At 73.8% G+C, this 49,454-nt stretch carries 37 protein-coding genes (1 of these 37 cut by a window edge); 26 read left to right on the top strand and 11 right to left on the bottom strand.

Going from position 1 to position 49,454, the window contains the following annotated elements:
• Positions 1–175 precede the first annotated feature (175 nt).
• On the bottom strand, positions 176–328 hold the full coding sequence (locus AB0A97_RS09815) for a hypothetical protein (RefSeq protein ID WP_361146961.1): 153 nt from the start codon (positions 326–328) through the stop codon (positions 176–178).
• A 212-nt stretch (positions 329–540) separates the two neighbouring features.
• On the opposite strand from AB0A97_RS09815, the gene AB0A97_RS09810 reads away from it, so the two are divergent.
• Positions 541–1,494 (top strand): NYN domain-containing protein, encoded by a 954-nt coding sequence (locus AB0A97_RS09810; RefSeq protein ID WP_361146958.1) that lies wholly within the window; start codon positions 541–543, stop codon positions 1,492–1,494.
• Positions 1,495–1,636: 142 nt separating this feature from the next.
• On the opposite strand, the gene AB0A97_RS09805 is transcribed toward AB0A97_RS09810, so the two are convergent.
• The gene (locus AB0A97_RS09805; RefSeq protein ID WP_361146955.1) at positions 1,637–2,494 is read right to left on the bottom strand and encodes an alpha/beta hydrolase; all 858 of its coding nucleotides are present in this window, start codon (positions 2,492–2,494) and stop codon (positions 1,637–1,639) included.
• A gap of 101 nt (positions 2,495–2,595) precedes the next feature.
• The gene (locus tag AB0A97_RS09800; protein WP_361146952.1) at positions 2,596–5,274 is read right to left on the bottom strand and encodes a DEAD/DEAH box helicase; all 2,679 of its coding nucleotides are present in this window, start codon (positions 5,272–5,274) and stop codon (positions 2,596–2,598) included.
• Between the two features lie 463 nt (positions 5,275–5,737).
• Between AB0A97_RS09800 and AB0A97_RS09795 the strand changes: the two genes are divergently transcribed.
• Positions 5,738–6,493: a ferritin-like fold-containing protein gene (locus AB0A97_RS09795; RefSeq protein ID WP_361147395.1), complete on the top strand. Its 756-nt coding sequence runs from the start codon at positions 5,738–5,740 to the stop codon at positions 6,491–6,493.
• A 199-nt stretch (positions 6,494–6,692) separates the two neighbouring features.
• On the opposite strand, the gene AB0A97_RS09790 is transcribed toward AB0A97_RS09795, so the two are convergent.
• The 4 genes from AB0A97_RS09790 to AB0A97_RS09775 form a co-directional block, all read right to left on the bottom strand.
• The gene (locus tag AB0A97_RS09790; protein WP_361146949.1) at positions 6,693–6,962 is read right to left on the bottom strand and encodes a hypothetical protein; all 270 of its coding nucleotides are present in this window, start codon (positions 6,960–6,962) and stop codon (positions 6,693–6,695) included.
• A gap of 198 nt (positions 6,963–7,160) precedes the next feature.
• On the bottom strand, positions 7,161–7,388 hold the full coding sequence (locus tag AB0A97_RS09785; protein ID WP_030024620.1) for a DUF3107 domain-containing protein: 228 nt from the start codon (positions 7,386–7,388) through the stop codon (positions 7,161–7,163).
• A gap of 408 nt (positions 7,389–7,796) precedes the next feature.
• Positions 7,797–8,438: a TetR/AcrR family transcriptional regulator gene (locus tag AB0A97_RS09780; protein ID WP_031001023.1), complete on the bottom strand. Its 642-nt coding sequence runs from the start codon at positions 8,436–8,438 to the stop codon at positions 7,797–7,799.
• 148 nt (positions 8,439–8,586) lie between these two features.
• Positions 8,587–8,805 (bottom strand): hypothetical protein, encoded by a 219-nt coding sequence (locus AB0A97_RS09775; protein WP_361146945.1) that lies wholly within the window; start codon positions 8,803–8,805, stop codon positions 8,587–8,589.
• A gap of 174 nt (positions 8,806–8,979) precedes the next feature.
• Between AB0A97_RS09775 and AB0A97_RS09770 the strand changes: the two genes are divergently transcribed.
• The 12 genes from AB0A97_RS09770 (at position 8,980) to moeZ (ending at position 25,214) form a co-directional block, all read left to right on the top strand.
• Positions 8,980–10,038 (top strand): alpha/beta hydrolase, encoded by a 1,059-nt coding sequence (locus tag AB0A97_RS09770; RefSeq protein ID WP_361146942.1) that lies wholly within the window; start codon positions 8,980–8,982, stop codon positions 10,036–10,038.
• Between the two features lie 505 nt (positions 10,039–10,543).
• Positions 10,544–11,923 (top strand): DUF3152 domain-containing protein, encoded by a 1,380-nt coding sequence (locus AB0A97_RS09765; RefSeq protein WP_361147392.1) that lies wholly within the window; start codon positions 10,544–10,546, stop codon positions 11,921–11,923.
• Between the two features lie 344 nt (positions 11,924–12,267).
• Positions 12,268–12,363, top strand: a complete 96-nt coding sequence (locus AB0A97_RS09760) for an Ms4533A family Cys-rich leader peptide (RefSeq protein ID WP_361146939.1) — start codon at positions 12,268–12,270, stop codon at positions 12,361–12,363.
• Positions 12,364–12,573: 210 nt separating this feature from the next.
• Positions 12,574–14,310 carry an ABC transporter substrate-binding protein gene (locus AB0A97_RS09755; protein WP_361146936.1) on the top strand — a complete coding sequence of 579 codons (1,737 nt, stop codon included), beginning with the start codon at positions 12,574–12,576 and terminating at the stop codon, positions 14,308–14,310.
• Positions 14,307–15,407, top strand: a complete 1,101-nt coding sequence (locus tag AB0A97_RS09750) for an ABC transporter permease (protein ID WP_361146933.1) — start codon at positions 14,307–14,309, stop codon at positions 15,405–15,407. The genes AB0A97_RS09755 and AB0A97_RS09750 overlap by 4 nt, the downstream gene beginning before the upstream one ends.
• Positions 15,404–16,393 (top strand): ABC transporter permease, encoded by a 990-nt coding sequence (locus AB0A97_RS09745; protein ID WP_361146932.1) that lies wholly within the window; start codon positions 15,404–15,406, stop codon positions 16,391–16,393. Before AB0A97_RS09750 ends, AB0A97_RS09745 begins: the two co-directional genes overlap by 4 nt.
• Positions 16,390–18,210 carry an ABC transporter ATP-binding protein gene (locus AB0A97_RS09740; RefSeq protein ID WP_361146929.1) on the top strand — a complete coding sequence of 607 codons (1,821 nt, stop codon included), beginning with the start codon at positions 16,390–16,392 and terminating at the stop codon, positions 18,208–18,210. The genes AB0A97_RS09745 and AB0A97_RS09740 overlap by 4 nt, the downstream gene beginning before the upstream one ends.
• A 189-nt stretch (positions 18,211–18,399) precedes the next feature.
• On the top strand, positions 18,400–20,373 hold the full coding sequence (locus tag AB0A97_RS09735; RefSeq protein WP_361146927.1) for a glycosyltransferase: 1,974 nt from the start codon (positions 18,400–18,402) through the stop codon (positions 20,371–20,373).
• A gap of 2 nt (positions 20,374–20,375) precedes the next feature.
• The gene (locus tag AB0A97_RS09730) at positions 20,376–21,800 is read left to right on the top strand and encodes a hypothetical protein (RefSeq protein WP_361146924.1); all 1,425 of its coding nucleotides are present in this window, start codon (positions 20,376–20,378) and stop codon (positions 21,798–21,800) included.
• A gap of 364 nt (positions 21,801–22,164) precedes the next feature.
• Positions 22,165–23,142 carry an NAD-dependent epimerase/dehydratase family protein gene (locus AB0A97_RS09725; protein ID WP_361146921.1) on the top strand — a complete coding sequence of 326 codons (978 nt, stop codon included), beginning with the start codon at positions 22,165–22,167 and terminating at the stop codon, positions 23,140–23,142.
• Entirely contained in the window at positions 23,130–23,936 is an 807-nt protein-coding gene (locus AB0A97_RS09720) for a spherulation-specific family 4 protein (protein ID WP_361146918.1), read from the top strand. The genes AB0A97_RS09725 and AB0A97_RS09720 overlap by 13 nt, the downstream gene beginning before the upstream one ends.
• 99 nt (positions 23,937–24,035) lie before the next feature.
• Positions 24,036–25,214, top strand: coding sequence for an adenylyltransferase/sulfurtransferase MoeZ (gene moeZ, locus AB0A97_RS09715; protein ID WP_361146915.1), 1,179 nt, complete (start codon positions 24,036–24,038; stop codon positions 25,212–25,214).
• Positions 25,215–25,284: 70 nt separating this feature from the next.
• Here the strand turns inward: moeZ and AB0A97_RS09710 are convergent, their stop codons facing one another.
• Positions 25,285–27,816 carry a lysylphosphatidylglycerol synthase transmembrane domain-containing protein gene (locus tag AB0A97_RS09710; RefSeq protein ID WP_361147389.1) on the bottom strand — a complete coding sequence of 844 codons (2,532 nt, stop codon included), beginning with the start codon at positions 27,814–27,816 and terminating at the stop codon, positions 25,285–25,287.
• 806 nt (positions 27,817–28,622) lie between these two features.
• Here AB0A97_RS09710 and AB0A97_RS09705 point away from each other — a divergent pair.
• The 6 genes from AB0A97_RS09705 to AB0A97_RS09680 all read left to right on the top strand — a co-directional run bounded on the left by AB0A97_RS09705 (position 28,623) and on the right by AB0A97_RS09680 (position 41,965).
• Positions 28,623–29,078, top strand: a complete 456-nt coding sequence (locus tag AB0A97_RS09705) for an MGMT family protein (RefSeq protein WP_361146912.1) — start codon at positions 28,623–28,625, stop codon at positions 29,076–29,078.
• Positions 29,079–29,678: 600 nt separating this feature from the next.
• The gene (locus AB0A97_RS09700) at positions 29,679–33,206 is read left to right on the top strand and encodes an ATP-dependent DNA helicase (RefSeq protein WP_361147386.1); all 3,528 of its coding nucleotides are present in this window, start codon (positions 29,679–29,681) and stop codon (positions 33,204–33,206) included.
• A 134-nt stretch (positions 33,207–33,340) separates the two neighbouring features.
• Entirely contained in the window at positions 33,341–37,231 is a 3,891-nt protein-coding gene (locus tag AB0A97_RS09695; RefSeq protein WP_361146910.1) for a UvrD-helicase domain-containing protein, read from the top strand.
• A gap of 56 nt (positions 37,232–37,287) precedes the next feature.
• Positions 37,288–38,688 carry a dipeptidase gene (locus AB0A97_RS09690; RefSeq protein WP_361146907.1) on the top strand — a complete coding sequence of 467 codons (1,401 nt, stop codon included), beginning with the start codon at positions 37,288–37,290 and terminating at the stop codon, positions 38,686–38,688.
• A gap of 794 nt (positions 38,689–39,482) precedes the next feature.
• Positions 39,483–40,418: an NAD(+) diphosphatase gene (gene nudC / locus AB0A97_RS09685; protein WP_361146904.1), complete on the top strand. Its 936-nt coding sequence runs from the start codon at positions 39,483–39,485 to the stop codon at positions 40,416–40,418.
• Positions 40,419–40,861: 443 nt separating this feature from the next.
• Positions 40,862–41,965 carry a helix-turn-helix transcriptional regulator gene (locus tag AB0A97_RS09680; RefSeq protein ID WP_361146901.1) on the top strand — a complete coding sequence of 368 codons (1,104 nt, stop codon included), beginning with the start codon at positions 40,862–40,864 and terminating at the stop codon, positions 41,963–41,965.
• Between the two features lie 124 nt (positions 41,966–42,089).
• On the opposite strand, the gene AB0A97_RS09675 is transcribed toward AB0A97_RS09680, so the two are convergent.
• Positions 42,090–42,344 (bottom strand): mycoredoxin, encoded by a 255-nt coding sequence (locus AB0A97_RS09675; RefSeq protein WP_361146898.1) that lies wholly within the window; start codon positions 42,342–42,344, stop codon positions 42,090–42,092.
• A 197-nt stretch (positions 42,345–42,541) separates the two neighbouring features.
• Here AB0A97_RS09675 and AB0A97_RS09670 point away from each other — a divergent pair, with 197 nt between their 5' ends.
• From AB0A97_RS09670 to AB0A97_RS09650, 5 genes are all read left to right on the top strand, one after another.
• Entirely contained in the window at positions 42,542–44,818 is a 2,277-nt protein-coding gene (locus AB0A97_RS09670; protein WP_361146895.1) for an ATP-dependent DNA helicase UvrD2, read from the top strand.
• Between the two features lie 142 nt (positions 44,819–44,960).
• The gene (locus AB0A97_RS09665) at positions 44,961–45,293 is read left to right on the top strand and encodes a hypothetical protein (RefSeq protein ID WP_361146892.1); all 333 of its coding nucleotides are present in this window, start codon (positions 44,961–44,963) and stop codon (positions 45,291–45,293) included.
• 120 nt (positions 45,294–45,413) lie between these two features.
• On the top strand, positions 45,414–45,767 hold the full coding sequence (locus AB0A97_RS09660) for a WhiB family transcriptional regulator (RefSeq protein WP_003984433.1): 354 nt from the start codon (positions 45,414–45,416) through the stop codon (positions 45,765–45,767).
• Positions 45,764–46,093 (top strand): hypothetical protein, encoded by a 330-nt coding sequence (locus AB0A97_RS09655; RefSeq protein ID WP_361146889.1) that lies wholly within the window; start codon positions 45,764–45,766, stop codon positions 46,091–46,093. Before AB0A97_RS09660 ends, AB0A97_RS09655 begins: the two co-directional genes overlap by 4 nt.
• A 162-nt stretch (positions 46,094–46,255) precedes the next feature.
• Positions 46,256–46,456, top strand: coding sequence for a hypothetical protein (locus tag AB0A97_RS09650; protein ID WP_361146887.1), 201 nt, complete (start codon positions 46,256–46,258; stop codon positions 46,454–46,456).
• 52 nt (positions 46,457–46,508) lie between these two features.
• Here AB0A97_RS09650 and AB0A97_RS09645 read toward each other — a convergent pair whose 3' ends face one another.
• Positions 46,509–47,921 (bottom strand): AarF/ABC1/UbiB kinase family protein, encoded by a 1,413-nt coding sequence (locus AB0A97_RS09645; protein ID WP_361146884.1) that lies wholly within the window; start codon positions 47,919–47,921, stop codon positions 46,509–46,511.
• Between the two features lie 34 nt (positions 47,922–47,955).
• Positions 47,956–49,101, bottom strand: a complete 1,146-nt coding sequence (locus AB0A97_RS09640) for a TOMM precursor leader peptide-binding protein (RefSeq protein WP_361146881.1) — start codon at positions 49,099–49,101, stop codon at positions 47,956–47,958.
• Positions 49,102–49,290: 189 nt separating this feature from the next.
• Between AB0A97_RS09640 and AB0A97_RS09635 the strand changes: the two genes are divergently transcribed.
• Positions 49,291–49,454: the beginning of a M48 family metallopeptidase gene (locus tag AB0A97_RS09635; protein ID WP_361146878.1), read on the top strand. The gene runs 436 nt beyond the window's last position; the window shows 164 of its 600 coding nt (coding positions 1–164); the start codon lies at positions 49,291–49,293; the stop codon falls past the right edge of the window.

The following is a 49,454-nucleotide window of genomic DNA, read 5'->3' as shown; positions in this document are numbered from 1 at the left end:
GGCGGGGGGGGCGGGGGGGGGGGGGGGGGGGGCGCCGGCGCCGGGGGCCCCGCCCCCCCCCCCCCCCCGGCCGGGTCCGGACGCGCGAAGCGCCCCGCGCGAAAGGTTTCGTGCGGGGCGCTCCGTGCGCCGGACATGTGCGCGTCACGCGCTCATGAGTGACGCGGTTCGGGCGTCATCGGGCGGCGGTATCGGCTGGGCGGATGTAGATGCGCTGGCCGACTGCGGCGGCCTGCTGCACGATCCGGTTGACGGAGGCGGCGTCCACGACGGTGCTGTCCACGGCGTTGCCGTCGACATCGTCCAGGCGCATGATCTCGAAGCGCATAACGGCTTCTCCCTTCGTCTGATCCTCCTGCGGAGAACTTTGCTGTTGTACGGGGTGGCCGCGGGGCGACGGTGCCCTGCGTTCCCAGTGGGTACAACGACATGCTGCCTGCAATCATTCCCTACGCTAAAGAAAATTTTCGGTCGTCTAAGTACTGGTGGGTAGAGAGAGCGGTTGTGCGCGCTGAGTGACCGGCCGGACAATGGGCCCGTATGAACGACGACGCCCGGCCCACCGGCCCCACCCCCGACCTCACCGCGGTACTCGCGGGGATCGAGCGCACCAACGAGCTGCTCACGCGGGTGCTCGCCGAGGTCGCCACCACCCCGTCCACCCATGCGGCCTTCGTCGACGCGGGTTATGTGTACGCGGCCGCCGGGCGGCTGGTCGCCGGCACCGAGGACCGCAGGGCCTTCGAGCTGGACGCGGAGGGTCTCATCGAGGCATTCATCGACAAGGCCCGCACGATCTTCCCGGACAGCCGGCTGCTCCGCGTGTACTGGTACGACGGCGCCCGGCGCCGCATCCACACCACGGAGCAGCAGCGCGTCGCCGAGCTCCCGGACGTCAAGGTGCGGCTCGGCAACCTGAACGCCAACAACCAGCAGAAGGGCGTCGACTCGCTGATCCGCTCCGACCTGGAGTCGCTGGCCCGGCACCGCGCGATCAGTGACGCGGTCCTGATCGGCGGCGACGAGGACCTGGTCTCGGCGGTGGAGGCCGCGCAGGGCTACGGCGCCCGGGTCCACCTGTGGGGCATCGAGGCGGTCGGCGGGCGCAACCAGGCCGAGCCGCTGCTGTGGGAGGTCGACAGCCAGCGCACCTTCGACCTGGAGTTCTGCAAGCCGTACGTGACCCGGCGGGCCGTCGTCCACGACCACGGCGACGCGGCGGCCGACGGCACCGGCACCGGCACCGGCGGCACACCGCCCACCCGCGACGAGGTCCGCTTCGTCGGCGCGCGGGTCGCCGCGCGATGGCTGGGCGAACGCGGCGTCCCCTGGGTCACCGAGCTGCTGCCCGGACACCCGTACCTGCCGGGCGCGGTCGACCAGGAGCTGCTGACGGCCGCCGAGGCGCTGCTGCACCACTCGCTGCGCGGGCACGCGGACCTGCGGCGGGCGCTGCGGGACGGCTTCTGGGAGCACGTACAGGCACAGTGTTGACGGGGGCCGGGCGGCCTGGTGGGCGGGCGCCCGGCGTCGGCTCCGGCGCCCGATGCGCGGGAGGGCCGAGAGCCGTACGTACGGGCGCGTCGGCGGCTGCGCAGGGGTACGGAGGCGACGCGCGCCGGGGCGCGCGCCCCGCTCAGTGGGTGCCGTGCCAGAACTCCGCGAGCGCCGCCGCCGTCTCGGCCGGACGTTCCGCGTTGGGGGAGTGCTCCGCGCCCTCGACGACCGTACGCCGGGCTCCCAGCCGTCCGGCCATCGCGTCCATCTCCGGCACCGGCCACGCGTAGTCGACGGTGCCCGACACGACGTGCTTGGGCAGCGGTACGGCGGCCAGCTCCGCCACCCGGTCCGGCTCCGACACCATCTGCCGCCCGGTGGCGACCAACTGCTGCGGGACGGTGTTCATCCAGCGCCGGTGGAGGAAGGCGCCGATCTCCGGCGGGGTGGTCGCGTCCTCGGCCTCCGGCGGATCCAGCCGGCGCATGGCCAGCCACACCGCCTGCATGTCCAGCGTCCCGAGGGCGTCGATGAGCATCCGTACGCGGGCCTGCTGGGAGGCGGCGATGGCGGCCGGGCCCGAGCTCATGACGGTCAGGGAACGGAACGGCGCGGGGTCGTGCAGGACGGCGGCCCGGGTGAGGAGGCCACCGAGGGAGTGCCCGAGGAGATGCACCGGGCCGTCGCCCAGGGCGCGCGCCTGCGCGGCCACGTCCTGCGCCAACTCGTGCTGCGCGTAAGCCGATTCGTCGTGCGGACCGGGTGACTCGTGCTGGCCGCGGCCGTCCACGGCCACCACCCGGAACCCCGCGGCGGCCAGCGGCTCCAAGAGGCCGATGAAGTCCTCCTTGCTGCCGGTGAACCCCGGTACGAGCAGCGCGGTCCCGTCGGGCGTCCCGTCGGGCCGGGCGTCGTGGACGGCGAACTCGCCGCGCGCGGTGACGAGTCGGCGCGCGCGGGCGCACGAGGGCAAGGTGAGGGTGGGCGGCCTGCTCATGGGACGAGGCTATCCGGGGCTCGGGAAGCCGCCGCGCGCGGGCGCACACGCCGACGGCCCGGCCCCCGCGTGCGCGGGAACCGGGCCGTCGTACGGTCGGATCAGCCCTCGGCCGGGGCCTCGGCCGTGGCCTTCTTCGCGGCCGTCTTGCGGGTGCGGCGCGGCTTGGCGGGAGCCTCGCCCGCGGCGGCACCGGCGTCGGCGGCGGGGGCCGCCTCGGCCTTCGCGGCGGCCGTCTTGCGGGTACGGCGCGGCTTGGCCGGCGCGTCGTCCTCCGCAGCGGTACCGGCGTCGGCCGCAGGGGCCTCCGCCGTGGCCTTCTTCGCGGCCGTCTTACGGGTACGGCGCGGCTTGGCGGCCGCCTCGTCCGCGACGGTCTCCGTGCCTTCCGCAGCGTCCACCGCGGCCTCCGCCTTCTTGGTGGCGGCGGTCTTGCGGGTGCGGCGCGGCGTGGCCGGGGCCTCGTCGGCCGCGGGCTCGGCGCCTTCGGCCGTGTCGACCGCTGCTTCGGCCTTCTTGGCGGCGGCGGTCTTGCGGGTGCGGCGGGGCTTGGCGGGCGCCTCGTCCGCGGCCGGCCCGGCGCTCTCCACCGCCGCCTCGGCGACCTTGGCGGTCGCCGTCTTACGCGTACGGCGGGGCTTGGCCGGGGCCTCGTCCGCCGCCGTCTCCGTGCCTTCGGCCGTGTCGACCGCGGCCTTCGCCTCGGTCTTCTTGGCGGCGGCCGTCTTGCGCGTACGGCGCGGCTTGGCGGGCGCCTCGTCCGCGACGACCTCGGCACCCTCCGCCGTCTCCACGGCGGCCTCCGCCTTCTTGGCGGCGGCGGTCTTGCGGGTGCGGCGCGGCGTGGCCGGAGCCTCGTCCGTCACCGTCTCGGCGGCCTCGGCCGTGTCGACCGCGGCCTCGGCTTCGGTCTTCTTGGCGGCGGTCTTGCGGGTACGGCGCGGCTTGGCCGGGGCCTCGTCCGCGACCGGCTCGGCCACGGGGGCCGACTCCGTGCTCTCCACCGTCTCCACGACGGCCTCCGCCGCGGGCTTGGCGCTGCGCGTCCGGCGGCGCGGCTTGGTGGCGGGCGCCTCGTCCGCGGCCGGCTCGGCGACGGCCGGTGCTTCCGCGACGACCGGCGCCTCGGCGGTGGCCTGCGCCGGAACCGTGACGGTCCCGGTGGGGTTCTCGACCGTGTCCACGGCGGTGGCTGCCGCCGTCCGGGCCGTCTCCGCCTTGGCGGCGGAGTTCGCGCCACCCCGCGTACGGCGGCGGCGCGGCTTCGACGGCGCCGCGGTGTCGTCGGCGGCCTGCGCCGCCTCGGACGCGATGCTCTCGGAGGCCGGCGCCGCCTGGTCACGGGCCGGCGACACGGCGGCCGACGCGTGGCCGGAGCCGCCGCGCGTACGGCGACGGCGACGCGGCTGGCGCGGCCCGTCCGTCGCGGCGGCGCCTCCCTCGGACGTACCGGACGCCTCGGGGGCGCCCGCGCCGTCCACCAGCGCGCCGCCTCGCGTGCGCCGGCGCTGACGCGGCGTACGGCTGCGGCTCGGGCGCTCCTCCTCGACGGCGGGCGCGCCCCGGCGCGGACCGCGGCCGCGGCCGCCCGTCTCGCCCAGGTCCTCGACGTCCTCCGCCGCCAGCCCGGCCCGCGTACGTGCCGTACGCGGCAGGACACCGGTCGTGCCCTGGGGGATCTCCAGCAGCTCGTAGAGGTGCGCGGAGGTGGAGTACGTCTCCTCCGGCTCGTCGAACGGCAGGTCCAGCGCCTTGTTGATCAGCTTCCAGCGCGGGATGTCGTCCCAGTCGACCAGCGTGATCGCGATGCCCTTGGCGCCTGCGCGGCCGGTCCGGCCGATCCGGTGCAGGTAGGTCTTCTCGTCCTCGGGGGACTGATAGTTGATGACGTGTGTCACGCCCCCGACGTCGATGCCGCGGGCGGCGACGTCGGTGCAGACCAGCACGTCGACCTTGCCGTTGCGGAACGCGCGCAGCGCCTGCTCGCGGGCGCCCTGGCCGAGGTCGCCGTGGACCGCGCCGGAGGCGAAGCCGCGGCGCGCGAGCTGGTCGGCGATGTCGGCCGCGGTCCGCTTCGTACGGCAGAAGACCATCGCGAGGCCGCGGCCGTTCGCCTGGAGGATGCGGGCGACCATCTCCGGCTTGTCCATCGAGTGGGCGCGGAAGACGTGCTGCGTGGTGTTGGCGACGGTCTGGCCCTCGTCGTCCGGCGCGGCGGCGCGGATGTGCGTGGGCTGCGACATGTAGCGGCGGGCCAGGCCGATGACCGCGCCCGGCATGGTCGCCGAGAACAGCATGGTCTGGCGGCGGACCGGCAGCATGTTGATGATCCGCTCGACGTCGGGCAGGAAGCCGAGGTCCAGCATCTCGTCGGCCTCGTCCAGGACGAGAGCCTTGACGTTCGAAAGGTTCAGCTTCTTCTGGCCGGCCAGGTCCAGCAGGCGGCCCGGGGTGCCGACGACCACGTCGACGCCCTTCTTCAGGGCCTCGACCTGCGGCTCGTACGCCCGGCCGCCGTAGATCGACAGCACCCGTACGTTACGGACCTTGCCGGCGGTCAGGAGGTCGTTGGTGACCTGCTGGCACAGCTCGCGGGTGGGAACCACCACGAGGGCCTGCGGGGCCTCCGTGAGCTGCTCGGGCTTGGCCCGGCCCGCCTCGACGTCCGCGGGGACGGTGACGCGCTCCAGCAGGGGGAGGCCGAATCCCAGGGTCTTGCCGGTGCCGGTCTTGGCCTGGCCGATGACGTCGGAGCCCGCCAGGGCCACCGGGAGCGTCATCTCCTGGATGGGGAAGGGGGACGTGATGCCGACGGCTTCAAGGGCTTCGGCGGTCTCGGGGAGAATCCCGAGGTCTCGGAACGTAGACAGAATCTTGCCTCTTCTGTGAGACGCGGCACGAGGCGGCCAAGGGGGTCGTACCGCGCCCTCGCACGGTTTCGTACGGGCCGGCCTCTGATCAGCCGGATGGCGCGGGACCACTGCCTTCGCTCAAGCACTCGAACCGCGAGCGGTGTCCCTCCCGCTGTGCGTACGTCGCGTACGCGCCGCGAAAGAGGGCGGTCGGGTTGGAGCCGATCGGGCCACCGACCGGGCATCCGCATGCGTGGAACAACCCGCCGATACTCGGCGGGCGCATTACCACCATACCCCGGATAGCCAGACGTGTGTCCGGGCAATCGTTCGGTCGGGTGGGACGGGAGTGGCTGACCAGCCACTTCCCCCGGTTGCGCAGCGGGCTATTGTGCGCTTCATGGAGACGCCTGACAACGCAGCGCACACCGCCGAAGATGACCGAGAACACACCGGGATCGCCGCTCAGGACTGGGCCGCGGCCTCCGCGGAGCCGCAGTACCGGGCCGCGGTGATCGACCTGCTGGGCGCCCTCGCCTACGGGGAGCTGTCCGCCTTCGAGCGCCTCGCGGAGGACGCGAAGCTGGCGCCGACGATGGACGACAAGGCGGAGCTGGCCAAGATGGCGTCGGCCGAATTCCATCACTTCGAGCGGCTGCGGGACCGCCTCGCGCACATCGAGGCGGAGCCGAACGAGGCGATGGAGCCGTTCGCTGCGGCGCTGGACGAGTTCCACCGGCAGACCGCCCCGTCTGACTGGCTGGAGGGCCTGGTCAAGGCGTACGTCGGCGACTCGATCGCCAGTGACTTCTACCGCGAGGTGGCGGCCCGGCTCGACGCCGACACCCGGGGCCTGGTCCTCGGCGTCCTCGACGACACCGGGCACGCGACGTTCGCCGTGGAGAAGGTACGGGCCGCGATCGACGCCGACCCGCGCGTCGGCGGCCGGCTCGCGCTGTGGGCCCGGCGGCTGATGGGTGAGGCGCTGTCCCAGGCGCAGCGGGTCGTGGCCGACCGGGACTCGCTGTCGACGATGCTGGTGGGCGGCGTGGCCGACGGGTTCGACCTCGCGGAGGTCGGCCGGATGTTCTCGCGGATCACCGAGGCGCACACGAAGCGGATGGCCGCGCTGGGCCTGGCCGCGTAGGACAGGAGCGTACGGGAGCGGACGGGTGAGCCCGGTGCCGCCTGTTGACCGGTGCGCAGCCGGTCGTCGGCAGGCGGCCCGGGACTCGGCGCCCCGTAGTGACGCCGGAGGGGCTGGACGTGTGTCCAGCCCCTCCGGCGCAGGCATTCGGCAGAGGTCTGCGGGAGGGGCGGTTCCGTCGCCCCCGCACCCGCCCGGCTCACACCCCCGAGCGCAGGGGTGACAGCCGGTGGGTGGGCCGGATCAGCAGCGAGAGCATGGCCGCGCCCAGGCAGGCGGCGGCCAGCAGCGTCGGGAAGAAATGGCCGGGGCCCAGGATGGAATGGGCGAGAAAGGCGCCGAGGAGGGCCGCGGCGGGGCCCGTCGCCAGTGTGAGGGTGCGCGCGGGGAACCGGCCCGGCAGCCGGCGTGTGGCGGCCAGTGCGATGGCGAGTCCGACGATCACGGAGCCGAAAGCTTCCCAGACCATGGTTTATCCCTCCCGCGGTGACGACCGGTTGGACGACACAAATCGGTCGTAGGCGGTCGTACCCAGGGGGAATGCGCGGCAACCCTCGCAGGCGCACGGAGTCGCGAGCGGGCCGGACACCGAAGCGGCGGCCCGGAGACGATCTCTCCGGGCCGCCGCTCGTGACGGGTGCGCGCGGGCCCCAGGGCCCGCGGCCGGCTACAGCGCGCCGAAGCCGACCTTGCGGACGGTCTGCTCGCCGATCTCCACATAGGCCAGCCGGTCCGCCGGGACCAGGACCTTGCGGCCGTGATCGTCCACGAGGCTCAGCAGCTGCGACTTGCCGCCCAGTGCGTCCGCCACCGCTCGCTCGACGTCCTCGGCGGTCTGCCCGCTCTCCAGAACGATCTCGCGGGGCGCGTGCTGCACGCCGATCTTGACCTCCACGGCTTTGTCCCTCCGACGGTCTCGGTGCCCCCTGGCGAGGCCACGGGGCAGGTGCGCGGCAATCCGCGCCGTACGCAGCACACATTAGCCCGGTGAGCGGACGGACAGGGCGCCGCGGAGCACGCCCGCAGCGAACAGGGGAGGGGCGTGGGTGCGCGGGAGTGCGGGGCGTGGCAGGGCGGACCCGGCCGCCGCCTGCCGCTCGGACCCGCGGTACGGCTCACTGCCTGGTGGTACGGCTCACAGTGCGGCGGCGTACAGCCCGTAGCCCGGTAGCGGGACGGTCCGCAGGCCGGTAGCGGTACGGCTCACCGCCCGGAGGTCCCGTTCGGTACCCGGCGGTACGGCCCGCGGGCCGATGGCCGGGTCCGGTGCCCGGCGGCACCGGTCAGCGCCCGGCGGACCGGTTCACTGCCCCTCGGAGCCGTGCAGCGGGAAGCCCGCGATGCCCTTCCAGGCCAGCGAGGTCAGCAACTGAACGGCCGTCTCACGCGGCACGGTGCTCTCGGAGGAGAGCCAGTAGCGCGCCACGACCTGCGAGACGCCGCCCAGCCCGACGGCCAGCAGCATCGACTCGTCCTTGGACAGGCCGGTGTCCTCGGCGATGACCTCGCTGATCGCCTCGGCGCACTCCAGGGAGACCTTGTCCACCCGCTCGCGCACGGCGGGCTCGTTGGTCAGGTCGGACTCGAAGACCAGCCGGAAGGCGCCGCCCGGGTCCTCGACGTAAGCGAAGTAGGCGTCCATCGTCGCGGCGACGCGCTGCTTGTTGTCGGTCGTCGAGGCGAGCGCGGTGCGCACCGACTGCAGCAGCGCCTCGCAGTGCTGGTCCAGCAGGGCCAGGTAGAGGTCGAGCTTGCCCGGGAAGTGCTGGTAGAGCACGGGCTTGCTGACGCCGGCGCGCTCGGCGATGTCGTCCATCGCGGCCGCGTGGTAACCCTGCGCCACGAAGACCTCCTGGGCCGCGCCCAGGAGCTGGTTGCGCCGGGCTCGGCGTGGCAGGCGCGTGCCCCGCGGGCGTGCCGCCTCGGTCTGCTCGATGGCGCTCACGCTGCCTCCCAGGTGTGGTTCCGTCCGCGGCGCACGCACAGCGGTGCGCCGCGTCCGCCATCGTACTTTTGGGTAACCCGGCTGTGCGTGGTCACGGACGAGAAAATCTGCCGCCGAAGACTGTGGGAATCCGACATATGCCCCCAGGTCATCGGTAATCGTCTTCGTCGAGATCCACGACGCGGGACTGTTCGGCGACGTCCGCCTCGTCCGCGACGGACGGATCGATGCCGGTCAGCGGCTGGTCGTGGTGCGGCGCGAGGTCCGCCTGCTGCTCCGCGGCGTCGGCCTCGGGCGCTTCGATGTCGAATTCCGAGGCGTCCGCCTCGTCCTCGAAGGTGTCCGGGTCGGTCGGGTCGACGGGCATGGTGGCTCCCTTTCTCTCACGTCCTCCGGAGGCCAGGGCGAGCGTCCGCACGCGAGCGCTCATCACACGGGTGCCCTTCCTGCCCGAGCCTAAGAGAGCCGGTTCCGAAATGCGATGCGGTGTGTGAGCGCGAACACACGATCGGCGGCGTGATCGTCTCGTAACATCGACTCCATGTCTTCGACGGATTCGACGGAGTCGACCGGATCGCCGGACACCTCGCCGGACACCCGCGCCGTTCTCCCGGTGCCCCCGGCGGGCCGTGCCTCGCGCGTCGGTCCGGGGGAGACGGTGCGTTCCGTGAGCCTGCCGGGCCTGACGATGAGCGTGCGGGGCGTACCGGGCACGCGGGCCGGACTGCCGCCCGCGCTGTACGTCCACGGCCTCGGCGGCTCCTCCCAGAACTGGTCCGCGCTGATGCCGCTGCTCGCCGGCCAGGTCGACGGCGAGGCGCTGGACCTCCCCGGATTCGGGGACTCCCCGCCGCCGGACGACGGTGACTACTCCGTCTCCGCGCAGGCACGGGCGGTCATCCGCCATCTGGACGCGAGCGGCCGCGGACCGGTGCACCTGTTCGGGAACTCCATGGGCGGCGCGGCCGTGACGCGCGTGGCGGCGGTACGCCCCGACCTGGTGCGGACGCTGACGCTGATCTCGCCCGCGTTGCCGGAGCTGCGCCCGCAACTGTCCGCGGTACCGACCGGACTGCTCGCGGTACCCGGCGTGACCCGGCTGTTCGGCCGGCTGACGCGGGACTGGACGCCGGAGCGGCGCACCCGTGAGGTGCTGGCGCTGTGTTACGGCGATCCCGCCCTGGTCACGCCGGACGGCTTCACCGCCGCGGCGGAGGAATACGCGCGGCGCCTCGAACTCCCCTACTTCTGGGAGGTGATGACGCGCTCGGCACGGGGCATCGTTAACGCGTACACGCTCGGCGGGCAGCACAATCTGTGGCGGCAGGCGCAGCGGGTGCTCGCACCCACGCTTCTCGTCTACGGTGGGCGCGACCGCCTGGTCTCCTTCCGTATGGCACGCCGGGCGGCCGCCGCTTTCCGCGCCTCCCGGCTGCTGACGCTCCCGGAGGCGGGGCACGTGGCGATGATGGAGTATCCGGAAACGGTGGCGCGGGCCTTCCGCGAGCTGTTGGACGACGCGGCCGCGCGGGACGCGGCCGGTGCGGGCGGGAGCGCCGGTGCGGGAGAGTCCGCCGCCGGTGGCGCGTCCTGGACGTGAGTAGGAGCTGACAGGCCGAGTGGGACGTCACAGCCGCCGGAGCCCGGCCGCAACCGCCGGTGACACCTCCGGAATAGGTGAGGTGGGCGAGGCGGGCGGGCTCGGCGCGGCAGGTGGCGCCGGACCCGTTCCCGGACCGGGTACGGGCCGCAGGCGCCGCCGCGCCGAGCCCGGACCGGACGGCGGGGGCGGCGGAGAGTCCGGCCGGGCGGGCGGCGCCGGGCAGCAGCGCACGCCGGGGGACGAGCCCGCGCAGGGCGCGGTCCGTTACGCGACCGGGCACCGTACGCCCGAGCAGGGACCGGCGCAGGGCGCACCGTGGCAGTCACCCGCGCAACGCGCGCCGCAGAATCCGCCCACGCGCCCCGAGCCGCACCATCATCCGTCCGTGCGCCCCGCCTCGCAGAACGCGCCCGCGCGCGACGCATCCCCCGGTACGCCCGCACACGGCACGCCGGCACAGGGCGCGCCCGTGCCGAGCGCGCCGACGCAGGGTACGCCCCGGGTGCCGCGCCCGCGCGACGGTCGCCCGCAGCCCGCGCCGGCCACCCCGGCGCACGGATTCGCCCCGTTCGAGGGCGGCGGCGAAGGCGCGAGCAGGCCGGTCCCCGGCGCCGATGGTGCCGTCTCCGCCGCCACTGCTGACGCCGCAGCCCAGGGCGGACCCGGACGGACGGACAGCGGCAGTGCGCCCGGCAGCCCCGCACCCGGCAGTCCCGCACCCGGCGACAGCGAGTCCAGCGCCGGGGCCGGGCCCGTCCTCGGCCCGACCTCCACCGGTACGGGGTCGGTCGGATCGCCGTTCGTCCCGCGGGAGGGGGTGCCGGCGCCCCGTCAGGAGTACATCGACGCCTTCGCGGCGCAGCCCGTACCCGGAGAGAGCCGCACCCGCGGTCCCGAGATCACGGACGACGACGTGTTCGCGTCCGGGGCCCCGGAGCACGGGCGGCCCGTGCCGGGGCGCGACACCGGCCGGTCGGTGGTCTTCCCGAGGGAGGGCGACGGCCCGGCCGAAGCGCCGGACGTCACCCCGGACGCCGGTGAACTGGGCGCCCAAGGACCCCAGTTCAGCTCCCGCAAGAAGATCGCCAAGGGGCGTACCTTCACCGGTGTGGCCGCGGCGGCCGTGACGACCGTGCTCGCGGTCGTGGTGGCCGGGCAGGTCGCGGAACAGCGGCAGGACGACGGCAAGGCGCAGGCGCTCAGCGGGAAGGACCGGACGGCCGGTTCCGACGCCGCCTCGCGCTCGAACGCGCGCCCGACGCAGCAGGCGGCCCCCGTCACGTACGACGAGAAGATGGCGAAGGCCTACCCGCTGGACGCGAAGCAGGCGGCCTCCGGGCAGTTCAAGCCGGCCGGCGGGGACGCCAAGGCGCCGGGCCACGGCAAGGTGTGGCGCTACCGCGTCGACGTGGAGGAGGGCATGGGCCTCGACGGTGAACTGTTCGCCGACGCGGTGCACAAGACCCTCAACGACGAGCGGAGCTGGGCGCACGGCGGTCGGCGCACCTTCGAGCGGGTGGGCTCCGGCGAGGCCGACTTCGTCATCACGCTGGCGAGCCCCGGAACCACCGCCAAGTGGTGTGCCAAGTCGGGGCTCGACACGACCGAGGACAACGTGTCGTGCGACTCGGCGGCGACCGAGCGGGTCATGATCAACGCGTACCGGTGGGCCCAGGGCGCCCAGACCTACGGGCCGGACCAGATGCACGCGTACCGGCAGATGCTCATCAACCACGAGGTGGGCCACCGGCTCGGACACAACCACGAGAGCTGTACCCGGCAGGGCGCCCTGGCGCCGGTGATGATGCAGCAGACCAAGTTCCTGACGACGGACGGCGCGACCTGCCGCCCCAACGCCTGGCCGTTCCCGGAGGGGCGCTGAGGCCGGCGCCCGGAGGCCGGCGCCCGGAGGCCGGCGCCCGGAGGCCGGCGCCCGGAGGGCCTTGGCCCCGGGTGCCGGGGGCTTGACCCGGGGCCCACGGCCTGGGGCTTGGCCCGGAGGGCACCGGCCCGGGGCCCGGGGGCGTTGGCCCAAGGCTCTTCTGAAGGGCCGACCCGGGAACGGCTGAAGGGGAGTGGCTGAAGGGCGCTGCCCCAGTGTGCCGAGCCCGGCGTGCCGCGCCGGGCGGGTGCGCCCCCAGCCCGCTTGTCCGGCATACGGAACGCCACGTCTCCCATCGCGGGACGCTTTTGCCACCGGACGGACATTCGGGAAATCTTCCTCCCATGCCGCGCCCTGCCATCGCCTTCGAACACGCCGCTTTCGAGCTGGCGCTGATCGGCGTGTCCGTGCAGTCCGTGGCCGACATCCACTGTCGCTGAGGCCCGTCCCCGGCCGCGCGGAGGCGCGCCGCGACGGCCCGCGTACCCCGGGGCCGTCAGACGCGGCGACCTGTGACCCGGGCCGGGGTGTCCCCCGCGTCACCACGTATCTCACCCGAACGTGTCCGCAGGGGCGGCCCCGCGCCTTACCGCGCCTCTGCTGCCGCCGCCTTCCGCGGGTACGTCCCGCTGTGAAAGGCACCCACCGACATGGCCGAGCCGTCCCGTCCCCGTTCCCTTCCGCCCGCCCGCCGCGCGGCCGCCGTCGCGGTGGCCGTCGCGCTGGCCGCCGGGGCCACCGCCTGCGGCCCCAAGGACACCGCGGCGGGTGACGGCGCGGGCGCCGCGCCCGCCAAGGGCGGCACGCTCACCGTCCTGAACTCCCAGCCGCAGACCAACTTCGACCCGGCACGCCTGTACACCTCCGGCGGCGGCAAGGTACCGACCCTGGTCTTCCGTACGCTGACCACCCGCAACCGGGAGAACGGCGCGGCCGGCGCGAAGGCCGTACCGGACCTCGCCACCGACACCGGACGTCCCAGCGAGAACGCCACGGTGTGGACGTACACGCTCAAGGACGGTCTGAAGTTCGAGGACGGTTCGCCGATCACCAGCGCCGACGTCAAGTACGGCATCGAGCGGTCCTTCGCCGCCGAACTCTCCGGCGGGGCACCGTATCTGCGGGACTGGCTGGTGGGCGGCGAAAGCTACCAGGGGCCGTACAAGGACAAGAGCAAGGACGGTCTCGCGTCCATCGAGACCCCGGACGAGAAGACCATCGTCTTCCACCTGAAGAAGCCCGAGGGTGAATTCCCGCTGCTCGCCACGCAGACACAGTTCGCCCCGGTGCCGAAGGCCAAGGACACCGGCACGACATACGAGGAGCACCCGGTCTCCTCGGGTCCGTACAAGGTCGTCAAGAACACCGGTGACGGTGAACACCTCGTCCTGGAACGCAATCCGCACTGGTCCGAGAAGACCGATTCCGAACGGCATGCCTATCCCGACACCATCCACGTGAAATCCGGCCTGGATTCCGCGGTCATCAACCAGCGGCTGGCCACCGGCGCCGGTCCGGACGCCGCCGCGGTGACCACCGACACCAACCTCGGCCCGGCCGAACTCGCAAGGATCAGCGGCGACCGGGAACTCGCGAAGCGGGTCGGCACCGGCCACTTCGGCTACACCGATTACCTCGCCTTCAACCCGAAGGTGAAGCCTTTCGACGACCCGAAGGTGCGCCAGGCCATCGCCTACGCCGTCAACCGGCAGAGCGTCGTGAACGCCGCGGGCGGCTCCGCGCTCGCCGAACCGGCCACCACGTTCCTCCCGAACGGCGAGTCCTTCGGTCACACCCCGTACGACCACTTCCCGGCGGGCCGCACCGGAAATCCGGCCAAGGCGAGGGAACTGCTCAAGGAAGCCGGCCACGAGAACGGGCTGAGCATCACCCTCACGCACTCCACCGCCAAGAACTTCGCGACCGGCCCGGACATCGCCGCCGCCGTGCAGGAAGCCCTGAAGAAGGCCGGGATAACCGTCAAGCTCCAGGGCCTGGAGAACAGCGACTACGAGGAGAAGGTGCACAGCGTCGACGACGCCCCCGGCCTGTTCATCGGCGGCTGGGGAGCGGACTGGCCGTCCGGCGGCCCGTTCCTCGCGCCCGTCTTCGACGGCCGGCAGATCGTCCGGGACGCCTCCAACTTCAACCACGCGCAGCTCGACGACCCGGCGGTCAACCACGAGATCGACGAGATCAACAAGCTGACCGACCTGAAGGCGGCGGCGGAACGGTGGGGCGCGCTGGACAAGAAGATCGGCGAGCGGGCCCTGTCCGTGCCGCTCTTCCACCCCGTCTACAAGCACCTGTACGGCAAGGACGTCAAGAACGTCGTCATCAGCGACTGGGACGGCGTGCTGGACATCTCCCAGGTGGCGGTCAAGTGACGACCACCGACATGACTTCCCGTCAGGCCGGAGCCGGGGCCGGGCCCTCGGAAGCCGAGACGGTGCCCCCTCGGAAAGGCACGGTCCGGCGGCGGCTGCGGCAGCGGCCCGCCGCCGTGACATCCGCGGTTGTCCTGCTCGTCCTCGCCCTGCTCGCCCTCGGCGCACCGCTGCTCGCGGCGCTGGAGGGCCAGGACCCGACCACGTACCACGACGACCTGATCGACTCCGCGCGCGGCGGCGTACCGCTCGGCTCGTACGGCGGGATCAGCGCCGACCACTGGCTGGGCGTCGAACCCGGCACCGGCCGGGACCTGTTCGCCCGGCTGCTGTACGGGGCCCGGGTCTCCCTGCTGATCGCGCTCGGTGCCACGGCCGTACAGGTCCTCATCGGTGTGGTGGTCGGTCTCGCGGCCGGGCTGGGCAACCGGCTCGCGGACCAGGTGATCTCCCGGTTCACCGAGGTGCTGACCGCGCTGCCGACGCTCGTCATCGCGGTCTCGCTGACCGCGATCGTGCCCGCCGACTTCCCCCGCCCGCTGCTGCTGGTGCTGGTCCTCGGGCTGCTGGGCTGGTTCGGCATGTCCCGGATCGTGCGCGCCCGCACGCTGGCCTTGAAGAAGCTGGACCACGTGGCGGCCGCCCGGCTCGGCGGTTCGGGCCCGCTGCGCGTGGCGCGGCGCGAGCTGCTCCCGTCGCTCGCCGCGCCGGTGATCACGTACGCGACGGTCCTGGTGCCCGGCAACATCGTCGCCGAGGCGTCGCTGTCCTTCCTCGGCATCGGCGTCCGGCCGCCCACCGCGTCCTGGGGGCAGATGCTGTCGACCGCGACCACATGGTTCCGGGCCGACCCGGTGTACGTCCTGCTCCCGGCGGGCTTCCTGCTGGTCGCCGTGCTCGCGTTCACCGTGCTGGGCGACGCGGTCCGCACGGCGCTGGACCCGCGCGAGCGGTCCCGGCTGCGGGTCGGCACCCGGGCGGGCCGTAAGCGTCGCAAGGGCGGTACGGACCGGTCCGCGGGCGCCACCCGTGAAAGGCACGAGAAGCGACAGGAAGACGAGAACCGCGGGAACCGCGAGAAGGAGGCCGTCGTATGACCGGCTACGCACTGCGCCGGCTCGGCGGCGGGCTCCTGGTCCTCTTCCTGCTGAGCGTCGCCGTCTACGCGCTCTTCTACGTCGCGCCGGGCGACCCCGCCGAACTGGCCTGCGGGCCGCGCTGCAACCCCGCACAGGTCCAGCAGGTACGTGAACGGCTGGAGCTGGACGCGCCGGTCCTGACGCAGTACCTGCACTTCCTCCAAGGGCTGGTGGCCGGCCGTGACTTCTCGTCCGGCACCGGAGTACTGCACTGCGACGCGCCCTGCCTCGGCCTCTCGTACCAGAACAGCTCGCTCGTCACGGAGCTGCTCGCCGACCGGCTGCCGGTCACCGCGTCGCTCGCCCTCGGCTCGATGGTGCTGTGGCTGCTGCTCGGGGTCGGCACCGGCCTGCTGTCCGCGCTGCGCCGCGGCGGCACGACGGAACGCGTCCTGACCGGCCTGACCCTCGCCGGCACGGCCACCCCGGTCTTCATCACCGGACTGCTGCTGCTGATGGTGTTCTGCGCGTACCTCCAGTGGCTGCCGTTCCCCTCCTACGTCCCGCTGTCCGAGGACCCGGAGCAGTGGGCCTGGAACCTGCTGCTGCCCTGGACGGCGCTGGCGCTGCTGGAATCCGCCAAGTACGCCCGGCTGACCCGCTCCTCGACGCTGGAGACGCTGGCCGAGGACCACATCCGCACCTTCCGCGCGTACGGCGTGCGGGAACGTTCCGTCGTGACGCGGCACGCGCTGCGCGGCGCGCTGCCGCCGGTCATCGCGCTCACCGCGCTCGACCTCGGGACGATGTTCGGCGGCGCGATGCTCACCGAGGCACTCTTCGGGCTGCCCGGCATCGGCCAGCTCCTGGTCCACTCGGTGCGCGTCGTCGACCTGCCCGTGGTCGTCGGTGTCGTGCTGGGCACCGGCGCCGCCGTCATCGTCGCCAACGCCGTGGCGGACGTCCTCTACGCACTCGCCGACCGAAGGGTGGCCCTGACATGACCTCCGAGGAAACCGAGGACACGACCGGGGCGGCGCCCGGCGTTCTGGAGCCGGACCAGCCGCGGCCGGGCCTTCTGGAGCCGGGCCGTCCGGAGCCGGACCTGCTGGTGGACGTCCGCGACCTGTCGGTCGCCTTTCCCGGCGGGGGAGACGCCGACGGGAAAGGCATACCAGGGGGAGGCCCGGCCGCCGTGCAGGCCGTGGACCGCCTCTCCTTCTCGCTGACCGCCGGCCGGGCCCTGGGCATCGTCGGCGAGTCCGGATCCGGCAAGTCCACCGTCGCGGCGGCCCTGCTGGACCTGCACCGGGGGACCGGAGCGCAGGTGAGCGGCACGGTACGGGTCGCCGGTACGGACGTACGGGCGGCGGACGAGCGCGAGCTGCGGCGGCTGCGCGGCGGCCGGGCCGCCATGGTGTTCCAGGACCCGCTGTCCTCGCTCGACCCGTACTACGCGATCGGCGACCAGATCGCCGAGGTGTACCGGGTGCACCGGCCGGACGTCTCCCGGCGCGCCGCCCGCGCCCGCGCCGTCGAGGTGCTGGAGCGCGTGGGCATCGCGGACGCCCCCCGGCGCGCCCGCGCGCGGCCCCACGAGTTCAGCGGGGGCATGCGCCAGCGCGCGTTGCTCGCGATGGCGCTCGCCTGCGAACCGCGCCTGCTGATCGCCGACGAGCCCACCACCGCGCTGGACGTCACCGTCCAGGCGCAGATCCTCGACCTGCTGCACGGACTGCGGGCGGAGACCGGCATGGGGCTGCTCCTGGTCACCCACGACCTGGGGGTGGTCGCGGGCAGCGTGGACGAGGTGCTCGTGATGCGCGGCGGCCGGGCGGTGGAGCACGGCCCGGTCGGCGAGGTACTGCTTGCGCCGCGCACGCCGTACACGAAGGAGCTGCTGGCCGCCGTGCCGCGGGTGGACGCGAAGCCGGACGGGCGCGCCCTGCGCGGCACGCACGCCGCACGCGACGGCGCAAGCGGTCGCGGCAGCGGCAGCGGTCGCGACAGTGACGGCGTGCTGCTCGAAGCCGTCGGGCTGCGGCGGGAGTTCGGCGGCCGGAGGCACCGGACGACGGCGGTCGACGAGGTCTCGCTGACCGTACGGGAAGGGGAGACCGTCGGCCTCGTGGGGGAGTCGGGCAGCGGCAAGACGACGCTCGGACGGATGCTCGTACGCCTGCTGGACCCGACCGCGGGAACGCTGCGCTACCGGGGGCGCGACATCGGCACCCTCGGCGACCGGCGGCTCCGCCCCTTCCGCAGCGAACTCCAGATGGTGTTCCAGGACCCGGTCTCCTCGCTCAACCCGCGGCGCAGCATCGGCGAATCGGTCGCCGATCCGCTGCGCGCGGCCGGCGACCGGGACGACGCGCGCGTGGTGCGCCGGGCGTGCGAACTGCTGGAGCGGGTCGGCCTGGACCCGGCGTGGTACCACCGCTACCCGCACGAGTTCAGCGGCGGGCAGCGGCAGCGCGTCGGCATCGCGCGGGCGCTCGCCCCCGGCCCCCGGCTGCTGGTGTGCGACGAACCCGTCTCGGCGCTGGACGTCACCACACAGGCGCAGGTCGTCGGCCTCCTCGGCGAACTCCGGCGGGAGCTGGGCCTCGCGCTGGTCTTCATCGCGCACGACCTGGCGGTCGTACGGGCGGTCAGTGACCGGGTCGCGGTGATGCGCGGCGGGCGGATCGTGGAGGAGGGCACCACCGAGGAGGTGTACGAACGCCCCCGGCACCCGTACACGCAGGGCCTGCTGGCGGCGGTGCCCGTGCTCGACCCGGAGGCGTCGGCCGGGCGGCGGGCCCTACGTGCCGCGGTGTGACGGTCACATAGCGCGTCAGAACGCCCACCGGGGTGGAAAGTTACGTCTCTTCACCCCTTCCGGTGGCGCGACGGACAACCGTCCGTCGTGTCACCGGAATCTCTGCGTAGCTTCTTCCTGCAGGTAGCGGCGGGCCCTCAGGGGAGACCGCCGCCGTGGACGCCGATCAGGAAGAACGGGGGTGCGCTCGTGCGCATTGGTCTGCTCACCGAGGGTGGCGGCCCGGATGCGTCAGGTGAGACGCGTCCGTGGCGCGACCGGCTCGTGCACGGGCTCCCTGGCCACGAGTTCGAGGTCTACACCCTTGAACGGGGGCCCGAGGACGGCGTCGGCCGTTGTTCCGAGGGCGGCGTCGGCCGTGGTCCTGAGGACGGCGTGCTGGACGGCGTGATGGACGGTGTGCGGGGCCGCGCCCGGGTGGCGCGGGTCGCGCCGCTGCACGGAGAGCTGCCCGCCGCCCTGCGGTGGAGGCCCGGCGGGTGGCACGCCGGGGCGCGCGGACGGCGTGCGCGGCGGCGGTTCGCGGAGTGCTTCGGCGATCTCGCGGCCGGGTTCACCGCGGCGGAACCGCCCGGCGGCCGGGCCCTTCCCCCGGTGCCGGCAGCGGACGGCGCCGCGGACCGTGAGGGCCAGGCGGACCGTTTCGCCGCCGGTCTGTACGGCCTGGCGCGGTTGGCCCGCGACCATGGCGGCCTGCCCGAACTCCTCCGCTCCGAACAGACCGTACGCATCCTGGAGAGCGCCTGCCGCGCGCCCGGCGCACTGCGCGCCGCGCACGGCGCCCGCGTGGGCGACCTGCTGGCCGTGACCGAGGAACTGGAGCGCGCCCTGCGTCCGCTCTCCCTGGACTGGTACGGCACGGGCCGGTACGACACGGACCGGTACGGCGGCTCCGCGGGCGCCTCCGGGAGCGACGGCGGCGGGCTCGCCGCCGTCGACCTCTGCCACGCCACGGCCGGCGGCTCCGTCGCCCTCCCCGGTCTGCTGGCCAAACGCTTCTTCGGTACACCCCTCCTGCTCACCGAGTACGGCGCGCGCCTGCGCGAGCACTACCTCGCGCGCTCCGGAGTGGGGGCGAGCGCCCCCGTACGCGCCCTGCTGGGTGCCTTCGAGACCGCGCTGGCCGCCGAGACGTACGCCGAGGCCGCGCTCGTCACCTCCGGCAACGCCCGCACCCGGCGCTGGCAGGAACACTGCGGCGCCGACCGGGAGCGCCTGCGCACGGTGTACCCGGGCATGGATGCGACCGGCTTCGCCGCCGTCCCCGACACGGCGGCCGACCACTCCGCGACGCTGATGTGGACCGGCACCGTCGAACCCGCCAAGGACCTCGTCTCGCTGCTGCACGCTTTCGCCGCCGTGCACCGGGCCGAACCGGCCGCGACCCTGCGCATCGTCGGCGCCCCGGGCCCCGGCCCGGAGGACGCCGCCTACCTGGCGCAGTGCCGGGTGCTGGCCGCCCAGCTCTTCCCCGACGAGGCCGCGGACGCGCGGAGCGCCGGTGACAACCCGGTCTCCTTCGAGGAGATCGGCGGCCCCGGCCTGCCGCGCCCGCAGGATGCCTACGCGGCCGGTTCGGTGCTGGTCCTCTCCAGCGTGGCGGAGGGCTTTCCGCGCTCCCTCGTGGAGGCGATGCTCAGCGGCCGCGCCACCGTCTCCACCGACACCGGAGCGGTCTGCGAGGTCATCGGCGGTACGGGCCTGGTCGTGCCGCCGCGCAACCCGCGCGCGCTGGCCGACGCGTGCCTGGCGCTGCTGCTCGATCCGGGGCGGCGCGCCCGGCTGGGCGCCGCCGCGCGCGCCCGCGCACTCGAACTGTTCACGGTGGAGCAGAACATCGCGGCATTTCGTGGCATCTATCTGGAGCTGATGTCCCGTACGCCGTGCCGCCCGGCCGCCGGCGCCGGACCGGGCGGCGACAGCGAGCCCCGTCTCTTCACCCGGCCCGCCGAGTCCCACGTACCGGGCCGCTGGGCCGTGGCGGGCGGCGCCGCGCAGGCCGCACCGCCGACGGGCCGCGCACCGAGCTGGGCGGCACCGGACCCGGGCGTCCCGACCGCTGAACCGGTCGTCGCGTCAGCCGCCGGATCGGTCACCGAACCGGCCGCCGAACCGGCCGTCGCCGGGGCGGGAGCCGGTGCCGACCGTCAGAGAGGAGCGTGACCGTGACGACAGCCGACAGGGAAACCGGCCCCGGCCTCGACACCGGCGCGCCGCCGGAAGCTGGTCCAGGAGCCGGGACGGAAACCGGCACGGAAACCGGGACGGAAGCAGCGGCACCGGAAACGACCTGGCCAACGACGCCGGAAGCGGTGACGGAAGCGGTGACCGAAGTGGGAGTCACCCCGCCGCCCTCCGCCGCCCCCGCCCCCCTGCCCGTACGGGACACCCCCGCCCGGCCGCCCCGGCGCGGCCCGGCCGACCCCGTGAAGACGCTGATGCACCAGCACCGGGCGCTGTGCGAACAGGCCGTCGACCCGATGGAGATCGCCGCCGGGCTGGAGGCGCACGGTGTCACCGACCGTACGGCGAGCTGCTTCCGGCACCGCGACGTCTTCTCGCTGGCCGAGGAGCTGTACGCCCGGGTCCCCCGCGCCGACGCGCCGCCACCCGCCGTACCCGCGCCCGGCCCCGTACGGCGGGGAAGGGCGGTCCGTGTGGCGCTGCACCTGCTGCCCGGCGCGGTGTGTGCCGTCACCGTGGCCGCCGTCGCCGCTGCCGGGCACGCGTCCACACCCGTACCGTTCACGTCGGCCGACGAGCCGTCGCCCAGCCTCGTACAGACGGTCGTCGCGGCGGCCGGAGCAGGTCTGGTGCTGCTCGCCCTGCGCCTGTGCGTCCGCCACGGCCCGCTGAGTGCGCGGTATCCGACCGCCCGCTCCATCGGGATGTGGGCCTGCTGGCTGGCCGGATACGCGCTGGGCGGTGACTGGTTGCTGCGCCAGGCCTTGGCGGGCGGCCCCGATCGACCGCCCCCCCATTCCCAGTTGGAGATCGCCTCCGTCCTGGCCCTGACGTGCGCCGTCGTGCCCGCCGCCTGGTGCGCGCGCTGGTTCGCGGGCCGCGCGCGCCGTGAGCTGGCGGGCAGCCGGTGCCTGACCGTATTCGCGTCCGGTGCCAGGCCGTTGCTGCTGGTCGCCACCGCGATGCAACTCGTGGCGCTGCTCGCCCTGTCGGCCGCGGCGGACGCGGTCAGCGGCGGTGCCGGTGGCGACGGTGGTGGCGTGGGGACGGTGGCCGCGGCCTCGGCCCTGGGCGTCCTGCTCTTCCTGGCGCGCCTGCTCGCCCGGCACGGCTTCCCGGCCGCTGCCGCCGCGGGCCCGGCCGCCGCCGTCGCCCTGGAAGCCGCCGCCCTGGCCTGCGTGCTGGCCGCCCGGCTGCCGGGCCTGGAGCCGCTGGGCAGGCCGGTCGAGGTGGCCGTCACCCACCTCGGCCCGTCCGTCGTACCGGCCGTGGCCTGTGCGCTGCCCGCCCTGGCGCTGTTGCTGTACGCGCTGCGCGCACTCACCGGCGCCTCGGCGCACGCCCCGGCTCCCGACGCGGCCCCCGCGCCTCCCGCCCCCGTACCGGCGGAGGCGGGCCGGCCGTGACCCCGCACACCTCGCCACCCGCGATATGCACGCCACTGCTTCCGGCCCGTCCGGTCCCGCTGCCTCTTCCGGCACCCCCGGTGCTTCCGGTACGCACGCCCCCACTCCCGGCGCGCGTACCGTCGCCGCCCGCGCGTACGCCATCACCCCCGGCGGTCGCGCGGGCCTCCGAGGTGCCGGCGCTCCCGTGGCGCCGGTCGTCCTCCTCCGGACGCCCGCCACCATCCGTGCGGCGTACATCGCCGTCGCCCGGCCCCGCGCGGCGGTCACCGCTGCCGAAGCACGTCCTCAACCCACCGCATTAGGAGAACGACATCATGACTGTCCACCCCACCGAAGCACACCGGGACCGGGGGGTCACGCGATGAGGGTGCTGCTCATCGGTGCCAACGGGTACCTCGGCCGTTACGTCGCCGACCGGCTGCTCGCCGACCCGGCCGTCCAGCTCACCGCCCTCGGGCGCGGCGACGACGCGGACGTCCGCTTCGACCTGGCCTCCGGCAGTCCGGGCGCCCTGACCCGCTTCCTGGACGCCGTCCACCCCGGTGTCGTGGTCAACTGCGCGGGCACCACCCGCGGCGGCGCCCGGGACCTGACCCGGCACAACACCGTCGCGGTCGCCACCGTCTGCGAGTCGCTGCGGCGCAGCAGTTGCGGTGCCCGGCTGGTGCACCTGGGCTGCGCGTCCGAGTACGGGCCCTCGCAGCCCGGCTCCTCGACCGCCGAGGACGCCGTACCGCGGCCGGGCGGCCCGTACGGCGTCAGCAAGCTGGCCGCCACCGAACTCGTCCTCGGCTCCGGCCTGGACGCCGTCGTGCTGCGGGTCTTCTCCCCGGTCGGCCCGGGGACCCCGGCCGGGTCGCCGCTCGGCCGGCTCGCCGAGGCGATGCGGCGCGCGATGCAGTCGGGGGACACCGAGTTGAAGCTGGGCGGCCTGGGCGTGCAGCGCGACTTCGTGGACGTACGGGACGTGGCGCGGGCGGTGCACGCCGCCTCGCTCTCCGCCGCCCAGGGTGTGGTCAACATCGGTACCGGGCACGCCGTACGGCTGCGCGAGGCCGCCGCGCTGCTCGCGCGGGTCGCCGGGTTCGGCGGCTCGCTCCACGAACTGGACACCCCGCCCGGCTACGCAGGCGGCGGCCCCGCCGCCGCGCGGCTCGCCATCCCGGGGCCGGCCTCTGAACACGGGGCGGTTCCCCCCGCGTACCCCTATCCGGACGGGTGCGGGAGCTGGCAGCAGGCGGATGTGCGCACCGCCCGCGACCGCCTGGGGTGGCGGCCGCGGATCGGGCTGGAGGAGTCCCTCGCCGACATCTGGATGGAGGCCGCATGTCGTATCTGACGACGTCCCTGGGCGCCGGCACCGCCGTGACCGGTGCCGCACCGCTCGGCGTCGGCATTCCGGGGTTCGCCCACCCGCTGCTGGCGCCCGCCGAGTGGGCCGAGCTGCTGCGCCTGGCCCGGGGGTTGGCCTGCACCGGAGCCGCACGCCGGGCGCCGGGGCCACGGGGCGGCGCGGCGGCGCTGCACTGGGTGGTGCTCAACGTGGCGCGCGGCCCCGGGGTGCGCCCCGACCCGTACTGCCTGCCGGCCGCCGCCCAACTGCGTGACGCGGGGGCCCGGCTGCTGGGCCACCTCGACCTGGGGCACGGCGCCCGCCCGTTCGGCCAACTGGTCTCCGACGCGCACCGGTTCCTGGAGTGGTACAAGGTCGACGGTTTCTATCTGGACCGCTGTCCCACGGACCGGACACTGCTCCCCGAGACCCGGCGGCTGACCACCACCCTGCGGGCCCTCCAGGAGCGTGCGCACCTCGTCACCGGGCACGGCCGCCACCCGTACCCCGGCTACGCGGAGGTCGCCGACCAGCTCGTCACCTTCGCCGGCCGCTGGTCCGACTACCGCTGGTCCCAAGTGGCGGAGTGGACCGCCGAGTACCCGGCGCGGCGCTTCTGCCACCTCGTGCACGGTGTCCCCGGCACCCACCTGGAAGAAGCCCTGCGGATCGCCCGCTGGCAGGGCGCCGGGACCGTCTACTTCACCGACCGCGCCGACCACGGAGGGAGCGCCTGGGAGTCGCTGCCCGGCTACTGGGACACATTCGTCTCGCGTATCGGACCGGGTGTCTCGGAATGAAGAAGGGCGTGGCAGTGTTACGGGAAGACCACCGTCCCTTGCTCCGGGTGCGCCCGGAGCGGGGGGTCGCCCATCGAGATACCGACAAACGGAGTCCCCGTGTCGCTGCCACCCCTGGTCGAGCCCGCCTCGGAGCTCACCGTCGACGAGGTCCGCAGGTACTCCCGCCACCTGATCATCCCGGATGTCGGGATGGACGGGCAGAAGCGGCTGAAGAACGCCAAGGTGCTGTGCGTCGGCGCCGGCGGCCTGGGCTCGCCCGCGCTGATGTACCTCGCCGCGGCGGGCGTCGGCACCCTCGGCATCGTGGAGTTCGACGAGGTCGACGAGTCCAATCTCCAGCGCCAGATCATCCACAGCCAGGCGGACATCGGCCGCTCCAAGGCCGCGTCCGCCAAGGACACGGTGCTGGGCATCAACCCGTACGTCACGGTCAACCTGCACGAAGAGCGCCTCGACTCCAGCAACGTCATGGAGCTGTTCGCCCAGTACGACCTGATCGTCGACGGCACCGACAACTTCGCCACCCGCTACCTGGTCAACGACGCCTGCGTCCTGCTGAACAAGCCGTACGTCTGGGGCTCGATCTACCGTTTCGACGGCCAGGCGTCGGTCTTCTGGAGCGAGCACGGCCCCTGCTACCGCTGCCTGTACCCGGAGCCCCCGCCCCCCGGCATGGTCCCCTCCTGCGCCGAGGGCGGCGTGCTGGGCGTGCTGTGCGCGTCCATCGGCTCCATCCAGGTCAACGAGGCCATCAAGCTGCTGGCCGGCATCGGTGACCCGCTGGTCGGCCGCCTGATGATCTACGACGCGCTGGAGATGACGTACCGCCAGGTCAAGGTGCGCAAGGACCCCGACTGCGCGGTCTGCGGCGAGAACCCGACCGTCACCGAGCTCATCGACTACGAGGCGTTCTGCGGTGTCGTGTCCGAGGAGGCCCAGGAGGCGGCGGCCGGTTCCACGATCACTCCGGCGCAGCTCAAGGAGTGGATCGACACGGACGAGAAGATCGAGATCATCGACGTCCGGGAGCCGAACGAGTACGAGATCGTCTCGATCCCCGGCGCCAAGCTGATCCCGAAGAACGAGTTCCTGATGGGCAGCGCCCTCCAGGACCTTCCGCAGGACAAGAAGATCGTCCTGCACTGCAAGACGGGCGTCCGCTCCGCCGAGGTCCTCGCCGTCCTGAAGTCCGCGGGCTTCGCGGACGCGGTGCACGTCGGCGGCGGCGTCATCGGCTGGGTCAACACGGTCGAGCCGGAGAAGCCGGTCTACTGAGCGGCGGCCGGCCACCCACGGCGGAGGGCCCGCACCCCGAGGGGTGCGGGCCCTCCGCCGTGCCGGGCGCTCAGATCTGGCCCTTACGGGTCAGCTGCGTGAACGAGATCCAGCCCGGCAGTACCGGCAGCCAGAACGTCATGAGCCGGAACAGCAGCACCGCGGGGAACGCGATGTCCGCGGTGAGCCCGGCCAGCGTCAGCGTGGTGGTCAGCGCGGTCTCGATGGCCGCCACACCGCCGGGGGTGGGCGCCGCCGAGCCCACCGCGTTGCCCGCGAGGAACACCACCGCGATGGCCGCGTAGCTGAGCTGCCCGCCCCCGCCGAACGCGCGGATCGAGGCGTCCAGGCACAGCACGTTCGCCGCCGTGAGCAGCAGCGTGCCGCTGATGCCGATCGCCAGCTTCTTCGGACGCTGGAGCACGTCCAGCATGCGCGGCACCACCCCCGCGAACAGCGACCGTACGCGGGTGGCGATGAACTTGCGCAGCGCCGGGACCGCGGTGACCACCAGCACCAGCACGGCCGCCGTCAGCAGGCCCGCGATCACCGCGCGGGACGGGGACAGCGACGGGGTGCGCTCGGTGCCGGTCAGATAGCCGAAGGTCAGCAGCAGCACGATGTGGCAGCCCAGGCCGAAGAGCTGGGACGCGCCCACACTCGCCACCGCCAGGCCGGGCCGGATGCCGGACCGCTGGAGGAAGCGGGTGTTCAGCGCCACCCCGCCGACCGCGGCCGGCGCGACCAGCTTGACGAAGTTGCCCGCCACCTGCGCGATCACCGTCCGCAGGAAGGACACCTTCTCCGGTACGAAGCCGAGCAGGCTCATCGCCGCCGCCGGGTAGGTCAGCGCCGAGAAGGCCATCGCCGCCGCCACCCACAGCCACTGCGCCTCGCCGACCTGGCCGAAGTTGGCGTGGGTGATCTGCGACAGCAGGAAGTACGCGGCGAAGACACCGGCGATCCAGCTGACGAGGGTGCGGGGCCTGATCCGCTCCAGGCGGGCCGGCTCGACCGGCGCGGTCGGCCGGATCAGCAGCACCTGCTGGCGGATCTGCGAGAGCAGGTCCTCCTCGCGGGCCTCCTCCAGCGCCTCGTCGACCGCCCGCTTCTCGGCGTTCTTCTCGGCGCGCGCCACCTTGCGGTTGGCCGGCTGTTCCTGTGTGTGCGCGCCGCCCCGCCCGGCCGCCTCGGCAGCCTTGCGCTCCTTGGCGGCGCGCGACGCCTCCAGGACCGCCTCCCGCTCCCGCGCGGAACGCTCGCGGCCCAACTGGCGCAGGGTGGCCCGGGTGGTGCGGCTCAGCGCGATCGGCTGGAGCAGCGGCAGACTGTCGGCGACCGTGTCCGGGCCGAGGACGTCGACGGCCGCGGCCACCGCCCGCTCGGCGCCGGCCCGCAGCGCGAAGGTGGTCAGCAACTGCGCGATGTCCATCCGCAGGACCAGGTCGCCCGCCGCGATCTCACCGCCGCGCAGATCGGTCAGGAAGATCCTGCCGGAACGATCCACCAGAAGGGCGTCACCCACCAGGCGCCGGTGGGCGATGCGCCGCGACTGGAGCGCCGCCACCTGCCGCCAGGCGTTGCCCATCAGATCGTCGGTGATCTCCTCGTCCGGCAGCGAGTCCAGCGGCCGGCCGTCGATGTGCTCGTACACCAGCATCACGGCGTCCGGGCCCAGCTCGGAGGTGGCGATCAGCTTGGGCGCGTTGGCGCCGGCCGCGATGGCCGCGTACGCCAGCAGCGCCTCCTGCTCCAGCGCCTGGCGCAGCGACTGGAGGCTGCGGCGCTGGTTGATGCCGCGCAGTGACAGCCGGCGCCACACCCGGTAGAAGAAGCCCTGGGCCTGCCGTTCACGGTCCACGACGGTGACGTCGATCGGCGGGCCGTCCTCCAGGGTGACGATGTAGCGGCGGCCGCGGTCGGCGTGCTCCGGGTGCTCGGCGGTGCCGATGTCCTCGGCGCGCACCGCCCGGACGGGGTGGAAGCCGACCCGGCGCAGGCCCGCGAGGAGGTTCTGGCCGGTGGGGCGGACATTGGGCGAGCCGACCGCGTACAGCGTCCCGAAGGCCACCGTCCAGCCGATGAGGATGGTGGTGACGATGGCGAACGGCGTCGTGTACCGGCCCACGAGCACGGCGAACGCGTCGAGCAGCAGCACGCACCACATCGCCACCCGCCAGCGCGGGCGCCGCGACATCCCCACCGCGGTCATGTACGCGATGACCGGCGCGAGATAGCTGTGCACCGGCGGGGTCAGCCCGCCGTTGGCCAGCGGCTGGGTCAGCGCGACCTGGATGGACTCCGGGGCGGCCTCGGCGACCCACAGGTCGGTGGCGAGCGAGACACCGTGCGCGAGGACCGCGGCCAGCACCCCGTCCGCGATCCGCAGCCCGTCCCGTTTGATCAGCCGTTCGATGGCGAAGGCCACCGGGACGATCAGTACGGCCACGCTGGACGCCAGCCCGGCGAAGTTGATCAGCAGGCGGGGTGCCAGGCCGGCGCCCTCGCCGATGTCGCGCTGGAGACCCTGGGTCGTGCCGTGCGCGAACGTCGCCAGCAGCAGCACCAGCGCGATGCCGACGATGCCGAGCAGCAGGCGCATCAGGTCGGACGGGCGGTGCACCCGGGCGGGCAGCAGCGGCTCGTCCCCGGAGACCTGGTCGACGTGGAACTCGCTGCCTACGTGGTCGGGCAGCGGGGCCGGGCGGTCGAGCCTGTCGGTTTTGCTGCTTTTGTCGCCCTTGCTGCTGCTGGTGGCTTTCTCGGTGCTGTCGACTTTGCCAACTTTGTCGGGGGTGGCGGGGTCGGGGGTGGCGCCGGCCTCGGCGGTCGCCCCGGTCCCGGTGGTCGCTTCGCCCTCGGCGGTCGCTCCCGTCCCGGCAGCCCGGCCCGTGTCGCCCGGCCGGTCCGGGCCGGCCGTCCCGCCGGCGGTGCGTTCCTCTTCTGCCGTGCCCTCCGCTCCGGTGGAAGCGGTCGCCGTGTCGGCCCGGCAGGGCCGGTCCGGCCCCGCCGGCCCGGCCGGCCCTTCCGGTTCCTCCGGACTCGCGGGCTCGTCGGCTCTTCCGGCCTTCTCGATCGTGCTCGCCTTTTCGGTCTCGGAAGCCTGTGACGGCTTCCCCCGTGGTTTTCCGTCCCCCCGGGCGGGGGTGGCGGAGGACAGCGCCTCAGGGGTGCCGGCCTCCCGTGGAGGCACCGCACCCTGCTGTTCGGCCGTCTCTTTTTGATCTCGTATCACCAGTCACCGCCCGGAAGATGGTGGCATGGCCGGGAGGAGGCGGGGGGCATCAGGGTGCATTTCGAAGGGCCGGGAAACGGAACATACGCCGCCGCGACCGCCCGCGCACGCCGTCGGCGGGCCGCCGCGCGGACGGGGCGGGACTGTCGGTGGTGTGGTGCAGGATGGGCCGAATGAGTGGGACGGCGGAAGACATTCCCGAGTACGGCACCGGGGAGATCCCCGAGTACGCGGAACGGGTCCTCGGCGTCGCCGAGCTGATCCCGCCCGGGCGGGTGATGACGTACGGCGACGTCGCCGAGTGGCTCGCGGGGGAGGAGCCGCCGGGCGAGCCGGGGCAGGGGCCGCCCTCCGGCGGAGGGCCCGCGGGGGCCGGTGCCGGGCGGCGCGTGGGCGGGCCGCGCCAGGTGGGCCGGGTGATGGCGCTGTACGGGGGCGCCGTGCCGTGGTGGCGCGTCGTGCGCGCGGACGGGCAGCTGCTGCCGGGCAGCGAGCTGCGCGCGTTGGCGCACTACCGGGAGGAGGGCACCCCGCTGCGCGAGGCGTCCAGGTCCGCCGAGGGGCATGTACCGCGCCTCGACATGCGACGGGCCCGGTGGGACGGGCGCGATACGGGGGTGGAGGGCTGAGGGGGCGGTGATGTCGGCGGGGCTGTTGAGATCCGTGGGAGTGGAGCGGGTGCGTCCGTAGTACGTCCGTCCGGGGGATGCCGGGCCGAGGAGTACGGGTTCGTGACGAGCGGGGCCGAGGCGTACGGGTTCGTGACGAGCGGGTCCGGCGCGTGCTGACCCGGTCGGCATGGTCGGGCGCTCCAGAGGCGCGTGCTGCCCATGCGGCGCGTGCGGCTCCCGCAACGCGTGCGGCTCCCGCAAGGCGTGCGGCTCCCGCAGTGCGTGCGGCTCCCGCAGTGCGTGCGGCTCACGTGATGTGTGCGGTCCACCCGGCAGACCTGCCATGTTCGACCCGTGCGGCCCTCCCGGCCCGTTCAGCTCACGCACCCCGTACGCCGCATCCGTCACGGACGCCCCCGTCCGACGTACCGTCGTGGGACGGACTGCGGCTCGTGCGCCACCTGGCGTAGCGTCGGGCACGTTCCGTACCACCGCCCCGCCGCCCGGCGTCCGGCGCGGTGGCCGCACCGCCACGCCCCGCACCGCGGTGCACACCACGACCAGCACCTCCTCCCAGGACCGGCGATCCACGTGAGTTCCTCCTTCTCGGCCTCGGCCATGCCGTCCGCGCAGCCGCGCCGGCGGCCGGCGCGTCGGGATGCCACCGGCGCGTACCGACTGGTGCGTACCCGGCCGGGACCGGCGGACCCTCCTGCTTTGGACGCACGTCAGCGCGCTGTGGTTGACCACGGCGGCGGGCCGCTGCTGGTCCTCGCCGGTCCGGGTACGGGCAAGACCACGACGCTCGTGGAGGCGGTCGCCCGGCGCGTCCAGGAGGGCGCGGACCCCGAGCGGCTGCTCGTGCTGACCTTCAGCCGCAAGGCCGCCGTCGAACTGCGGGACCGGATCGCCGCGCGCCTGGGCAGCACCGCCGCCCCGCAGGCGACCACCTTCCACTCGTACTGCTACGCGCTCGTACGGGCCCATCAGGACGCCGACCTGTTCGCCGACCCGCTGCGGCTGCTGTCCGGGCCCGAGCAGGACCTCGTCGTGCGTGAGCTCCTCGAAGGGCAGGCCGGGCTGGCGGCCGCCGGACGGGCCCGGGTGCGCTGGCCGGACGAACTGCGCGCCTGCCTGACGACGCGCGGCTTCGCGGACGAGGTCCGCGCGGTGCTCGCGCGGAGCCGGGAGCTGGGGCTGGGCCCGGACGCGCTCGCCGACTTCGCGCGGCGTACGGGGCGGCCCGACTGGGGCGCGGCGGCCGGATTCCTCGCCGAGTACCTGGACGTGCTGGACGCCCAGGGCATGCTGGACTACGCCGAACTGGTGCACCGCGCGGTGCTGCTCGCGGAGCGCGACGAGGTCGCGGCGGAACTGGCGGCGCGTTACGACGCGGTGTTCGTCGACGAGTACCAGGACACGGACGCCTCGCAGGTGCGGCTGCTGCGCGCGCTGGCCGGCGGCGGCCGTACGCTCGTCGCCTTCGGTGACCCGGACCAGTCGATCTACGCCTTCCGCGGCGCCGACGTCAACGGCATCCTCGACTTCCCGGCGATGTTCCCCCGTACGGACGGCACCCCGGCGCCGGTCGAGGTGCTCGGCACCTCCCGCCGCTCGGGCGCGGCCCTGCTGGCGGCCACCCGGCGGCTTACCGCCCGTATGCCGCTGACCCGCCTCCCGGCCCGGGCGGTACGGGCACACCGCGACCTGGCGGCGGTACGGGACGGCGGCCGCGTCGAGGTCTACACGTACCCGACGCCGGGCGCCGAGCTGGACAACATCGCGGACATCCTGCGGCGCGCGCACCTGGAGGACGGCGTGCCGTGGCGCGACATGGCCGTCCTCGTACGCGCCGGCGCCCGTTCCCTCCCCGGCGTGCGCCGGGCCCTGACCACGGCCGGTGTGCCCCTGGAGATCGACGGCGACGAGCTGCCGCTGCGGCAGGAGCAGGCGGTGGCACCGCTGCTGACGGCCCTGCGGGTGGCGGCTTCGGCGGCTGCCGCGCCTGCGGCAGCGCAGGCGCACGTGCCTGATGCCGATGTGCCGGCCGACGGTGATGGGAACTCCGTTGCTGATGCCTCGGCCGAGGACGCCTCAGGCGTGGGCATCTCGTCCGAGGGCGCCTCGGACGATGCCGTCTCGGCCGCTGATGCCCCTGCCGATGGCGTCTCGGCCGTTGACGCCCCTGCCGTTGACGCCCCTGCCGATGATGTTTCCGTTGCTGATGCCCCCGTACCGGCAGACCGGGTTCCCGAGACGGCGCCCGGGCTCTCCGCCGAGACGGCCATAGACCTGCTGACTTCCCCCCTCGGCGGTCTCGACGCCGCCGACCTGCGCCGGCTCGGGCGGGCGCTGCGCGAGGAGGAACGGGCCGCCGGGCACGACGTACCGCGGCCCTCCGACGAACTGATCGCGCGGGCCCTCGCCGAACCGGAGCGCCTGGTCGCGCACGATCCGGCGTACGCGCGGGGCGCACGGCAGCTCGGCGAGCTGCTGCGCACCACCCGCGACCTGCTGGCCCACGGTGGCACCGCCGAAGAGGCCCTGTGGACCCTGTGGGACGGCACCCCCACCTGGTCCCAGCGGCTGGAGCGGACCGCCCGGCGCGGCGGCGCGGCGGCCCGTAACGCCGACCGCGACCTGGACGCCGTCGTGGCGCTGTTCGAGACCGCCGCCCGGGCGGAGGCCCGTACCGGCGGCCGGGGCGCCCTGAACTTCCTGGAGGAGCTGGACGCCCAGGACATCGCCGCCGACACCCTGACCCGCCGGACCGTCCGGCCGGACGCGGTGCGCCTGATGACCGCGCACCGTTCCAAGGGGCTGGAGTGGCGGCTCGTCGTGGTGGCCGGCGTACAGGAAGGGCTCTGGCCCGACCTGCGCCGGCGCGGTTCGCTCCTGGAGGCGGACCGGATCGGCCGCGACGGACTGGCCGAGCCGCTGCCCCCGGGCGCGCTGCTCACCGAGGAGCGCCGGCTGTTCTACGTGGCGGCGACCCGGGCCAGGGAGCGCCTGGTGGTCACCGCCGTCAAGGCCGCGTCCGACGACGGCGACCAGCCGTCCCGCTTCCTGACGGAGCTGGGCGTGGAGCCGCAGGACGTCACCGGGCGCCCCCGCCGTCCGCTGTCGGTCGCCGCGCTCGTCGCGGAGCTGCGGGCCACCACCGTCGACCCGGACGCCACTCCGGCGCTGCGGGAGGCCGCCGCGCGCCGGCTGGCGAAGCTGGCGGCGCTGCGCGACGACGACGGCCAGCCGCTGGTGCCGGCCGCCCACCCGGACCAGTGGTGGGGCCTGTACGAGCCGACGCACAGTGCCGTACCGCTGCGCGACCGCGACCGCCCCGTGACGCTCTCCGGCAGCGCGCTGGACCAGCTCGCCAACACCTGCGCGCTCCAGTGGTTCCTGGGACGCGAGGTGAAGGCGGACACGCCCGCGACCGCCGCCCAGGGCTTCGGCAACGTCGTCCACGTACTCGCCGACGAGGTCGCCTCCGGCCGTACCCCTGCCGACCTGTCCGTCCTGATGGAGCGCCTGGACTCCGTATGGGACGCGCTCGCCTTCGACGCGCCCTGGAAGTCGCGGCAGGAGAAGGACAACGCGCGCGCCGCACTGGAGCGCTTCCTGCGCTGGCACGTGATGGAGCGCGGCACGCTGGGCCGCGAGACCGTCGCGACCGAGCACGCCTTCGACGTCACCCTCGAAGCGGGCGAGTACGCCGTCCGCATCCGGGGCAGCATGGACCGCGTCGAGCGGGACGCGGAGGGCCGGGCGTACGTCGTCGACTTCAAGACCGGCAAGCAGAAGCCGACCGGGCCGGAGGTCGCCCGGCACCCGCAGCTCGCCGTGTACCAGTTGGCGGTGCGCACCGGAGCGGTGGACGCCGCCTTCGAGGGGCGGCGGCCCGAGCCGGGCGGCGCGGAACTCGTCCACCTGCGGCTGGGCGCGCCCCAGAAGGAGGGCGGGGACGCGCTCCCCGCCGTCCAGGCGCAAGGGCCCTTGGACGGGGACTGGGTGGGCGAGCTGCTCGCCACCGCCGCGGGCCGCGTCCTGGAGGAGCGCTTCACGCCCACCACGGGGCAGCACTGCACCCACTGCACGTTCCGCAGCGCCTGCTCGGCCCTGCCGGAGGGGCAGCACGTGGTGGACTGACGGGGACGGCGGGGCGGTCCCCCCCGCTGCGGGTGTGACGGCCACCGCGGTGAACGGCGGCCTTCGCCGCCTTCGCCGGCCCGCTCAGCAGGCGTTTGCCGCGATTGTCAGTGGGGGCGGATACGGTCTCGGATGTGTCAGCTCGCATCACCGACCCCGAGCAGCTCAAGGAGCTCCTCGGCATCCCGTTCACCCCGGAGCAGACGGCCTGCATCACCGCACCGCCCGCCCCGCAGGTCGTCGTGGCCGGCGCCGGTTCCGGCAAGACCACGGTCATGGCCGCGCGCGTGGTGTGGCTGGTCGGCACGGGCCAGGTGGCTCCCGAGCAGGTGCTCGGGCTGACGTTCACGAACAAGGCGGCGGGCGAGCTGGCGGAGCGCGTCCGCAAGGCTCTGGCGGCGGCCGGGGTGACGGAGCCGGCCGATCCGTTCGGCGCGGCCGGTCCGGGCTCCGATGGCCCGGGGCGGGGCGTCCCGGGCGCCGGGGACGGCGTCCCCGGTGAACCCCGGATCTCCACGTACCACTCCTTCGCCGGTCAGCTCCTCAAGGACCACGGCCTGCGCATCGGCCTGGAGCCCAGCGCCCGCCTCCTCGCCGACGCCACCCGCTTCCAGCTCGCCGCCCGGGTGCTGCGCACCGCCCCCGGCCCGTATCCCGCCCTGACGAAGTCGCTGCCCGCCCTCGTGGAGGACCTGCTCGCGCTCGACGGCGAGCTGGCCGAGCACCTGGTGGAGCCGGACCGGCTGCGGACGTACGACACCGAGCTGCTCGCCGCCCTCGACCAGGTGAAACTGACCAACGCCGACCTGCGCAAGGTGCCCGAGACGGTCCGCGGCCGCCTGGAGCTGCTGGAGCTGGTCAGGACGTACCGCGCCGAGAAGCGGCGGCGCGAGCTGCTCGACTTCGGCGACCAGATCGCCCTGTCGGCGACCCTCGCGACCACCCGCCCCGAGGTGGGCGCGCTGCTCCGGGAGGAGTTCAAGGTCGTCCTCCTGGACGAGTACCAGGACACCTCCGTGGCGCAGCGGATCATGCTCTCCGGCCTGTTCGGCGGCGGTACGGGCCATGCGGTGACCGCCGTCGGCGACCCCTGCCAGGCCATCTACGGATGGCGCGGCGCCTCCGTCGCCAACCTGGACGACTTCCCCGACCACTTCCCCTTCGAGGACGGCAGCCCGGCCGGCCGCTCCGCCCTCAGCCAGAACCGCCGCAGCGGCGGCCGCCTGCTCGACCTGGCCAACGGGCTCGCCGCGCCGCTCCGCGCCATGCACGCGGGCGTCGAGGCGCTGCGTCCGGCGCCGGGCGCGGAGCGCGACGGCGTGGTGCGCTGCGCGCTGCTGCCCACCCACGCGGAGGAGATGACCTGGCTCGCCGGGAACATCGCCCACCTGGTGCGCACGGGCACCCCGCCCGGCGAGATCGCGGTGCTGTGCCGGACCGCCGGCGACTTCGCCCGAATCCAGGGCGAGCTGGTCGCGCGGGAGATCCCGGTCGAGGTCGTCGGCCTGTCCGGGCTGCTGCACCTGCCCGAGATCGCCGACCTGGTGGCGGTGTGCGAGGTCGTCCAGGACCCCACGGCCAACGCCGCCCTGGTACGGCTGCTGATCGGCCCGCGCTGGCAGATCGGCCCCCGTGACCTGGCTCTCCTGGGCCGCCGGGCACGGCTCCTGGTCCACCGCGACGGCCAGTCCGGGGACCCCGAACGGCGGCTGGCCGAGGCCGTGGAGGGCGTCGACCCCGCCGAGACCATCTCGCTCGCCGACGCGCTCGACACCTTCCTGGAGTCGGACGGCCGCCCCGACGACGGCCTGCCGTTCTCCCCGGAGGCGCGCGTCCGCTTCGCCTACGTGGCACGCGAACTGCGCGAGCTGCGACGTTCCGCGGGCGATCCCCTGATGGACGTACTGCACCGGGTGCTGTCCGTCACCGGCCTGGAAGTCGAGCTGTCCGCGTCCCCGCGCGCGCTGGCGGCCCGCCGCCGGGAAACCCTGGGGACCTTCCTGGACATCGCCGCCGGTTTCGCCGCCAAGCAGGGCGGCGCGGCCCTGGACGGCGACGCGACGCTCCTCGCCTTCCTGGGCTTCCTGCGCACGGCCGTCCAGCACGAGAAGGGCCTGGACAGCTCTCTCCCGGGCGGGGACAACACGGTCAAGGTGCTGACCGCCCACAAGTCCAAGGGCCTGGAGTGGGACGTGGTCGCCGTCCCCGGCCTGGTCGGCAAGCAGTTCCCCAGCGAGCAGGCCCGTGACTCCTGGCTCACCCGGCCCAAGGTGCTGCCGCACGCCCTGCGCGGCGACGCCGCGACACTGCCGGACGTGGCCGACTGGAGCAGCCGTGGCCTGAAGTCCTTCAAGGAGGAGATGAAGGACCACCAGTCCGTCGAGGAACTGCGCCTCGGCTACGTCACCTTCACCCGCCCGCGTTCCCTGCTGCTCGGCTCCGGCCACTGGTGGGGCCCCGACCAGAAGCGGCCCCGCGGCCCGTCCGCCTTCCTGGAGGCGTTGCGCGCCCACTGCGAGGCCGGTCACGGCGAGATCGAGGAGTGGGCCGACGCGCCCGAGGAGGGCGCGGAGAACCCGTCGCTGAAGGAGGCGGAGACCGAACGGGAATGGCCGCTGCCGCTGGACGCGGTGGCGAAGGAACGCCGGCGAGCGGCCGCCGCGACGGTCCTGGCGTACCTGGACGGGATGCCGGGAGGCGGCACCGGCACCGGTACAGGCGCAGGCGTGGACGCCGGCACCGGCGCGGGCACGAGCGCCGGTGCCGCACTGCCGCACGCCGCCGCGGCCGGCGGTCCGGAGGCCGCGGCCACCCACGACGCCCCGCATCCCGCGGCGGGGGGCGCCGCGTCCGTACCCGGCCGGTACGAGGACGATCCGTACGCGGACGTTCCGTATGAGAACGATCCTTACGAGGGTGACCCTCGCGAGGGCGCCTCTTACGAAGACGCGTACGCAGCCGGCGACGCCGAAGGGCCCGGCTTCGGCCCCGGTCCCGAGCACGACCTCGCCGACTGGGACGCCTGGAGCGCCGAGCGGCCCGCGCACCCGGAGGACGACGACCGGCCGGACGGCACCGGCACCGGTTCCCGCACCTCGGACGGTGCCGTACGCCCCTCGGACGGTGCCGCACGCGCCGATGACCGGCGGCCTCACGTACCGGCCCAGGCCCGCGCCCCCCGAACCGCTCCGGACCCCGCCCTCCTCCCCGAGGAGCGCCGGACCGTCGCCTCCTGGGACCGCGACCTCGACGCGCTCGCCGACGAGCTGCGGCGGTCCCGTGCGACCGTGCGCGACGTGCCCCTGCCGTCCTCGCTCAGCGCCTCGCAGTTGCTGTGGCTCGCGTCCGACCCGGACGGCTTCACCCGGGAGCTGGCGCGCCCCATGCCGCACCCGCCCCGGCCCGCCGCCCGCCGCGGTACGCGCTTCCACGCCTGGGTGGAATCGCGCTTCGAGGAACTGACACTGCCGCTGCTCGGCCCCGACGAGCTGCCGGGCGGCGCGTACGGCCACGAAGCCCGCGCACGGGAAGCGGCCGGAGAAGCGGACCCGATCAGGGACGAGGACGACCTGGCGGCCCTCAAGGACGCCTTCGCCCGCACCCCGTACGCCCGGCGCACCCCGTACCGCATCGAGGTTCCGGTGCAGGTCACCCTCGCGGGCCGGGTGATCCGCGGCCGTATCGACGCCGTCTACCGCAGCCGCGGCCCCCAGGGGGACAGGTACGAGATCATCGACTGGAAGACCCACCACGCGCAGACCGCCGACCCCCTGCAGCTCGCCCTCTACCGGGTGGCCTGGGCCGAGCAGCACGGCCTGCCGCTGTCCGCGGTCGACGCCGCGTTCCTGTACGTACGCAGCGGCGAGACGGTCCGGCCGCCGCGGCTGCCCGACCGTGCCGGACTGGAACGCATCCTGCTCGGCGAACCCGCACGGACCATCGGCGAGGCAGCCGTGGAGACGGACGCGGAGAGAGACGTGGGGAGAGACGCGGAGACGGACACCGCGGGAGGAGAGCAGAGGTGACAAGATCGATGAGACCGGCGGCCGACCGCGCCCGCGAGCCGGATAGGCTCGGACACATGAGCACCACCTCGGACAGCGCCGTCCGCGCCTACATCAACGTCCACCGCGAAGAGTTCCTCGACGACCTGGCCGCCTGGCTGCGCATCCCCTCGGTGTCCGCCGACCCGGAGCGCGCCGCCGACGTGCGCCGCAGCGCCGAATGGCTGGCCGGCCGGCTCACCGCGACCGGCTTCCCCACCGCCGAGATCTGGGCGACGGACGGTGCTCCCGCCGTCTTCGCGGAGTGGCCCTCCGGGGACCCGTCGGCCCCCACCGTCCTCGTCTACGGCCACCACGACGTGCAGCCCGCCGCCCGTGAGGACGGCTGGCACACCGACCCCTTCGAGCCGCAGACCGTCGACGGCAAGCTGTACGCACGCGGCGCCGCCGACGACAAGGGCCAGGTGTTCTTCCACACCCTCGGCGTCCGCGCCCACCTCGCCGCGACCGGCCGCACCGCCCCGGCCGTCAACCTCAAGCTCCTCATCGAGGGCGAGGAGGAGTCCGGCTCCCCGAACTTCCCCGCCCTGATCACCAAGCATGCGGACCGTCTGGCCTGCGACGCCGTGATCGTCTCCGACACCGGCATGTGGTCCAAGGACACCCCGACCGTCTGCACGGGCATGCGCGGCCTCACCGACTGCCAGATCGACCTGTACGGCCCCGACCAGGACATCCACTCCGGCTCCTTCGGCGGCGCGGTGCCCAACCCCGCGACCGAGGCCGCCCGCCTGGCCGCCGCCCTCCACGACGAGGACCGCCGGGTCGCGGTCCCCGGCTTCTACGACGGCATCGTCGAGCTGACCGACCGTGAGCGCGAACTCTTCGCCGAGCTGCCCTTCGACGAGTCCGAGTGGCTGCGTACCGCCCACTCCCACGCCGCGCTCGGCGAGACCGGCCACAGCACCCTGGAGCGCATCTGGGCCCGCCCCACCGCCGAGGTCAACGGCATCGGCGGCGGCTACCAGGGCCCCGGCGGCAAGACCATCGTGCCGTCGGCGGCGCAACTGAAGCTGTCCTTCCGCCTGGTGGCGGGCCAGGACACGGCCGCCGTGCAGCAGGCCGTACGGGACTGGGTCGCCGCCCGGCTGCCCGACGGCATCCGCCACGAGATCACCTTCTGGGGCGCCACCCGCCCCTGCCTGACCCCGCTCGACCACCCCGCCCTGCAGTCCGTCGTACGGGCCATGGGCCGCGCCTTCGGCCAGAAGATCCGGTTCACCCGCGAGGGCGGCTCGGGCCCGGCCGCCGACCTCCAGGACGTCCTCGGCGTACCGGTCCTCTTCCTCGGCATATCCATCCCCTCGGACGGCTGGCACGCCCCGAACGAGAAGGTCGAGCTGGACCTGCTGATGAAGGGCGTCGAGACCGCCGCGCACCTGTGGGGCGACCTGGCGGAGAACTGGCGCGTCGCTTGATCCGTGACCACACCGCACCGACGCCCGTGGCCGTGACCGGGCCGACGGGCCGCTCCACGGTGACGCCCGGCGCCCACCCCTGGGCGGATGCCGCATCCGGCTCCCGTCCCGGGGGCGGCGCGGCCGTGTCCGTGACCGGGCGGGTGGGCGCGGTGGCCGGGCGTCCGGGGCAGAGGACCGGCCGACTCGTGAGCGGTACGGCCGCGCTCGTGACCGGGCCGGAGACCCCGACGTCCTGGGGCTCGGCACACGAGGCGGGCCGGTCCGTGTCGGAAGGCGGTTGGTTCGCGTGCGAGGCGGGCCGGTCCGTACGCGAGGTCGGCCGGTCCGTACGCGGGGACCGCCGGTCCGTACGCGGGCCGGCCGTGACCACGGCTGCGACCGTGCCCGTGCCCGTGACCGGCCCGGAACTCCGTGCCGCCGGGAGCCCGACGCACAGCACCCACTCTGGATCCCGCCTCGGGACCTGCCTTGGCGCCCGCCCCGGGCCCCGCCCCGGGACCTGCCTTGGCACCCGTCCTGGACCTCGCCCCGGGACCTGCTTCGGCGTCCGCCTCGGCGTCCGCCTCGGCACCCGCCTCGGACCCCGCCTCAGCACCCGCCCTGGCGTTCGCCCGGTGGCTCGCCCCGACACCCACACCCGTCCTCCCGCGCCACCACCCACCCTGCGCACCCGCCGCCGTACCACCCACGCCGCTTGCACCGCCGCCCGAGGAGCCCGCACCGCCGTTCGTCCGGCGGCCGTGCTCGTGAGCAGCAACCACCCACGCCCATAGGGGGAGTTGGAAACCGCAGTGACCACCTGGACCGACCACAGCGCCGACCGGCCGATCACGTTCAGCGCGCCGAGCGGCATCGACAGAGCCGCCCACCACCGCCTCGACGAGGCGTGGCTCGCGGCGGCCTGGAGCCACCCGACGACGCGCGTCTTCGTGGTCTCCGGAGGCCAGGCACTGGTCGACGACACCCCCGACGGCCGCACCGAACTGGTGATGACGCCGTCCTTCGAGGCGCCGCTCACCGAGACGCACCGCTACTTCCTCGGCACCGACGAGAACGGCGTGCGCTACTTCGCGCTCCAGAAGGACTCGCTCCCGGGGCGCATGGACCAGTCCGCGCGCCCCGCCGGCCTGCGCGAGGCGGGCCTGCTGCTGTCCCCGCGCGACGCCGGGCTGCTCGTGCACGCCGTCGCCCTGGAGAACTGGCAGCGCCTGCACCGCTTCTGCTCCCGCTGCGGCGAACGCACCGTCATCGCGGCGGCGGGTCACATCCGCCGCTGCCCCGCCTGCGGCGCCGAGCACTACCCGCGCACCGACCCCGCCGTGATCATGCTGGTCACGGACGAGGAGGACCGCGCGCTCCTCGGCCGCCAGGTGCACTGGCCGGAGGGCCGCTTCTCCACCCTGGCCGGCTTCGTGGAGCCCGGTGAGTCCATCGAGCAGTCGGTGGCCCGCGAGGTCTTCGAGGAGGCGGGCGTGGTCGTCGGCGACGTCGAGTACGTCGCCAGCCAGCCGTGGCCCTTCCCGTCCAGCCTGATGCTCGGCTTCATGGCCCGCGCCACGTCCTCCGAGATCCAGGTCGACGGCGAGGAGATCGAAGAGGCCCGCTGGTTCTCCCGCGAGGACCTGAAGGCCGCCTTCGAGTCCGGCGAGGTCCTGCCCCCGTACGGCATCTCGATCGCCGCCCGCCTCATCGAAGCCTGGTACGGCAAGCCCTTGCCCAAGCCGTAGGACCACCCCGGCCGGGGCCGCGACAGGCCCCGGCCCGGCCCCGCCACCAGGCCCCGGGTTCTGCACCGGCTGCGGCTACCGTCTGGGCTGTCTGCCCTTGGCCGCACAAACGCCACAAGGAAACGGGCACGCCGGAACCACGCCGCCCGCACCCCTCACCCCGGCAGCGGAACCTCCCGCTGGTGCGCCTCCCTCATATGGCGCCGGTACCGTACCCGGGCGTCGACCTCCCGCGACTGGTCCCGCCTCTCCCGCCCGTCCCTTTCGAGCGCCTTCAACAGCTCGCACACTTCGCACACCTCGCTCCTGCACGCCGCGCCTTCTGTCATACCGACACGATCGACCTGTATGGACCTGGCGCCCAGTGGCATCCATAGGGGCAAGTTCTGGTGCAGCACCGTCTGTTGCCCCCCGGGCAGCGGGCGAAGGAGCACTATGGGTCCATGCCCATCGGGGAGCTCATCAGGAATCTGCGCAAGGCTCGCGGCTGGAGTCAGGGGCGGCTGGCTTCGGAGATCAACAAGATGTTCGGTACAGGGCTGACGCGTGAATACGTGAGCCGCTGGGAGTGTTCCAAGGTGGTACCGGGGGCCTATCACCTCCGCCACCTGTCGGCCGTCCTGGACGTTCCGCCGGCCACTCTTGAGGGTGAAGTGGGCCGGCGTGCCTTCATCAGCGACGTGGCCGCCACCGCGATAGCCCCCGTGGTCGCCTCCGACCTGCTCAGCGTGGGTTTCGCCGCTCGCTTGCGCGGCGGCCCGTCGGCGGAACAGTGGGAAGCCAAGCTGGCCACGTACGGCACCGACTACATGTCGATGGGGGCCGCCGACATCCAGCGCCGCGTGGCCGGTGAACTCGTCGTGGTGCAGCAGCAGCTCGACGACCCTCGCCTGTGGTCGGTGGCCGCACGGCTCATGACCCTGTACGCCAAGACGTTCCCCGGCTCGGACGGCGCCAAGGCCGTCTCCTGGTACCGCACCGCCGTCCGGGCCGCCGACCGGTCCGGAGACGAACGGGCCCGCGTATGGGTGCGCGGCCGTGCCGCGATCGCCCTCGGGTACGAGGGCGCTTCCCTTGGCGTCGCCGACATCCTGGCGGACCAGGCCATGGCGATCTCCGAGGAGCCGTCTCTCGGGCTGGTGAACGCCGTGATGGGGAAAGCCCACGCGGCAGCGGTGCGGGGCGACAGGGCGACCGCCGAACGGCTGGCCGAACGCGGCCGACGCCTCTTCGACCGCGCCGGTTCCCACGAGCAGACGTCGGACTACGCCGTGCCCTGGTGGCGTATGAACGTCTTCCTGTCGCTGTTGCTCGCCCGTCTGGGGGACGAGAGGGGCGCGGTCGACGCCCAGGAGCGGGCACACCGCGAGCTTCCGGTGAGCCTGCCGAGGTTCGCCACGCACCTGGAGATGCACCGCGGGCTCATGCTGGCACGGTCCGGCGACCGTGCCGGAGGGGTGGCGTACGCGCAGGCGGCTCTGGACCGGCTGCCGCCCGGGAAACACTCGCTCACGCTGCGTATGCTCATGGCAGAGGTCAAGGCTTGACGCGGCCCTCGTCTCGGACGACGACGCTCCTCCCGGCCGCGCCGGGCGCGCGTACGACGAACCCCCGGCCGAGACGACCGGGGGTTCGCCCGCGTGAACCCGTGGGCTCGGTGCGAGCCGTCGCTCAGACGCCGAGTGCCTGCTTGACCTGGGCCAGGGACGGGTTCGTCATGACCGACTCCTCGCCCGAGGCGGGAACGATCCGGACGGTCGGCACGGTCTGGTTGCCACCGTTGGCCTTCTCGACGAACGCCGCGGACTCGGGGTCGTGCTCGATGTTGATCTCGGTGTACGCGATGCCCTCGCGGTCCATCTGGCCCTTCAGCCGACGGCAGTAGCCGCACCACGTGGTGCTGTACATCGTCACAGTGCCCGCCATGGGTCCTCGCGCTCCTTCAAGCTCGGCGTGTTTGCAGTACGAGAACGCCTGCCCGCCCCGGACCATTCCCGCCCGTGCCGGGCCGCTCCCGTACGCGTACGGTTCCACTTCTGTAGGCCCGCGTATTCGTACGACCGCGGGGTGACGGCTGTGGACAACTTTCCCGGCTGCCCCGGTCGACCTGGCAGCATGGTCGGGTGACAGCAGCATCGGACTCCACTCTCTTCCCGCAGGTTGCGGCCGCGACCCAGTTCCCGGCCACGCCCGAGGGTGCCGACGCGGTGCTCGACGGCCTGGACCCCGAGCAGCGCGAGGTCGCCACGGCCCTGCACGGCCCCGTGTGTGTCCTGGCGGGCGCCGGGACGGGCAAGACCCGCGCGATCACCCACCGCATCGCGTACGGCGTGCGTGCGGGCATCCTGCAGCCGTCCACGGTGCTCGCCGTCACCTTCACCGCCCGCGCGGCGGGGGAGATGCGCGGGCGGCTGCGGCAGTTGGGGGCGGGCGGGGTGCAGGCCCGGACGTTCCACTCGGCCGCGCTGCGCCAGCTCCAGTACTTCTGGCCGAAGGCGGTCGGCGGCGAGGTGCCGAGACTGCTGGAGCGCAAGGTCCAGGTGGTCGCGGAGGCCGCTGCCCGCTGCCGGATTCGCCTGGACCGCAACGAGCTGCGTGACGTCACGGGCGAGATCGAGTGGTCCAAGGTCACCCAGACCGTGCCCGCCGACTACCCGGCCGCCGTGCACAAGGCCGGGCGCGAGGCCCCCCGCGACCCGGCCGAGATCGGGCAGATCTACGGCACGTACGAGCAGCTCAAGCGCGACCGGGGGACCATCGACTTCGAGGACGTGCTGCTGCTGACGGTCGGCGTCCTGCAGGACCGGCACGACATCGCCGAGCAGGTCCGCGCCCAGTACCAGCACTTCGTCGTGGACGAGTACCAGGACGTCAGCCCGCTCCAGCAGCGGCTGCTCGACCTGTGGCTCGGCGACCGCGACAACCTCTGCGTCGTCGGCGACGCCAGCCAGACGATCTACAGCTTCACCGGCGCCACCCCCGACCACCTGCTGAACTTCCGCACCCGCCACCCGAACGCCACCGTCGTGAAGCTGGTCAGGGACTACCGCTCCACCCCCCAGGTCGTGCACCTCGCCAACGGGCTGCTCTCCCAGGCGCGCGGCCGCGCCGCCGAGCACCGGCTGGAGCTGATCTCGCAGCGGGACGCCGGCCCCGAGCCCGCCTACACGGAGTACGCGGACGAGCCGGCGGAGGCGGAGGGCACCGCCCGCCGTATCCGCGATCTGATCGCGTCCGGCGTGCCGGCCAGCGAGATAGCGGTCCTGTTCCGCATCAACGCGCAGTCCGAGGTCTACGAGCAGGCCCTCGCCGACCACGGCGTGCCGTACCAGCTCCGCGGTGCCGAGCGGTTCTTCGAGCGGCCCGAGGTGCGCGAGGCGGGCGTCAAGCTGCGCGGCGCCGCCCGCTTCGGCGCCAACGACGCCCTCCTCGACGACGCTGTGGACCTCCCGTCCGAGGTCCGGGCGGTGCTGAGCGACATGGGGTGGACGAGTGTGCCCCCGGCCGGCTCCGGCGCCGTGCGGGACCGCTGGGAGTCGCTGGCCGCGCTGGTCCGCCTCGCCGAGGACTTCGCCGAGGCCCGGCCGGCGGCCACCCTCGCCGACCTGGTCGCCGAGCTGGACGAGCGGGCCAACGCCCAGCACGCGCCGACCGTCGAAGGTGTGACGCTCGCCTCGTTCCACGCGGCCAAGGGCCTGGAGTGGGACGCCGTCTTCCTGGTCGGCCTCACCGAGGGCATGATGCCGATCACCTACGCCAAGACCGACGAGCAGGTCGAGGAGGAGCGCCGCCTGCTGTACGTGGGCGTGACCCGGGCCCGCCTGCATATGGGGCTCTCGTGGTCCCTGTCGCGCGCACCCGGCGGCCGCGCCGTCCGGCGGCCCAGCCGCTTCCTGGACGGCCTGCGGCCCGGTTCGGGGGGCGCGGGGCGCCGGGCGGCGGCTGCCGCCGCGGGCGGTGTCGAGCGGGGCGGCGCCATGGCCCGGGGCGCGGGCAAGCGCCGGACCCGGTCGCCCGCCCGTTGCCGGGTCTGCGGCAAGACGCTCACCGATGCGGGTGAAATGAAGCTCATGCGCTGCGACGACTGCCCCTGTGAGCTCGACGAGGCGTTGTACGGGCGGCTGCGCGACTGGCGGGCCGAGCGGGCACGGCGGCTGGGCCAGCCGGCGTACTGCGTCTTCACGGACAAGACGCTGATGGCGATCGCCGAGGCCGTTCCGGGAACCGAAGGGGAGCTGGCGGGCATCCCTGGTGTGGGGGGACGCAAGCTGGGCAGATTCGGCGCCGACGTCCTCGCGCTGTGCGCAGGTGAGGAGCTCGTTCCGGCAGCGGACGGGCCGTCGCCGGACGATCTTCCGGAGGGCGGTGCAAGAACCTCCGGAAAGTCGTCAGAAAAATAGTTTGCGCGCGCGGAGCGCATCCCCATAGCCTTCACAGGCACGAAGACGACGGGCCTTCCGGGATCCGCCGGTTTCGTGTTGTACTGAACAAGCCCGGACCGGATTTTCCGGTCCGCCGAGACGCCGAGAGGAGGCGAGACCAGTGATCAGCTTCATCGAGACCCAGAAAATGACCGATCGTTCGGTCGTCGCCACCTGCATGCTCGGCGCCTCGCTCCCGGGCACCGGTCTGTCCGGCTTCGGTCGGCTGTCCGGTCTTGAGGTCTCCCGTGCCGCTTCCTTGGTGTCCCTGCCCAAGAACGAGTGCGACGAGCGACCGACCCAGGCACCCGCAGTAGCGGCAGCGGCACAGGCATCGAATGCGCATGCCTTCGCCGGCGCGGCGGCCAACGGTGCCGAATCCCGGAAGCAGTACGAGACGCAGCAGGACACGTGGGCCCACCGCGGGCACGAACCCTGGAGAGATCCAGCCTGATTCGCATGATCAGGTCGGCACCTTCCAGGGCCGCGGAACCCACACCGGGATCCGCGGCCCTTTTGCTTTGCCCATGAGCCCAGCCACCAGCCGGGCCGAACAGACGAGGAACACACCACCGTGCAACTCCAGACGCACACCCCGTCCGTCGCCACCGACCTGATCCCCCCGCCCGACTCCCAGGAGACCCCTTTGCTGCCCCTCACCGAGCTCGACGACGAGATCGACCGACTCGGCGCCGCCGTGCCGTGCCGTACCTACGACCCCGAGGTCTTCTTCGCCGAGACCCCGGCCGACGTGGAGTACGCCAAGTCCCTGTGCCAGACCTGCCCGGTGCGCGAGGCGTGTCTCGCCGGCGCCAAGGACCGTCGTGAGCCATGGGGCGTCTGGGGCGGCGAACTGTTCGTCCAGGGCGTCGTGGTGCCCCGCAAGCGTCCGCGTGGCCGCCCGCGCAAGAACCCGGTCGCGGCATGAATCTCGGCGGCACGTACACCAGCGGCACAGGAACGATCGACCGTCCCGCCCAGCGGGACCCCCAGAAGCAGGACCCGATGAACCCCACCCTCACCGACACCACCGCACCAGCGAACTCCGGCGTGATCGAGTCGCGTCAGAACAGGACCCGTGAAATGCAACTCATCCCAGAAGCCCTGGCGCGCGCACATATGCAACAGCGCCTCCAGGAGGCCGAGTCCGAACGCAGGGCCCAGCGCCTCGCCGCGGCCCGGCGCATGCAGCGCCGCGCCGAGCGGGCGTCGCTGCGCGCCCGGCGCGCTCTGGCCATGGCCGTCATGCAGTGACCCGTCGGCTGCCCGGCATCCGTACGGTGCCGGGCCGCCCGGCGGTGTCCCCACCGCATCAGGCGGCCACCGCAACATCACACATCTCAGGGGCTGTCCAACTGGGCGGCCCCTGAGGCGTTGTGCCCCCTTTCCCGGCGGTGACGGGGATATTGTCGGCTGATGAACCAGAAGACTTATGAACAGGCGGGGTTGACCACCGACGACGCGGAGTGCGCCCAGTGCGGAGCCACGGCCGAGGGCACCCCGGCCACCTGGACCTGCACCATCGCCAACGGCACCCGCCAGCACCTCTGCGACACCTGCACCCGGGCCAACCTCCGCGTCATCGAATCCCACCTGGACCCGGTGCCGACGCGGTGAACGGCGGCCGGCGGCTCCCGCCTGGCCCGCGCCGCAGGCTCTGGCCCGCGCCTCAGGCCGGTGTCTCCTCCTCCGCGGGGTTGCTCTGTCCGGGGACGGACGGGGCGGAAGCGTCGGCGGAGGCGGCGTCGGTGGTGAAGCCAGGGAGCCAGGACTCCAGCTCGTCGCGCAGGCGGACGGTGGCTCCCAGCTGGCACAGGACGCCGATCGTGCTCAGCGTCACGCGGTGTATGAGCAGGTAGGAAGGGGGCAGGTTCAACTGGCGGCCGAGCTGGTAGGCGGGGGAGCGGGGATCGGCGATGCGCGCGGCCTGGGTGCGCATCCAGGAGCGGGTGAAGGTGAAGGCGTCCACCTGGGCCGGTTCGATGATCGGGAGCAGATAGTCCAGCACCGCGTCGGGGTCCAGCTCGATGGACTCCTTGACGAAGCCCTCCTCGCGCAGCAGCTCGTAGACCGCCTCGGCCTCACCGTCGAGCGTCATGCGCAGTGAGGCGCCGATCGTGGACGGCAGGCCGTCCGGCAGCCGGTCGACCGTCCCGAAGTCCAGGACGCCCAGCCGCCACTTCTCCGCGGGACCGCCGGGCGCGTCGCCGGTCAGCAGCCGGAAGTTGCCCGGGTGCGGGTCGGCGTGCAGCAGACCGGTGCGCGCGGTGCCGGAGAAGAGGAAGCGGGCGAGGAGCTGACCGGCCCGGTCGCGCTCCTCCTGGGAGCCGTTCGCGATGACCTCCGAGAGGGGGACGCCCTCCATCCACTCGGTCACCAGCACCTGGTCGCTCTGGTGGACCACCGCGGGCACCCGTACGTCGGGATCGTCGGCGAACTCCTCGGCGTGTGCCTGCTGGGCCTCCGCCTCCAGGGCGTAGTCCAGCTCCTCGGAGACCCGGTCCCGCAGCTCGGAGATCAGCGGCTTGATGTCCATACCGGGGATCAGCGGCCCGAGCAGCCGGGCGAAACGGCCCAGTTGGGACAGGTCGGACAGCAGGGCCGCTCCCGCTCCCGGGTACTGGACCTTGACCGCCACCTCCCGGCCGTCGTGCCAGACCGCGCGGTGCACCTGGCCGATCGACGCGGCCGCCGACGGCTTGTCCTCGAACTCCGTGAACAGCTCACGCCAGTCCGCCCCCAGCCGCTCCGCCAGGATCGCGTGCACCGAATCGGTCGGCATCGGCGGCGCGGCTTCCTGAAGTTTGGTGAGCGCGGCGCGGTACGGGCCGGCGATCTCCTCCGGCAGCGCCGACTCGAAGACCGACAGCGCCTGCCCGAACTTCATGGCGCCGCCCTTCAGCTCGCCGAGCACCCGGAAGAGCTGCTCGGCGGTCCGCTGTTGGAGCTCGCGGCCGACGATGTCCGCCGACCTGCCGCCGATCCGCTTGCCCAGCCCCCAGGTGGCGCGGCCGGCGAATCCCAGTGGCAGCGCGGCCAGCTTGGCGGTACGGGTGACCGCCTTGCGGGGAAGATCTGACATGCGCCCCTCCAACTCACACTGTCCCCAACCGGGGTTACTCCGCCATTGTTACGTGTCGCCGAAGCGGATCCGAGGCGCCCGTGGCGCCGGCCGGTCCCGCCGCGCCGCAGCCGCACTCCGGATGCGGCGCGACCCTGGTCGTCCGCCAGTCCGCACAGGGCAGCGCGACCTCCATCCGGGCTCCTGTGCAGGGTGGCAACTGACCGTCCAGAAACGCCAGCGCCTGTACGGCGGCGAGCCCCGCCACCGCTGTCGCCAGAGCCGCGTCGCACGCCGGAACGGCCGGTGCGCCGCGCCCCGAGCGCCACTGGGCCAGCAGTCGCGGCCAGGCCGGCTCCGCGTCCGTACGCCGCAGTTGGAGGCAGCCCGCGCAGGAGGAGCCACCCGGCAGGACCAGCGGACCCACCACTCCGGTCCCTTCGACCACCCCGGCGAACAGATGCGGGATTCCCGCGGTCACGAAGGGCTCGTACAGGACCGGGTCGGGCGCGTAGGCGGCGAGGCCGTCGCGCGGCGCGATCACGACGAGCCCGAGGCCCGGCTCCCCCGCGTCCGACGGTCCGCTCCCCGGCCGCAGCCGCCGTGACCAGGGTGAGGAGCGGTGGACCAGGCTGCGGGCCGCGGTGTCCCGGCGCGCACCGATCTGCTCCGCCCGCACGCCGCCCGGCACGACGTCCCAGGGTTCGACCTTCCCGCCGTCCTGCACCTCCACCCGCCCGATACCCGCCGCCGAGAGCAGGGCCGCCACCGCAGCACCCACCCGTCCGGCGCCGCGCACCCGCGCCCGTATGGCCCGGCGCGCCCCCATCCGCTCCAGTCCGCCCGCCGCCTCGGGATGGCGCACGGACAGCGACGCGAGGTCCGCCCGGAGCCGGCCGAAGGCCGCGGAGTCGGCGCGCACCGTGTCGGCCGCGGGACCGCCCGCCGACGGCGCGTCCAGCAGGCCGGCCTGCCCCAGCCGGTCCACCACCCGCCGCGCGTGCCCGGCCGGCAGGCCCAGCTCCTCGGCGGCGTCCGCCAGCTGTTCCAGGCTGCGGGTGCCGTCGATCAAGGCCAGAAAACTCCCGGTGGCCGTGTCCACCGGGCCCAGTTCCACCGCGTGCGCCGGGGCCACCCCGAACCGCACCGTCTCCCGGTCCCGCCATCCGCGCCGCAGCGCGGGCTTGAGCATCGGATACATGAAGCCGCCCCCGTCGATCGGATCTCGTCCAGCGGTCTTCAGCATCCCGCGGCCGCGCGACCGGCGTCGGAAGTTGTCCACAGCCCGCAGGCAATAGTCATACAAGCCGTCCCTGTCCTTGAGCGGTACGGGAACATGGCGGAAGCCGGGGGCAAGACTTCCCGCACGGCCAGCGGGTAACGTCGGGGCGTGCCCGCCGACCCTTTGCGCCGAGCCGCAGACCCTCCACGCAGGACCGCCACGCGCCCCGCGACCGGGGGCCCCGCGACGAGCCCGGTCGAGGTGCGCAGAAGCTCGCGGCGACGCCGTACGGTCTCCGCCTACCGGGAGGGCGACCGCACCGTCGTCCTGAT

Source organism: Streptomyces sp. NPDC045470 (assembly GCF_040646595.1).
GTDB lineage: Bacteria > Actinomycetota > Actinomycetes > Streptomycetales > Streptomycetaceae > Streptomyces.
Note: the sequence above shows the minus strand (reverse complement) of the source record. Positions and strands in the feature narration are given on the sequence as shown.

What these genes read in the sequence shown, in the direction of transcription:
- AB0A97_RS09815 (WP_361146961.1), bottom strand. Translation starts at nt 328, where the DNA reads ATGCGCTTCGAGATCATGCGCCTGGACGATGTCGACGGCAACGCCGTG.
- AB0A97_RS09810 (WP_361146958.1), top strand. Translation starts at nt 541, where the DNA reads ATGAACGACGACGCCCGGCCCACCGGCCCCACCCCCGACCTCACCGCG.
- AB0A97_RS09805 (WP_361146955.1), bottom strand. Translation starts at nt 2,494, where the DNA reads ATGAGCAGGCCGCCCACCCTCACCTTGCCCTCGTGCGCCCGCGCGCGC.
- AB0A97_RS09800 (WP_361146952.1), bottom strand. Translation starts at nt 5,274, where the DNA reads ATGACGCTCCCGGTGGCCCTGGCGGGCTCCGACGTCATCGGCCAGGCC.
- AB0A97_RS09790 (WP_361146949.1), bottom strand. Translation starts at nt 6,962, where the DNA reads ATGGTCTGGGAAGCTTTCGGCTCCGTGATCGTCGGACTCGCCATCGCA.
- AB0A97_RS09775 (WP_361146945.1), bottom strand. Translation starts at nt 8,805, where the DNA reads ATGCCCGTCGACCCGACCGACCCGGACACCTTCGAGGACGAGGCGGAC.
- AB0A97_RS09770 (WP_361146942.1), top strand. Translation starts at nt 8,980, where the DNA reads ATGTCTTCGACGGATTCGACGGAGTCGACCGGATCGCCGGACACCTCG.
- AB0A97_RS09760 (WP_361146939.1), top strand. Translation starts at nt 12,268, where the DNA reads ATGCCGCGCCCTGCCATCGCCTTCGAACACGCCGCTTTCGAGCTGGCG.
- AB0A97_RS09755 (WP_361146936.1), top strand. Translation starts at nt 12,574, where the DNA reads ATGGCCGAGCCGTCCCGTCCCCGTTCCCTTCCGCCCGCCCGCCGCGCG.
- AB0A97_RS09745 (WP_361146932.1), top strand. Translation starts at nt 15,404, where the DNA reads ATGACCGGCTACGCACTGCGCCGGCTCGGCGGCGGGCTCCTGGTCCTC.
- AB0A97_RS09740 (WP_361146929.1), top strand. Translation starts at nt 16,390, where the DNA reads ATGACCTCCGAGGAAACCGAGGACACGACCGGGGCGGCGCCCGGCGTT.
- AB0A97_RS09725 (WP_361146921.1), top strand. Translation starts at nt 22,165, where the DNA reads ATGAGGGTGCTGCTCATCGGTGCCAACGGGTACCTCGGCCGTTACGTC.
- AB0A97_RS09720 (WP_361146918.1), top strand. Translation starts at nt 23,130, where the DNA reads ATGTCGTATCTGACGACGTCCCTGGGCGCCGGCACCGCCGTGACCGGT.
- AB0A97_RS09710 (WP_361147389.1), bottom strand. Translation starts at nt 27,816, where the DNA reads ATGCGCCTGCTGCTCGGCATCGTCGGCATCGCGCTGGTGCTGCTGCTG.
- AB0A97_RS09705 (WP_361146912.1), top strand. Translation starts at nt 28,623, where the DNA reads ATGAGTGGGACGGCGGAAGACATTCCCGAGTACGGCACCGGGGAGATC.
- AB0A97_RS09700 (WP_361147386.1), top strand. Translation starts at nt 29,679, where the DNA reads ATGCCGTCCGCGCAGCCGCGCCGGCGGCCGGCGCGTCGGGATGCCACC.
- AB0A97_RS09690 (WP_361146907.1), top strand. Translation starts at nt 37,288, where the DNA reads ATGAGCACCACCTCGGACAGCGCCGTCCGCGCCTACATCAACGTCCAC.
- AB0A97_RS09680 (WP_361146901.1), top strand. Translation starts at nt 40,862, where the DNA reads ATGCCCATCGGGGAGCTCATCAGGAATCTGCGCAAGGCTCGCGGCTGG.
- AB0A97_RS09675 (WP_361146898.1), bottom strand. Translation starts at nt 42,344, where the DNA reads ATGGCGGGCACTGTGACGATGTACAGCACCACGTGGTGCGGCTACTGC.
- AB0A97_RS09655 (WP_361146889.1), top strand. Translation starts at nt 45,764, where the DNA reads ATGAATCTCGGCGGCACGTACACCAGCGGCACAGGAACGATCGACCGT.
- AB0A97_RS09650 (WP_361146887.1), top strand. Translation starts at nt 46,256, where the DNA reads ATGAACCAGAAGACTTATGAACAGGCGGGGTTGACCACCGACGACGCG.
- AB0A97_RS09645 (WP_361146884.1), bottom strand. Translation starts at nt 47,921, where the DNA reads ATGTCAGATCTTCCCCGCAAGGCGGTCACCCGTACCGCCAAGCTGGCC.
- AB0A97_RS09640 (WP_361146881.1), bottom strand. Translation starts at nt 49,101, where the DNA reads ATGTATCCGATGCTCAAGCCCGCGCTGCGGCGCGGATGGCGGGACCGG.